At 72.7% G+C, this 54986-nt stretch carries 54 protein-coding genes and 2 pseudogenes (2 of these 56 only partly in view); 40 read left to right on the top strand and 16 right to left on the bottom strand.

Features of this window, described 5'->3' with window-relative positions; genetic code table 11:
* Nucleotides 1-639, bottom strand: partial view of a 5'-3' exonuclease gene (locus tag ACWC97_RS18025; protein ID WP_450650390.1) — the 5' portion only. The gene continues 270 nt to the left of window position 1, outside the view; the window shows 639 of its 909 coding nt (coding positions 1-639); its start codon is at nucleotides 637-639; its stop codon lies off the left edge, out of view.
* A 380-nt stretch (nucleotides 640-1019) separates the two neighbouring features.
* Here ACWC97_RS18025 and ACWC97_RS18020 point away from each other — a divergent pair, with 380 nt between their 5' ends.
* The 5 genes and pseudogenes from ACWC97_RS18020 to ACWC97_RS18000 all read left to right on the top strand — a co-directional run.
* Nucleotides 1020-2093, top strand: coding sequence for a quaternary amine ABC transporter ATP-binding protein (locus tag ACWC97_RS18020; protein ID WP_352277565.1), 1074 nt, complete (start codon nucleotides 1020-1022; stop codon nucleotides 2091-2093).
* Nucleotides 2086-4722: an ABC transporter permease/substrate binding protein gene (locus ACWC97_RS18015; RefSeq protein ID WP_450650222.1), complete on the top strand. Its 2637-nt coding sequence runs from the start codon at nucleotides 2086-2088 to the stop codon at nucleotides 4720-4722. Before ACWC97_RS18020 ends, ACWC97_RS18015 begins: the two co-directional genes overlap by 8 nt.
* Before the next feature lie 171 nt (nucleotides 4723-4893).
* On the top strand, nucleotides 4894-5439 hold the full coding sequence (locus ACWC97_RS18010) for a helix-turn-helix domain-containing protein (RefSeq protein ID WP_352277562.1): 546 nt from the start codon (nucleotides 4894-4896) through the stop codon (nucleotides 5437-5439).
* Between the two features lie 11 nt (nucleotides 5440-5450).
* Nucleotides 5451-5873: pseudogene (locus ACWC97_RS18005) on the top strand (helical backbone metal receptor); the annotation flags it as partial.
* A 160-nt stretch (nucleotides 5874-6033) separates the two neighbouring features.
* Nucleotides 6034-6315, top strand: a pseudogene (locus ACWC97_RS18000) (helical backbone metal receptor); the annotation flags it as partial.
* Here the strand turns inward: ACWC97_RS18000 and ACWC97_RS17995 are convergent.
* A complete protein-coding gene (locus ACWC97_RS17995) occupies nucleotides 6254-7405 on the bottom strand; it encodes a TDT family transporter (RefSeq protein WP_450650220.1) in 1152 nt (383 codons plus the stop codon). The pseudogene ACWC97_RS18000 and the gene ACWC97_RS17995 sit on opposite strands and share 62 nt — an antisense overlap.
* Before the next feature lie 71 nt (nucleotides 7406-7476).
* Between ACWC97_RS17995 and ACWC97_RS17990 the strand changes: the two genes are divergently transcribed.
* Nucleotides 7477-8412, top strand: a complete 936-nt coding sequence (locus ACWC97_RS17990) for a LysR family transcriptional regulator (RefSeq protein WP_450650218.1) — start codon at nucleotides 7477-7479, stop codon at nucleotides 8410-8412.
* Between the two features lie 152 nt (nucleotides 8413-8564).
* Here the strand turns inward: ACWC97_RS17990 and ACWC97_RS17985 are convergent, their stop codons facing one another.
* Nucleotides 8565-9386 (bottom strand): FadR/GntR family transcriptional regulator, encoded by an 822-nt coding sequence (locus ACWC97_RS17985; RefSeq protein WP_450650216.1) that lies wholly within the window; start codon nucleotides 9384-9386, stop codon nucleotides 8565-8567.
* 118 nt (nucleotides 9387-9504) lie between these two features.
* On the opposite strand from ACWC97_RS17985, the gene ACWC97_RS17980 reads away from it, so the two are divergent.
* On the top strand, nucleotides 9505-10452 hold the full coding sequence (locus tag ACWC97_RS17980; protein ID WP_450650214.1) for a DUF2510 domain-containing protein: 948 nt from the start codon (nucleotides 9505-9507) through the stop codon (nucleotides 10450-10452).
* Nucleotides 10453-10471: 19 nt separating this feature from the next.
* On the opposite strand, the gene ACWC97_RS17975 is transcribed toward ACWC97_RS17980, so the two are convergent.
* On the bottom strand, nucleotides 10472-11674 hold the full coding sequence (locus ACWC97_RS17975; protein WP_450650212.1) for an amino acid deaminase/aldolase: 1203 nt from the start codon (nucleotides 11672-11674) through the stop codon (nucleotides 10472-10474).
* A gap of 182 nt (nucleotides 11675-11856) precedes the next feature.
* On the opposite strand from ACWC97_RS17975, the gene ACWC97_RS17970 reads away from it, so the two are divergent.
* The 3 genes from ACWC97_RS17970 to ACWC97_RS17960 are packed head-to-tail and all read left to right on the top strand — an operon-like array spanning nucleotide 11857 to nucleotide 15033.
* The gene (locus tag ACWC97_RS17970; RefSeq protein WP_450650210.1) at nucleotides 11857-13068 is read left to right on the top strand and encodes a hypothetical protein; all 1212 of its coding nucleotides are present in this window, start codon (nucleotides 11857-11859) and stop codon (nucleotides 13066-13068) included.
* Nucleotides 13065-14255 carry a type VII secretion-associated serine protease mycosin gene (gene mycP / locus ACWC97_RS17965; protein ID WP_352277551.1) on the top strand — a complete coding sequence of 397 codons (1191 nt, stop codon included), beginning with the start codon at nucleotides 13065-13067 and terminating at the stop codon, nucleotides 14253-14255. The genes ACWC97_RS17970 and mycP overlap by 4 nt, the downstream gene beginning before the upstream one ends.
* Nucleotides 14256-14304: 49 nt before the next feature.
* Nucleotides 14305-15033, top strand: coding sequence for an SseB family protein (locus ACWC97_RS17960; RefSeq protein WP_450650208.1), 729 nt, complete (start codon nucleotides 14305-14307; stop codon nucleotides 15031-15033).
* Nucleotides 15034-15118: 85 nt separating this feature from the next.
* Here the strand turns inward: ACWC97_RS17960 and ACWC97_RS17955 are convergent, their stop codons facing one another.
* Nucleotides 15119-15481 carry a DUF1844 domain-containing protein gene (locus ACWC97_RS17955; RefSeq protein WP_352277548.1) on the bottom strand — a complete coding sequence of 121 codons (363 nt, stop codon included), beginning with the start codon at nucleotides 15479-15481 and terminating at the stop codon, nucleotides 15119-15121.
* 341 nt (nucleotides 15482-15822) lie between these two features.
* Here ACWC97_RS17955 and infC point away from each other — a divergent pair, with 341 nt between their 5' ends.
* The 9 genes from infC (at nucleotide 15823) to ACWC97_RS17910 (ending at nucleotide 25753) form a co-directional block, all read left to right on the top strand.
* A complete protein-coding gene (gene infC / locus ACWC97_RS17950; RefSeq protein ID WP_352277547.1) occupies nucleotides 15823-16488 on the top strand; it encodes a translation initiation factor IF-3 in 666 nt (221 codons plus the stop codon).
* Between the two features lie 121 nt (nucleotides 16489-16609).
* On the top strand, nucleotides 16610-16804 hold the full coding sequence (rpmI, locus tag ACWC97_RS17945) for a 50S ribosomal protein L35 (protein WP_352277545.1): 195 nt from the start codon (nucleotides 16610-16612) through the stop codon (nucleotides 16802-16804).
* Between the two features lie 124 nt (nucleotides 16805-16928).
* On the top strand, nucleotides 16929-17312 hold the full coding sequence (rplT, locus tag ACWC97_RS17940) for a 50S ribosomal protein L20 (RefSeq protein WP_072484442.1): 384 nt from the start codon (nucleotides 16929-16931) through the stop codon (nucleotides 17310-17312).
* 120 nt (nucleotides 17313-17432) lie between these two features.
* Nucleotides 17433-18263, top strand: coding sequence for a TrmH family RNA methyltransferase (locus ACWC97_RS17935; protein WP_352277543.1), 831 nt, complete (start codon nucleotides 17433-17435; stop codon nucleotides 18261-18263).
* Between the two features lie 117 nt (nucleotides 18264-18380).
* The gene (locus tag ACWC97_RS17930) at nucleotides 18381-19529 is read left to right on the top strand and encodes a sensor histidine kinase (RefSeq protein WP_352277542.1); all 1149 of its coding nucleotides are present in this window, start codon (nucleotides 18381-18383) and stop codon (nucleotides 19527-19529) included.
* A 215-nt stretch (nucleotides 19530-19744) separates the two neighbouring features.
* On the top strand, nucleotides 19745-20872 hold the full coding sequence (pheS, locus tag ACWC97_RS17925; protein WP_450650204.1) for a phenylalanine--tRNA ligase subunit alpha: 1128 nt from the start codon (nucleotides 19745-19747) through the stop codon (nucleotides 20870-20872).
* Nucleotides 20872-23385 (top strand): phenylalanine--tRNA ligase subunit beta, encoded by a 2514-nt coding sequence (pheT, locus tag ACWC97_RS17920; RefSeq protein ID WP_450650203.1) that lies wholly within the window; start codon nucleotides 20872-20874, stop codon nucleotides 23383-23385. The genes pheS and pheT overlap by 1 nt, the downstream gene beginning before the upstream one ends.
* A 400-nt stretch (nucleotides 23386-23785) precedes the next feature.
* Complete coding sequence (locus ACWC97_RS17915) at nucleotides 23786-25135, top strand: transcriptional regulator (protein WP_352277539.1); 1350 nt, start codon at nucleotides 23786-23788, stop codon at nucleotides 25133-25135.
* A gap of 87 nt (nucleotides 25136-25222) precedes the next feature.
* Nucleotides 25223-25753 carry an NUDIX hydrolase gene (locus tag ACWC97_RS17910; protein ID WP_450650200.1) on the top strand — a complete coding sequence of 177 codons (531 nt, stop codon included), beginning with the start codon at nucleotides 25223-25225 and terminating at the stop codon, nucleotides 25751-25753.
* A gap of 84 nt (nucleotides 25754-25837) precedes the next feature.
* Here ACWC97_RS17910 and ACWC97_RS17905 read toward each other — a convergent pair whose 3' ends face one another.
* Nucleotides 25838-26698, bottom strand: a complete 861-nt coding sequence (locus tag ACWC97_RS17905; RefSeq protein ID WP_352277535.1) for a 3-hydroxybutyryl-CoA dehydrogenase — start codon at nucleotides 26696-26698, stop codon at nucleotides 25838-25840.
* A 197-nt stretch (nucleotides 26699-26895) separates the two neighbouring features.
* On the opposite strand from ACWC97_RS17905, the gene ACWC97_RS17900 reads away from it, so the two are divergent.
* Nucleotides 26896-28188: a glycoside hydrolase family 10 protein gene (locus ACWC97_RS17900; protein WP_450650198.1), complete on the top strand. Its 1293-nt coding sequence runs from the start codon at nucleotides 26896-26898 to the stop codon at nucleotides 28186-28188.
* Between the two features lie 61 nt (nucleotides 28189-28249).
* Here the strand turns inward: ACWC97_RS17900 and ACWC97_RS17895 are convergent, their stop codons facing one another.
* Entirely contained in the window at nucleotides 28250-28459 is a 210-nt protein-coding gene (locus tag ACWC97_RS17895) for a DUF1918 domain-containing protein (RefSeq protein ID WP_352277532.1), read from the bottom strand.
* A 254-nt stretch (nucleotides 28460-28713) separates the two neighbouring features.
* Between ACWC97_RS17895 and ACWC97_RS17890 the strand changes: the two genes are divergently transcribed.
* Nucleotides 28714-29289, top strand: coding sequence for a histidine phosphatase family protein (locus ACWC97_RS17890; protein WP_352277530.1), 576 nt, complete (start codon nucleotides 28714-28716; stop codon nucleotides 29287-29289).
* 150 nt (nucleotides 29290-29439) lie between these two features.
* Here the strand turns inward: ACWC97_RS17890 and ACWC97_RS17885 are convergent, their stop codons facing one another.
* The 3 genes from ACWC97_RS17885 to ACWC97_RS17875 form a co-directional block, all read right to left on the bottom strand.
* Nucleotides 29440-30183: a Clp protease N-terminal domain-containing protein gene (locus tag ACWC97_RS17885; protein ID WP_352277529.1), complete on the bottom strand. Its 744-nt coding sequence runs from the start codon at nucleotides 30181-30183 to the stop codon at nucleotides 29440-29442.
* A 67-nt stretch (nucleotides 30184-30250) separates the two neighbouring features.
* Nucleotides 30251-30754, bottom strand: a complete 504-nt coding sequence (locus ACWC97_RS17880; RefSeq protein WP_352277527.1) for a hypothetical protein — start codon at nucleotides 30752-30754, stop codon at nucleotides 30251-30253.
* A gap of 110 nt (nucleotides 30755-30864) precedes the next feature.
* Entirely contained in the window at nucleotides 30865-31362 is a 498-nt protein-coding gene (locus ACWC97_RS17875) for a peptidylprolyl isomerase (protein ID WP_352277526.1), read from the bottom strand.
* Between the two features lie 105 nt (nucleotides 31363-31467).
* On the opposite strand from ACWC97_RS17875, the gene ACWC97_RS17870 reads away from it, so the two are divergent.
* Together ACWC97_RS17870 and gap are read left to right on the top strand one after the other, a co-directional pair.
* Nucleotides 31468-32424, top strand: coding sequence for a GlxA family transcriptional regulator (locus ACWC97_RS17870; protein ID WP_352277525.1), 957 nt, complete (start codon nucleotides 31468-31470; stop codon nucleotides 32422-32424).
* Nucleotides 32425-32534: 110 nt separating this feature from the next.
* Nucleotides 32535-33530, top strand: a complete 996-nt coding sequence (gene gap, locus ACWC97_RS17865; RefSeq protein ID WP_352277523.1) for a type I glyceraldehyde-3-phosphate dehydrogenase — start codon at nucleotides 32535-32537, stop codon at nucleotides 33528-33530.
* A 124-nt stretch (nucleotides 33531-33654) separates the two neighbouring features.
* On the opposite strand, the gene ACWC97_RS17860 is transcribed toward gap, so the two are convergent.
* Nucleotides 33655-34260 (bottom strand): dihydrofolate reductase family protein, encoded by a 606-nt coding sequence (locus ACWC97_RS17860; RefSeq protein ID WP_450650195.1) that lies wholly within the window; start codon nucleotides 34258-34260, stop codon nucleotides 33655-33657.
* A gap of 226 nt (nucleotides 34261-34486) precedes the next feature.
* On the opposite strand from ACWC97_RS17860, the gene argC reads away from it, so the two are divergent.
* The 5 genes from argC (at nucleotide 34487) to ACWC97_RS17835 (ending at nucleotide 39427) form a co-directional block, all read left to right on the top strand.
* A complete protein-coding gene (argC, locus tag ACWC97_RS17855; protein WP_450650193.1) occupies nucleotides 34487-35515 on the top strand; it encodes an N-acetyl-gamma-glutamyl-phosphate reductase in 1029 nt (342 codons plus the stop codon).
* An 88-nt stretch (nucleotides 35516-35603) separates the two neighbouring features.
* Nucleotides 35604-36758 (top strand): bifunctional glutamate N-acetyltransferase/amino-acid acetyltransferase ArgJ, encoded by a 1155-nt coding sequence (argJ, locus tag ACWC97_RS17850; RefSeq protein WP_385210735.1) that lies wholly within the window; start codon nucleotides 35604-35606, stop codon nucleotides 36756-36758.
* Complete coding sequence (gene argB, locus ACWC97_RS17845) at nucleotides 36755-37657, top strand: acetylglutamate kinase (RefSeq protein WP_450650191.1); 903 nt, start codon at nucleotides 36755-36757, stop codon at nucleotides 37655-37657. The genes argJ and argB overlap by 4 nt, the downstream gene beginning before the upstream one ends.
* Nucleotides 37654-38841: an acetylornithine transaminase gene (locus tag ACWC97_RS17840; RefSeq protein ID WP_450650190.1), complete on the top strand. Its 1188-nt coding sequence runs from the start codon at nucleotides 37654-37656 to the stop codon at nucleotides 38839-38841. The genes argB and ACWC97_RS17840 overlap by 4 nt, the downstream gene beginning before the upstream one ends.
* A gap of 49 nt (nucleotides 38842-38890) precedes the next feature.
* Complete coding sequence (locus tag ACWC97_RS17835; protein ID WP_352277514.1) at nucleotides 38891-39427, top strand: arginine repressor; 537 nt, start codon at nucleotides 38891-38893, stop codon at nucleotides 39425-39427.
* Nucleotides 39428-39442: 15 nt separating this feature from the next.
* Here the strand turns inward: ACWC97_RS17835 and ACWC97_RS17830 are convergent, their stop codons facing one another.
* Nucleotides 39443-40141, bottom strand: a complete 699-nt coding sequence (locus tag ACWC97_RS17830; RefSeq protein WP_450650188.1) for a L,D-transpeptidase family protein — start codon at nucleotides 40139-40141, stop codon at nucleotides 39443-39445.
* Nucleotides 40142-40196: 55 nt separating this feature from the next.
* Entirely contained in the window at nucleotides 40197-40811 is a 615-nt protein-coding gene (locus ACWC97_RS17825) for a pyridoxamine 5'-phosphate oxidase family protein (protein WP_352277510.1), read from the bottom strand.
* A gap of 255 nt (nucleotides 40812-41066) precedes the next feature.
* On the opposite strand from ACWC97_RS17825, the gene argH reads away from it, so the two are divergent.
* The 4 genes from argH (at nucleotide 41067) to ACWC97_RS17805 (ending at nucleotide 45837) form a co-directional block, all read left to right on the top strand.
* Entirely contained in the window at nucleotides 41067-42500 is a 1434-nt protein-coding gene (gene argH / locus ACWC97_RS17820; protein WP_352277509.1) for an argininosuccinate lyase, read from the top strand.
* A gap of 127 nt (nucleotides 42501-42627) precedes the next feature.
* Nucleotides 42628-43599 carry an aldo/keto reductase gene (locus ACWC97_RS17815; protein ID WP_450650186.1) on the top strand — a complete coding sequence of 324 codons (972 nt, stop codon included), beginning with the start codon at nucleotides 42628-42630 and terminating at the stop codon, nucleotides 43597-43599.
* A gap of 148 nt (nucleotides 43600-43747) precedes the next feature.
* Nucleotides 43748-44299 carry a TetR/AcrR family transcriptional regulator gene (locus tag ACWC97_RS17810; protein WP_385210752.1) on the top strand — a complete coding sequence of 184 codons (552 nt, stop codon included), beginning with the start codon at nucleotides 43748-43750 and terminating at the stop codon, nucleotides 44297-44299.
* On the top strand, nucleotides 44296-45837 hold the full coding sequence (locus ACWC97_RS17805; RefSeq protein WP_385210755.1) for an MFS transporter: 1542 nt from the start codon (nucleotides 44296-44298) through the stop codon (nucleotides 45835-45837). Before ACWC97_RS17810 ends, ACWC97_RS17805 begins: the two co-directional genes overlap by 4 nt.
* Before the next feature lie 67 nt (nucleotides 45838-45904).
* Here the strand turns inward: ACWC97_RS17805 and ACWC97_RS17800 are convergent, their stop codons facing one another.
* Nucleotides 45905-46576: a lysophospholipid acyltransferase family protein gene (locus tag ACWC97_RS17800; protein ID WP_352277505.1), complete on the bottom strand. Its 672-nt coding sequence runs from the start codon at nucleotides 46574-46576 to the stop codon at nucleotides 45905-45907.
* 234 nt (nucleotides 46577-46810) lie between these two features.
* On the opposite strand from ACWC97_RS17800, the gene ACWC97_RS17795 reads away from it, so the two are divergent.
* From ACWC97_RS17795 to ACWC97_RS17785, 3 genes are all read left to right on the top strand, one after another.
* A complete protein-coding gene (locus ACWC97_RS17795; protein ID WP_450650183.1) occupies nucleotides 46811-47983 on the top strand; it encodes a glycerophosphodiester phosphodiesterase in 1173 nt (390 codons plus the stop codon).
* 93 nt (nucleotides 47984-48076) lie between these two features.
* Entirely contained in the window at nucleotides 48077-48637 is a 561-nt protein-coding gene (locus ACWC97_RS17790; RefSeq protein ID WP_450650181.1) for a sigma-70 family RNA polymerase sigma factor, read from the top strand.
* 36 nt (nucleotides 48638-48673) lie between these two features.
* Entirely contained in the window at nucleotides 48674-49177 is a 504-nt protein-coding gene (locus ACWC97_RS17785; protein WP_352277501.1) for a GNAT family N-acetyltransferase, read from the top strand.
* Between the two features lie 158 nt (nucleotides 49178-49335).
* On the opposite strand, the gene ACWC97_RS17780 is transcribed toward ACWC97_RS17785, so the two are convergent.
* Both ACWC97_RS17780 and ACWC97_RS17775 read right to left on the bottom strand, forming a co-directional pair.
* On the bottom strand, nucleotides 49336-49776 hold the full coding sequence (locus tag ACWC97_RS17780) for a hypothetical protein (protein ID WP_352277499.1): 441 nt from the start codon (nucleotides 49774-49776) through the stop codon (nucleotides 49336-49338).
* A gap of 2 nt (nucleotides 49777-49778) precedes the next feature.
* Nucleotides 49779-50138 carry a hypothetical protein gene (locus ACWC97_RS17775; RefSeq protein ID WP_352277498.1) on the bottom strand — a complete coding sequence of 120 codons (360 nt, stop codon included), beginning with the start codon at nucleotides 50136-50138 and terminating at the stop codon, nucleotides 49779-49781.
* A gap of 600 nt (nucleotides 50139-50738) precedes the next feature.
* Here ACWC97_RS17775 and ACWC97_RS17770 point away from each other — a divergent pair.
* From ACWC97_RS17770 to cbiE, 5 genes are all read left to right on the top strand, one after another.
* Nucleotides 50739-51800 (top strand): methionine ABC transporter ATP-binding protein, encoded by a 1062-nt coding sequence (locus ACWC97_RS17770; protein ID WP_450650178.1) that lies wholly within the window; start codon nucleotides 50739-50741, stop codon nucleotides 51798-51800.
* Nucleotides 51797-52468, top strand: a complete 672-nt coding sequence (locus ACWC97_RS17765) for a methionine ABC transporter permease (protein ID WP_352277494.1) — start codon at nucleotides 51797-51799, stop codon at nucleotides 52466-52468. Before ACWC97_RS17770 ends, ACWC97_RS17765 begins: the two co-directional genes overlap by 4 nt.
* A 68-nt stretch (nucleotides 52469-52536) precedes the next feature.
* Nucleotides 52537-53400, top strand: a complete 864-nt coding sequence (locus ACWC97_RS17760; RefSeq protein WP_352277492.1) for a MetQ/NlpA family ABC transporter substrate-binding protein — start codon at nucleotides 52537-52539, stop codon at nucleotides 53398-53400.
* Nucleotides 53401-53540: 140 nt separating this feature from the next.
* Complete coding sequence (locus tag ACWC97_RS17755) at nucleotides 53541-54188, top strand: GNAT family N-acetyltransferase (RefSeq protein WP_352277490.1); 648 nt, start codon at nucleotides 53541-53543, stop codon at nucleotides 54186-54188.
* Between the two features lie 107 nt (nucleotides 54189-54295).
* Nucleotides 54296-54986 carry the 5' portion of a precorrin-6y C5,15-methyltransferase (decarboxylating) subunit CbiE gene (gene cbiE, locus ACWC97_RS17750; protein ID WP_352277488.1) on the top strand. The gene runs 539 nt beyond the window's last position, so 691 of the gene's 1230 nt are visible here — the first part of the coding sequence; it begins with the start codon at nucleotides 54296-54298; its stop codon lies off the right edge, out of view.

The raw sequence follows: 54986 nt of genomic DNA, 5'->3' as shown, positions 1-54986 counted from the left end.
CAGCAGCTTCGCCGCCGTCTTCTCACCGATGCCCGGGACGCCCGGCAGCCCGTCGCTCGGGTCGCCGCGCAGCAGGGCCAGGTCGGCGTAGCCGGCGCCGTCCACCCCGTACTTCTCCCGCAGCCACGCCTCGTCCGTCAGCTGGAGCGAGCCGACGCCCTTGATCGGGTAGAGCACCCGCACCCCGCGCGCGTCGTCGACCAGCTGGTAGAGGTCGCGGTCGCCGGTGACGATGTCCACCGGGCCGGTGGCACGCCGGGTGAGCGTGCCGATCACGTCGTCCGCCTCGTATCCCGCGACGCCGACCCGGGCGATGCCGAGCGCGTCCAGCACGTCCTCGATGACCGGGACCTGCGGGGCCAGCGTGTCCGGGGTCTCCTCCTCGTCGGGCAGGCCCTCGGCGGTCTCCACCGCGACCCGGTGCGCCTTGTACGTGGGGATCAGCTCGACCCGCCAGTGCGGCCGCCAGTCCGCGTCCATGCAGGCCACCAGGGCGTCCGGGCGGTGGTCCTGGACCAGGCGGGCGATGAAGTCCAGCAGCCCGCGCACGGCGTTGACCGGCGTCCCGTCCGGTGCGCGCACCGAGTCGGGGACGCCGAAGTAGGCGCGGTAGTAGAGGGAGGCGGTGTCGAGGAGCATCAGGCGTCGCGTCACATCCCGATGATGCCGTACGCCTACGACAGCGGCCCTCGCGCGCGGGGGGACCGCCCGCGGAGCCCCGCGACCCGCCGTCCGTTCCGGAAGTGACACCCGGTGTACGGGTGGTGTCCATCCCCCATTCGGGTGTGACCTGGGTCACTCTTTTGTTTGCTCCGTGTAAGTGCGGGCAGGCGCGCAGCCGGAGCGGAACACGTACCGGTTTCAACCAGTGCACGTGCCATGCGGACCGAATCCGCGCCGCTCCACGGTCTGCCGGAGGGGGTGGCAGACCGTTTTTCGGTTCGACCCGCGAGGTGTATGTGTCCAGGCTGCAAGCCGAGCGCTTGTACAAAGTGTTCGGCAGACGACCCGATCAAGCCGTGCAGGAACTCGAGAGCGGCGCCGACCGCGACGAGCTGCGCGCCGACGGAACGACCGCAGCGGTGATCGACGCCTCGTTCACCGTGGAGCCGGGACAGATCTTCGTCGTCATGGGCCTGTCCGGGTCCGGCAAGTCCACGTTGCTGCGCATGCTCAACGGACTTCTGGACCCCACGGCCGGACGCGTGCTGTTCGACGGCCAGGACCTGACCGCCCTGAGCCCCGCCGAGCTGCGCCACGTCCGCTCCTCCAAGATCAGCATGGTCTTCCAGCACTTCGCGTTGTTCCCGCACCGCAGTGTCCTGGAGAACGCCGCGTACGGCCTGGAGGTCCAGGGCGTACCGCGTGCCGAGCGGGAGAAGCGCGCCGCCGAGGCGCTGGAGCTGACCGGTCTCGCCGGCTGGGAGAAGTCCTGGCCCGACGAACTGTCCGGCGGCATGCAGCAGCGTGTCGGCCTGGCCCGCGCCCTGGCCACCGACGCCGACCTGCTGCTGATGGACGAGTCCTTCAGCGCGCTCGACCCGCTGATCCGCCGCGACATGCAGGACCAGCTCCTCGAACTGCAGAAGCGGCTGAAGAAGACCATCGTCTTCATCACCCACGACCTCAACGAGGCCATGCGCCTCGGCGACCGCATCGCCGTCATGCGCGACGGGCGGATCGTCCAGCTCGGCACCGCCGAGGACATCCTGGTCACCCCGGCCAACGACTACGTCGCGTCCTTCACCCAGGACGTCGACCGGACCCGGGTGCTGACCGCGGGCGCCATCATGGCCGAGCCGCACACCGTCCTGGGCACCGGCACCGACGACGGCAAGGAGCTGCGCACCGCCGCCGACGTGATCGCGGCCGCCCCGGCCACCGTCGGCGAGTCCACGCCGATCATCGAACTCTTCACGCCCTGCTCGCGGAGCGGGGTCGCCGTCGCGGTCACCGACGACGAGGGCGAGCTGGTCGGAGTCGTCCCGCGCGCCCGCCTGCTCGCCGTCCTCGGCGAGCCGATGACCCCCGCCGAGGCCCCGGAGAACGTCGCGGCCGACGCCGTCGTCACGAAGAAGGTGGCCAGTGTTTAGGCTCCACCTCGGCGACTGGGTCGACTCCGCCGTCGACTGGCTCCAGGCCCATCTGGCCTGGCTCTTCGACGCGATCAGCTCCGTCGTCAGCGGCATGTTCGACGGCATAGCCGCCGTACTCTCCGCACCCGCACCACTGCTCTTCGCCGGCATCGTCGCGGTCATCGCCTGGTGGCTGCGCGGACTGCTCGCCGGTCTGCTCGCCTTCGTCGGCTTCGCCCTCATCGACTCCGTCGAGTTGTGGGACGAGGCGATGGACACCGTCACCCTGGTGCTGGTCGCCACCATCATCGCGCTGGTGCTCTCCGTACCGCTGGGCATCTGGGCGTCCCGGTCCAAGACGGTCAGCGCGATCACCCGGCCGGTCCTGGACTTCATGCAGACCATGCCCGCCATGGTCTACCTGATCCCCGGGGTGATCTTCTTCGGCGTCGGCGTCGTGCCCGGCATCATCGCCACCATCATCTTCTCGCTGCCCCCGGGCGTCCGGATGACCGAACTGGGCATCCGCCAGGTCGACGCCGAGCTGGTCGAGGCGGCCGAGGCGTTCGGCACCACCCGGCGCAACACCCTGCTCCGGGTCCAGCTGCCGCTCGCCCTGCCCACGATCATGGCCGGTATCAACCAGGTCATCATGCTCGGCCTGTCCATGGTGGTCATCGCCGGCATGGTCGGCGGCGGCGGCCTCGGCGGCGCCGTCTACCGCGCCATCGGCAACGTGGACGTCGGCCTGGGCTTCGAGGCGGGCGTCTCCATCGTCATCGTGGCGATGTACCTGGACCGGATGACCAGCGCGCTCGGCCGCGAGGTCTCCCCGCTGGCCCGTCGCGCCGTGGCCAAGGCACAGGCCATGGCCGGTGGCCCCAAGATCTGGAACCACCGCCCGCAGCCCGTCGTCGCCGTCTCCGGCGTCGTGGTCCTCGCGCTCGTCGCGGGCGCGCTCGGCGTCTTCGGCTCCTCCGGTGAGGACACGTCCGGGAACACCGCGGGCGACGCGAAGATCGGCGCCGGCAAGAAGATCAGCATGGGCTACATCCCGTGGGACGAGGGCATCGCCTCCACCTTCCTCTGGAAGGAGATGCTGGAACGGCGCGGCTTCGAGGTCGACGTCAAGCAGTACGAGGCCGGCGCGCTCTACACCGGCATGGCCAACGGCCAGATCGACTTCGAGACCGACTCCTGGCTCCCGGTCACCCACGCCAGCTACTGGAAGAAGTACCAGGACCGCCTGGAGGACATGGGCTCCTGGTACGGCCCCACCTCGCTGGAGCTGGCCGTCCCGGCGTACCTGAAGGACGTCACGTCGCTGGAGGACCTCAAGGGCAAGGGCGCGCGGTTCAAGAACCGGATCGTCGGCATCGAGCCCAGCGCCGGTGAGTCGGGCCTGCTCAAGGAGAAGATCCTCCCGGGCTACGGCCTGGACAAGGAGTACAAGGTCGTCGACGGCTCCACCCCGTCGATGCTCGCCGAGCTGAAGCGCGCGTACGCCAAGAAGGAACCGATCGTCGTTCCGCTGTGGTCGCCGCACTGGGCGTACAACGACTTCGAGCTGACCAAGCTCAAGGACCCCAAGAACCTCTGGGGCAAGGGCGACGGCATCCACACCCTGGCCCGCAAGGGCTTCACCGCCGACAACCCCGAGGTCGGCGGCTGGCTCAAGAACTTCTCGATGACCGAGGAGCAGCTCACCGGTCTCGAGGCGCAGATCCAGAAGTCCGGCTCCGGCAAGGAGCAGGAGGCGGTCCGTACCTGGCTGAAGGCCAACCCCGGCCTCGCCGACAAGTGGACCCCCGTCGCCAAGGCCGGTACCGCCAAGGCCGCGAACGGCAAGGACGAGCGGGACCGCGCCGTCGAGATGGCCTGGTTCCCCTGGGAGGAGGACATCGCCGCCACGTACCTGTGGAAGGCGGTCCTGGAGGAGCGCGGCTACAAGATCAACCTCAAGCAGTTCGAGGTCGGCCCGATGTACACCGCGATGTCGCGCGGCCAGATCGACGTGCAGTTCGACGGCTGGCTGCCGTACACCCAGAAGAACTACTGGGAGAAGTACGGATCGAAGCTGAGCGACCTCGGCTCCTGGTACGGCCCGACGTCCATCGAGATCGCGGTGCCCTCCTACGTGAAGGACGTGAAGACCCTCGCGGACCTCAAGGGCAAGGCCGACCGGTTCAAGGGCCGCATCGTCGGCATCGAGCCCGGCACCGCCACGATGGAGAACCTGAAGAAGAACGTCCTGCCGGCCTACGGCCTGGACAAGGAGTACAAGGTCGTCGACTCCTCGACGCCCGGCATGCTCGCCGAGCTGAAGCGCGCGTACGCCAAGAAGGAGCCCATCGCGGTGCTGCTCTGGACCCCGCACTGGGCCTACAGCGAGTACGGCATGACCAAGCTCGCGGATCCCGAGAAGGCCTTCGGTGACGGCGACCGGCTGCACACCATCGCCTCCAAGGACTTCCCGAAGCACTACCCGCGGCTCACGAAGTGGTTCAAGGACTTCAAGCTGAGCGAGGACCAGCTCGCCGGACTGGAGAACCAGATCCAGAAGCGCGGCGCGGGCCACGAGGAGGAGGCCGTGAAGGCCTGGATGGAGAAGAACCCGGGCATCGTGGACACCATGGCTCCGCAGTAGGCGCCGTACGGCACCGCAGCACGGAAGAGGGTGGGCACCGCCACAGGCGGTGCCCACCCTCTTTTTCCGGTTTTACCGACTCCGGGGCGTCCGCCGGACGGCCCACCTTGCGCAACCGTGTGCGTAAACCGCCGGCACCCGGGAGGATGGCGAGTCGGGAGGGAGCCGGACATGGACGAGAAGGAAGCACTCCGCGTGGGCGCCGCGGTCCGCCGCAGACGCAGGACCCTGGGGCTCACACTGGCCGTGGTCGCCGACCGCAGCGGCCTCTCCGTGCCGTTCCTCAGCCAGATCGAGAACGAGCGGGCCCGGCCCAGCGCCCGGTCCCTGGAACGGGTCGCCCGCGCCCTGGAGACCACCACGGCCCGGCTGCGCGCCGCCGCCGACTCCGCGCGCGCCGTCGACGTCGTACGCGCAGCCGCGGGCGACGGGGCGCGCCGGGTGGTGCGCGGCCGCCACCAGCTCAGCGCCCTGGAGTTCACCGGCGAACTCGACCTCGGACGCGAGTTCCAGCACCGCAACGACGAAGTGATGTACGTGGTCCGGGGCGCCGCCGAGGTGGAGGCCGAGGGGCAGGCGTACCGGCTGGAGGAGGGCGACACCCTCTTCCTGTCCGGCGGGGTGCGGCACCGCTGGCGGGCCACGGTGCCGGAGACCCGGCTGCTGGTCGTCGCGGTCGCCGAGCACATCGACGCCACCTTCGACCCGCGCCGCTGACGGGGGCCGCCGTGCGGATCGTCTCCCTGGTCCCCTCGCTCACCGAGGCCGTCGCCACCTCCGCCCCCGGCCTGCTCGTCGGCGTCACCGACTGGTGCACCCGCCCCGCGGATCTCGCCGCCGCCCGGATCGGCGGGACGAAGAACCCCGACATCGCGGCGGTGCTCGCGCTCCGGCCCGATCTGGTCGTCGCCAACGAGGAGGAGAACCGCGCGGACGACCTCGCCGCGCTCCGGTCCGCCGGAACGGAGGTGCTGGTCACCGAGGTCCGGACCCTCGACCAGGCGTTCACGGAGCTGGCCCGCGTACTGGCCGCCTGCGGCCTGCCCCGGCCGCACTGGCTGGACGAGGCCGAAGCGGCCTGGACGGCCCTGCCCCGACCCGGAGCACCGCGCCGCGCGATCGTCCCGGTCTGGCGCCGCCCCTGGGTGGTCAGGAGGGTGCCGGTGGCCCTGGCCGGGCTCGCGGTGCCCGGTGCGCGCATCCGCGGCGTTGTCGTCGGTCACCGACGCTCCGCGTCGGCTCCCTCCTCCGCCTTGCGGCTGCACGCACCGGGCACCGCTCCCCGATCCGCCCAGGACCACCGGCACCCTCCTGGGCCGCGACACCTTCGCCGGGGACGTGCTCGCCCGCCTCGGCGTCGAGAACGTCTACGCGGGCCACGCCGAGCGCTACCCCCGCGTCCCGCTCGACGAGCTGAACGCGGCGGGCGCCGGGCTGGTGGTGCTCCCCGACGAGCCGTACCGCTTCACCGCGGACGACGGGCTCACCGCGTTCCCCGGACTCCCCGCCGTGCTCGTCGACGGGCGGTACCTCACGTGGTACGGACCGTCACTGGTGCGGGCGCCTGCGGCGCTGCGAGCAGCACTCCGCTGAACAGCCCGCGCAGCGTCCGCGCCCCGGCCACCGCCCACGCCGTCACCAGCAGCACGTACAGCGCGACGGCCAGCCAGGTGAACGCGGTGAGCCCGGTGTGCCGGGCCAGACCGGCCGCGCCCGTGACGCACGTACCGACCGGGAAGGTGAAGCCCCACCACGTCATGGCGAAGGTCATCCCGTTGCGGACGGCCCGCACCACCAGCGCGACCGCCAGGGCCAGCCACAGCAGCGCGAAACCCATCACCGGGACCCCGTACAGCACGCCGAACACCCCGAGCCCCTCGGCGTACGGGGCCCCGATCGCACCCGGTGCCACGTCGGCGAGCTGGTTGACCGCGGTCGTCGACTGCCCGAGCGGGCCGAGGACCAGGAAGAGCGTGGGCGTCAGCGCGAGCGGCAGCGGTCCCTGGTGGACCAGCCGGGCGAAGATCAGCGGCAGCATCACCAGCGTGGCCAGCAGGCTCAGCCCGAACATCGCGTAGCAGGCCAGCAGCATCGCCTCCCGCCACTGACCGGCCGGCAGCTCCGGCACCAGCAGCGGTCCCAGGGCCGCGGAGACCATCGGGGCCACCAGCGGCAGCAGCCACACCGGCGACGCGGTGCCCGGCTCGATCCGGTGGCGCACGACCATCAGATAGGGAACGGCGACGGCGGCGGCCAGGCCGGTCAGCGTGCCCGCCGTGTACAGCATCACGTCCACCGCGACGGCCGCGCCGTGCCCGATGACGTCTTGTCCCACCACCATCGTCGAGCCGCCGACCGCCAGCAGCGCCATCGACAGACAGCCGTAGAACGGGGCGACGGCGGGGTCGAGCAGATGGCGGCGGGCCTGGTCCCGGTGGGCGGCCCAGTGCCCGGTACGGGCCGCCAGCACCACGGCGAGCGCGACCGCCGCGAGCACCCACACCACCGTGCAGAAGGCCCGCAGACCCGTGACGTGCACCGGCAGCGCGACCCCCGCGCTGGCGACGATCGAGGTGCCCATGACCGCCGCGTACCAGTTGGGGCCGAGATGCCGCAGGGAAGGCAGCCGTTCGGCGCCCGGAGCCGGTGCGGGGGAGTGTGAGGTCTGCGGAAAGATGGCCATGCCACGATTTTCCCGGCGCGGGCCGTCACCCCACCAGACGCCCCGCTTCTATGAGGTCATAAAGTGGGCTTATGGCTGCCGACGTTCCTGCCCCGCTCTCCCACCGGGTCCCCGACCTGGGCGCGCTGGAGCTGCTCCTCGCCGTCGCCCGGCACGGCAGCCTGGGGCGGGCGGCCCGGGACGTCGGGGTGAGTCAGCCCGCCGCCAGCAGCCGCATCCGGTCCATGGAACGGCAGCTCGGCGTGGCCCTGCTGGACCGTTCACCGCGCGGCTCCCGGCTCACCGACGCCGGGGCCCTGGTCACCGACTGGGCCCGCAGGGTCGTCGAGGCCGCCGAGGCGTTCGACGCGGGTGCCCAGGCGCTGCGCGACCGGCGCGACTCCCGGCTCCGGGTGGCCGCCTCCATGACCATTGCCGAGTACCTGCTGCCCGGCTGGCTGATAGCGCTGCGCGCCGAACGGCCGGACACGGCGGTCTCGCTGCTGGCGGGGAACTCCGCGGCGGTGGCGGCCCGGCTGCTCACCGGTGAGGCCGACCTCGGTTTCGTCGAGGGCCTCACCGTGCCGGAAGGGCTCGACGGCACGGTCATCGCCCATGACCGCCTCGTCGTCGTGGTCGCCCCGGCCCACCCCTGGGCCCGCCGCCGCACCCCCCTCACCCCGCAGGAACTGGCGGCCACCCCGCTCGTCCTGCGCGAACACGGCTCCGGTACCCGCCAGGTCCTGGACGCGGCGCTGGCCGTGCACGGCGGCCTCGCCCAGCCCCTGCTCGAACTCTCCTCCACCACCGCCGTGAAGGGTGCGGCGGAGAGCGGTGCCGGGCCCTGCGTCCTGAGCGAACTGGCGCTCGGCGAGGAGCTGTCCGCCCGGCGCCTGGTCAAGGTCCCGATCGCCGGGGTACGTCTGCGGCGCCAGTTGCGCGCCGTCTGGCCCTCCGGCCACCGCCCGACGGGACCGGCCCGCGACCTGCTCTCCCTGACCGGCCGGGACGCCCGCCCCGCGTACTGACCCGGGCGGGGCCGGGCGGAGCGGCCGGGCTACCGGCCCACCCGGCCGACAGGCCCCCCGATGGTGCGATCGCGCCTTCCGCCTCCGGCGTACGCCGGAGGCGGAAGGCCTGGCCCGGCCACGCGTAATGGTGCGACAGTGAACCTTTGGGCTCACCGGGGCGCCACGGGGCAGGCGAGGAAGCCGCGCAGCAGCGCCGCCGAGCCCGCGCAGTGCTCGCGCGCCACGGCGCGCGCCGCCGCCCCGTCCCCGGCGAGGACCGCCTCGACCAGGGCGGTGTGCTGGTGCTGGGAGTGCTCCAGGTTGCGCACCAGCAGCGGGATGCAGTCGAGCAGATCGTTCAGCGTGGCCCGGACGGCCGCGTACTGCGCGGTCAGCGAGGCGGAACCGGCGAGCTGGGCCAGGGTCAGGTGGAAGAGGGTGTCGTGCCTGCGGTAGTCCGGCAGCGGCGCCTCGTGCGTCGCGGCCAGCGCCGCCCGCAGCCGGTCCGCCTCCCCGTCGGTGAGCCGCCGCGCCGCGCACAGCTCGGCCGCCCCGGCCTCCAGCACCTCGCGGAAGCGCAGGACGTCCTCGATGTCGACCGAGGCCACCCTCCGGCGCAGCTCGTCCTCGCCGGGGCTGGCGGCGCGCGGCCGGACGAACGTGCCGCCGTACCGGCCGCGCCTGCTCTCCACCAGGCCCTGGTCCTGGAGCACCTTCAGCACCTCGCGCAGGGTGACCCGGCTGATCCCCAGCCGCTCGGCCAGGTCGCGCTCGGCCGGCAGCCGTCCGCCGCCCGGCACCAGTCCCAGCCGGATCACCTGGAGGATCTGCTCCAGCGCCTCCTCGAAACCGTTCCCCGCCCGGACGGGCCGCAGCGCGGGCGTCAGACGGTCGACGAACTCGCTCTCCCCGGTCACGCCCCGTTCCCCTCCCGGCCGCACGGCCGACCGTCCGTCCGATGGCCGATCATCAATGGTTCTCCCCCACACCATAAGCTTCCGGCCGGTACGGAGCGGAGGCTCCCCCGGTGGCCCGGCGCCCCGGGAGGGACGTTTCGGGCAAGCCGCCAACGGCCGGATCGGGCCGGTCAGCGAACCCTAGAGTGGGCGCATGAGCAACGCGACACCGCCCGGCTGGTACCCGGACGCCGCGACGCCGGGCGGCGAGCGCTGGTGGGACGGCACGGCGTGGACCGCTCACCTCCGCCCGACCGCTCCCGCGGCCCCGCCTGCCCCCGTCCTCCCGGCCCCGACAGCCCCCGCCCCGCCCGTGCCGGCCGCCACAGTCCGGTACGGCGGCGGCCCCGGCCGCCGTACTCCCGCGCTCGCCGCGGCCGGGCTGCTGGTCGTCGGCGCCACCGTCGCCGCGGCCGTCCTGCTGGGCCGGGACGGGGACGGCCCGGGGCCCTCGGCCGCACCCGCCGACTCCGCACCCCCGACCGCCACCGCGACCGGCACCCCGTCACCCACCGGACCACCGGCCGGGGCCGACCCGAAGCTCCTCGTCGACCAGCTCAACGGCATCACGCTGCCGATCCCCGACGGCTGGGAGAAGCCCGGCCGGACCGTCGACCAGGTCCTGACGATGCGCACCGTCGGCTCCTACGACTGCCCCGGCCACACCTCCGCCCTCTGCTACCACGGCACGGTGACCAGCCGCACCGCGAACGCCACGGACACCACCTCCGTCCGGGAGCTCGCCGAGCGGGACATCGCCACCGCCGCGGAGGCCGCCTACGGGGAGAACCTCGTCGGTGACCGCGTCCACGGCGGCATCGTCTCCCACCAGCGGCTCGCCTCCGCGCAGGTGGCCGTCGCCGGACGCGCCGGCTACCAGGTGCGCTGGCGGGTGCGGACGGGCAAGGGGCCCGGCGGCTACGTGCAGTCGCTGGTCTTCCCGTCCACCGTCGGCTCCGAGGCGCCGGTCATCGTGCGGTACGCCTTCGACGCGGGCCGGGAAGGGCCCCCGCTCGCCCTCATGGACACCCTCACCCGGGGCATCCGGCCGGTCGGCGACAGTGTGACGAGCGGCGGTGTGGGCAGCTCGATCGGCCCCTGAGCCCCGGCCCCCGCCCGGCTCAGAGGAACGTGAGGCCCTCGCCCCGGTACGTCGGCACGGTCGCGGTCACCCGGTCGCCCTCGATCAGCTGCAACGCGTCGAAGCGCTCGCACATCTCACCGGCCTTGGCGTGCCGGAACCACACCTTGTCGCCGATCAGCAGATCGTCCGCCGCGGCGCCGAGCAGCGGCGTCTGCACCTCGCCGGGCCCCTCCTGCGGGTCGTAGCGCAGCCCCTCGGGCAGGTACGGCACGGGCAGCCGGTCCTGGCCGGCGGGACCGGAGGCCGGGTAGCCGCCGCCGAGCACGGTCACCGCCCCCACCCCCGGGCGGCGCACCACCGGATGGGCGAACAGCGCCGCCGGACGGCCCGTGAACGAGGTGTAGTTGTCGAACAGCCTCGGCACGTAGAGCCCCGACCCGGCCGCGATCTCGGTCACCGCCCGCTCGGCCGCCGTGTGCTGCACGCTGCCGGTGCCGCCGCCGTTCACGAACTCCAGGTCCGGCGCCACCGCCCGGACCGCGCGCACCACCTCGGCCCGCCGCGCGGCCAGCTCCTTGCGGCCCGCGGCCTGCATCAGCCGGACCGCCCGGGACCGCAGCGGCCGGCCCGCGACCGCGTCCCCGACCCCGGCGATGTGCCCCTCGTACGCCATCAGACCCACCAGGCGGAAGCCCGGCCGGCGGGCCACCGAGCGCGCCAGCTCGGCCAGTTGGGCGGGGGAGCGCAGCGGGGAGCGCAGGGCGCCGATCCGGACCCGGCCGCCGAGCATCCGGAGCGAGGTGTCCAGCTCCAGGCAGACCCGGATCTCCTCGCGGCCGCCCGCCCGGGCCGCGTCGATCAGTTCCAGCTGCGCGTGGTCGTCGACCATCACCGTCACCGCGGCGGCCAGCTTCGGATCGGCGGCCAGCTCCGCGAGCGCCGCCCGGTCGGCCGTCGGATAGGCCAGCAGCACGTCCTCGAAACCGGCCCGCGCCAGCCACAGCGACTCGGCCAGCGTGAACGACATGATCCCGGCGAACCCCGGCCGGGCCAGCACCCGTTCCAGCAGTGCCCGGCAGCGTACCGACTTGCTCGCCACCCGGATCGGCTTCCCGCCCGCGCGGCGGACCAGATCGTCGGCATTGGCGTCGAACGCGTCCAGATCGACGACGGCGATCGGGGCGTCCAGATGGGCGGTGGCCCGGTTGTACCGGGTCCGGTCAGCGGCACGGGCAGTCATGGCCGCAGCTTGCCAGACGTCCGTACCGCTGGGTAGGGGGATGTTCCGCGCAGATCGTCAGGGGTCGGACGAGCGGCTCCCGCCGGGACGGTCCCACCCCGTAGAGTGACGGAACGCGGCAACCAACGGGCCTGCCTGCGACGTCGATCCGCGCATGGTACGGAACGGGACCAGGGAGACGGATGAGTACCGAGGCGCAGCGCGCTCCTGTCCCGCCCCGCCCCACGACCCCGTCGGAGTCCTCGGGCCCCCCGCCCCGGACCCCGCCCGTACCCGCCGCGGACCCGGCCGCCCCGCCGAGCCCCGCCCCGCCGAGGCCCGCCGCGCCGCCGTCCGCCGTGCCCGGCCCCGCTCCGGAGAGCAGGGCGGAGACCACGGCCCGGCTCCGGCCCGTACCTCCGGCCCCCGCCGAGCCTCCCGCCGCCGTCCCCGACCCCGCCCCGGCCCCCGGGCCCGGCATCCCGCCGGTCCCCGCCCAGCCGCCCGCGGCCACCCGGCGCAGACCCGTGGGAGCGGTGGACCTGACACCGCCCCCGGGAGCCCCGCCGCACCCGGGCCCGTACGTGTACCCGAGGCCGTTCGTCGCCCCGCGTCCCGAGACGCCCGCCGAGACCACCACCCGGCTGCGCCCGATCCGTACCCGCCACCCCACCCGGACGGCGGCCGCCGCGGTCTGCGTCGTGCTCGGCCTCGGGCTGATCGGCGGCGCGGCCACCGGGGCCTGGCTCACCAGCGACTCCTCCGCCGACGGCGCGCGCGGCGCCTACGCGGTGGGCCGGTCCGTCTGGCACAGCGTCCCCGTGGACACGCTCTTCCCCCGCACGCTGCGCGGCGACGGGGCGGGCCCCGGCGGCGCCGACCGGGTCTGGACGCGCCTCGCCGTCGCCCCGGACAGCGGCTGCGGCCCTGCGCTGGACCCGCTGCTGGCCCGGGCGCTCGGCCCGGCCGGCTGCGAACGGCTGGTCCGCGCCACCTACGTCGACGCCACCACCAGCAGCGTCACCACCGTCGGGATCGTCTTCACCGAGGGCGACGCGGCCGCGATGAAGGCCCTGGGCGCCCGCTTCGCCGACCAGCGCCTGGACCGGCGCACCGACCTGATGCCCCGCACCTACCCGGTGAAGGGAACGGCCGCCGCCGGATTCGGCGACCGGCAGCGGGCCAGTTGGTCGGTCCATGTGCTGACCGAGGTGCCCGCCGTCGTCTTCGCGGTCTCCGGATTCGCCGACGGACGTACCGTCACCGACCCGCAGCCCGCCGCCGCTGCCGTGACCGAGGGAGCGACGACCGCGGCCGCCCAGGCGGGAATGGGCCACGAGGCCAAGGGCATCGCCTACCGGACCGAGCGCGGCCTGCGCCGTACCGTCACCGACCTCATGGAGAAGCCGGAATGAGCCGCAGCCGACGCCGGCACCGCGTCCTCGGCGCGGTCTGCGCCGCCACCGCGCTCGCGCTGCTGCCCGCGCACCCGGCCGGCGCCGACGCCATCCGGGACCAGCAGTGGGGGCTCGACGCGCTCCACACCGGCCAGGCCTGGCGGACCACCAAGGGCCGGGGCGTCACCGTCGCCGTCGTCGACACCGGCGTGGACGGCAGCCTGCCCGACCTGGCCGGCCAGGTGCTGCCCGGCAAGGACATGATCGGCTTCGGAGCCGGCCGGGGCGACCGCTCCTGGGCCCGGCACGGTACGGCGATGGCGGGCATCATCGCGGGCCGCGGCCACGGCCCGGCCCGCGACGACGGGGTGCTCGGCATCGCGCCCGAGGCGAAGATCCTCCCCGTCCGGGTGATCCTCGAAGCCTCCGACCCGGCCCGCTCCAAGGCACGCAAGTCACGCGGCACGGCCCTCGCCGACGGCATCCGCTGGGCCGCCGACCACGGCGCCGACGTCATCAACCTCTCGCTCGGCGACGACAGCAGGTCCGCCCACCCCGAGGCGGGCGAGGACGCCGCCATCCGGTACGCGCTGGGCAAGGGGGCCGTCGTGGTGGCCTCCGCCGGCAACGGCGGCGAGAAGGGCGACCACATCTCGTACCCCGCCGCCTACCCCGGGGTGATCGCGGTCGCCGCCGTCGACCGGTACGGCACCCACGCCGCGTTCTCCACCCGCCGCTGGTACGCCACGGTCAGCGCCCCCGGGGTCGACGTCGTCGTCGCCTCGCCGGACCGCCAGTACTACATCGAGTGGGGCACCTCCGCCGCCGCCGCGTTCGTCTCGGGCGCCGTCGCGCTGGTCCGCGCCGCCCACCCCGGACTGTCGCCCGCCCAGATCAAGAAGCTCCTCACCGACACGGCCCGCAGCGCCCCCGCGTCCGGCCGCGACGACGCCCGCGGCTACGGCATCGTCGACCCGGCCGCGGCGATCGAGGCCGGAGCGGCGCTCCGCCCGGCCGGAACGCGCGCCGAGGCCGAAGGGGCCGGCTACCGGAAGCGGTACTTCGGCCCGGGACCGGCCGCCGCGCACCACGACGGCGGGCCGGCCGGCTGGCTCGCCGCCGGTGCGGGCGGCCTCGGCGCGGTCCTGCTGGCCACCGCCGTGGTGCTCTGGCGCGGCCGGGGCCGCACCGCCGCCCGGCGCTGACCCCCGCCCTGTTGCCGGGCCGGGAGGACCCAGGCACTACGCTCGCCCTGTGGCGCAGAAGAACATTCCGGACCCCGGATACTCCGACGACGACGGCTCCGCCGACCCGGCACTCACCGCGGCCCTGGCGGCCTGGGCCGAGGACCGCACGGCGGTCGGCCCGGTACTCGAAGCCCTCCGGGGCACCCGGCTGCTGGTCCCGGTCGTCGCCGTCCTGGGGGAGGTCGAGGAGGACGAGAACGGGCTGCGTCGGGAGAAGACCAGCGACATGGCCGTCCCCACGCTCCAGGCGGGTGACCGCCGCGCCCTGCCGGCCTTCACCTCCACCGACTCGCTGGCCCGCTGGGACCCGGCGGCCCGCCCCGTCGCCGTCCCCCTGCACCAGGCGCTGCAGGCCGCCGCGCACGAGAAGGCGGACACGGTCGTCCTCGACATGGCCGGACCGGTCGCCTTCGAGCTGACCGGCCCCGCGCTGCTCGCCCTCGCCGAGGGCCGCACCAGCGCCGACCCGCTGGACGACCCGGCCGTCACCTCGGCGGTGCGCGAGGCGGTCGCCGCCGAGCCCGCCGTCCTCCGGGCCCACCTCGGCCCCGGCAGCACCGACGGCACCCTCGCCCTGGTCCTCGCCCCCGGCGCGGAGCCGGCCGAGGCGGCCCGTCGGGTCGCCGGGCGGCTGGCGGCCGACGAGACCCTCCGCGCCCGTCTGGTGCGCGGACTCGACCTCGCCCTGCTGCCGGCCGACGCCGCCGCGCCGGGCGAGCCCCTGTTCACCCGCTGACCGCGCGGACCCCGTGAACGCGTGAGCCCCCTGCCGGTGTGCGGCAGGGGGCTCACGCGTTCACGGGCCGGGGAACTCCCGGTTCTCAGCCGAAGACGGGACCGGTGTACTTCTCGCCGGGGCCCTGACCGGGCTCGTCCGGCACCAGCGACGCCTCGCGGAAGGCGAGCTGGAGCGACTTCAGGCCGTCCCGCAGCGGGGCCGCGTGGAAGGAGCTGATCTCCGTGGCGCTGGCGTCCAGCAGGCCGGCCAGCGCGTGGACGAGCTTGCGGGCCTCGTCGAGGTCCTTGTGCTGGTCGCCGTCCTCGGTCAGCCCGAGCTTCACGGCGGCCGCGCTCATCAGATTGACCGCGACCGTCACGATCACCTCGACCGCGGGCACCTCCGCGATGTCGCGGGCCATGTCGTCGAAGCCGGGGGAATCACTGCTGGGGGTCGCGTCACTCATGGGCCATACGATAGGCCCACCCCGGATCCGCCCCGTCCGCGGGAGCGGCGGACGCAGCGGGTTAGCGCGTGCCCCGGGGAGCTGCTAACCTTGTGTAACGACCGGCTGGGCAGCTATGTGCCCGGCCCACAAGTGGAGGCTCCGATCTCCCACCTGACCGCCCCACCGGGCGGCGGGTCATCCGGTCAGGCGGTGGCCATCGTTCCGTACGGACGATGGGACCGCCCGATGTGCCCCGCGGTTGACCGCGGTGGTTCCGGTTGTTCCAGGAGCCCCGCCTGTGTCCCGTCCGGGGCATTTTTCTTGCGCTGGTGCGGTTGGTCTCAGGAAACAGACGTTACGTGGCTGTCCGCCAGACGGCCGCGTGGTGCTACCGAGGAGGATCCATCAGCGCCGAGCCCCGCATCAACGACCGGATTCGCGTTCCCGAGGTGCGACTTGTCGGTCCCAGCGGCGAGCAGGTCGGGATTGTTCCGCTTGCCAAGGCCCTGGAGCTCGCACAGGAGTACGACCTCGACCTGGTCGAGGTGGCGGCGACCGCCCGTCCGCCCGTGTGCAAGCTCATGGACTACGGGAAGTTCAAGTACGAGTCGGCCATGAAGGCCCGTGAGGCGCGCAAGAACCAGGCGCACACGGTCATCAAGGAGATGAAGCTCCGGCCGAAGATCGACCCGCACGACTACGACACCAAGAAGGGTCACGTCGTCCGGTTCCTCAAGCAGGGCGACAAGGTCAAGATCACGATCATGTTCCGTGGTCGTGAGCAGTCCCGACCCGAGCTGGGCTTCCGTCTGCTCCAGCGTCTGGCTTCGGACGTGGAGGAACTCGGCTTCATCGAGTCCAACCCGAAGCAGGACGGCCGGAACATGATCATGGTTCTGGGCCCGCACAAGAAGAAGACCGAAGCCATGGCCGAGGCCCGTGAGGCCCAGGCCGCCCGCAAGGCGGAGCGCCAGGGTTCCACCCCCGACGCCGAGGCTCCGGCCGAGACACCTTCCGAGGCCTGACCCCAGGGGCCGCCAACCAGGCGGCCCCGGGTCTCCCCGGAAGCCCCCATCAAGATCTGACGCCCCTGCTGTCCGGTGCCCGCACCGCGAGGGGCGCCACTGACGAGGAGAGAACGGCGCGATGCCGAAGAACAAGACCCACAGCGGTACCAGCAAGCGCTTCAAGATCACCGGCTCCGGCAAGGTGCTCCGTGAGCGCGCGGGCAAGCGCCACCTTCTTGAGCACAAGTCGTCCAAGAAGACCCGCTCGCTGACCGGCACGGTCGTGGCGGCTCCGGCCGACGCCAAGAAGATCAAGAAGCTTCTCGGCAAGTGAGTCCGCGGCCCGCGGTGAATCCGTGGGCGGCGCATTCGCGGGCGGTGCATTCGCCCCAGACCGGGACCGAATCGTTTTCGGGTCGTGTGAGTCCAACCACGGCCCCGCTACAAGGAGTTAACAAGTGGCACGCGTCAAGCGGGCAGTAAACGCTCACAAGAAGCGTCGGGCGATCCTCGAGCAGGCCAGCGGCTACCGGGGCCAGCGTTCCCGCCTGTACCGCAAGGCGAAGGAGCAGGTCACCCACTCCCTCGTCTACAACTACAACGACCGCAAGAAGCGCAAGGGCGACTTCCGTCAGCTGTGGATCCAGCGCATCAACGCCGCTGCCCGCCAGAACGGCATGACGTACAACCGCCTCATCCAGGGTCTGAAGGCCGCCAACATCGAGGTGGACCGCAAGATCCTGGCCGAGCTCGCGGTCAACGACAGCAACGCGTTCGCCGCTCTCGTCGAGGTCGCCCAGAAGGCCCTCCCGAGCGACGTCAACGCCCCGAAGGCCGCCTGATCCAGGTCGCACCTCCAGCCTTCCGAGCCGGACCCGCAGGCGCCCGCCGTCTGCGGGTCCGGTGCGTTGCACGACCGTTTCGCACGTCCGCCCCCTCCGTACCCAGAGAGGCCGCCGACCATGGGCACCCCCGAACTGATCTCCCCGCGATCCCCGCGCGTCACCGCCGCCCGGCGGCTGGCCAAGCGCAATTTCCGCGGCAAGGAGCGCCGGTTCATCGCCGAGGGGCCGCAGGCCGTGCGAGAGGCCGCCGAGCACCGCGGCGGTGACGGCACCCCCACCCTGACCGAGCTGTTCGCCACGGTCGAGGCGGCCGAGCGGTACGCCGACATCGTCGCCGCCGCCCACGAGGCGGGCGCCCGGGTGCACCTCGCCGACGGCGACGTGCTCGCCGACGTCTCGCAGACCGTCACCCCGCAGGGCCTGATCGGCGTCTGCCGCTTCCTGGACACCCCGTTCGAGGAGATCCTCGCCGCCGGGCCGAGACTCGTCGCCGTCCTCGCCCACGTACGCGACCCCGGCAACGCCGGTACGGTGCTGCGCTGCGCCGACGCGGCGGGCGCCGACGCCGTGGTGCTCACCGACGCCTCGGTGGACCTCTACAACCCCAAGTCCGTCCGGGCCTCGGTCGGCTCGCTCTTCCACCTGCCGGTCGCCGTCGGCGTACCGGTCGAGCGGGCCGTGAGCGGGCTGCGGGAGGCGGGCGTGCGCATCCTCGCCGCCGACGGGGCGGGCGCCGACGACCTCGACGACGAGCTCGACGCCGGGACCATGGGAGGCCCGACCGCCTGGGTCTTCGGCAACGAGGCGTGGGGCCTGCCCGAGGAGACCCGGGCGCTGGCCGACGCCGTCGTACGGGTGCCCATCCACGGCAAGGCGGAGAGCCTCAACCTGGCCACGGCGGCGGCCGTCTGCCTGTACGCCTCCGCGCGGGCCCAGCGCCGGAGCTGACCGCACCGGGCCGGCCGGTCCCCCAGAGCCACCGCGGGGTGTCGCTCCGTCACCGGCGACTAGTAGGGTGGCGCACTCGGGGCCCACTGCACCGGTTCGAGAGGTGGGATAGGGGATATGGCTGTCGGCATGAGCAGGCCGCACGGGACGCACGCGGCCGTCGTGCACGCCGGAGAACCCCTCGCGACGGACATGCTGGAGCCCGGAGTCGTCGGCACGGGCCTGGCCCCCGACGACCTGCCCGACGGCCTGGTCGTCGCCGACGAGACCGGCCGGGTCATCTGCTTCAACTCCGCCGCCGTCCGGATCACCGCGGTGCCCCGGGACACCGCCCTCGGCAGCCCCCTGGAGAGCGCCCTGCCCCTGGAGGACCTCAAGGGCCGCCGCTGGTGGCCCCTGACCGACCCGTACGGCGGGCTCGCCACCCGGGTCGGCCAGCCCGAGCGCCATCTGCTGCTCCCCGGCGGCCGGGAGGTCCTGGTCTCCGCCCGCTACGTGCGCGAGCACCCGACCGGGCCGGTGCGTCGGGTGGTGGTGTCGCTGCGCGGCACCGAGGCCCGCCGCCGCAACGAGCGCAGCCACGCCGAGCTGATCGCCACGGTCGCCCACGAGCTGCGCTCCCCGCTGACCTCCGTCAAGGGCTTCACCGCGACCCTCCTCGCCAAGTGGGAGCGGTTCACCGACGACCAGAAGCGCCTGATGCTGGAGACGGTCGACGCCGACGCCGGCCGGGTCACCCGGCTCATCGCCGAGCTGCTCGACATCTCCCGGATCGACTCCGGCCGCCTGGAGCTGCGCCGCCAGCCCGTCGACCTCTCCGCCGCCGTCGAACGCCACGTCCAGGCCCTCACGGCCGGCGGCCTCCCGCCCGACCGCTTCCTCGTCCGGACCTGCCAGCCGCTGCCCGTGGTCTGGGCCGACCCGGACAAGGTCGATCAGGTGCTCGGCAACCTCCTGGAAAACGCGGTGCGGCACGGCGAGGGAACCGTCACCATTGACGTCGAACCCGCACCCGCGAAGAGCGACGAGAAGGGAACGGCCGTCACCGTGACCGATGAGGGCTCCGGCATCCCCGAGGAGTCGATGGGCCGCGTCTTCACCCGCTTCTGGCGGGGGAGCAAGCGCGGCGGCACGGGCCTGGGCCTCTACATCGTCAAGGGCATCGTCGAGGCGCACGGCGGCACGATCACGGTCGGCCGCGGCCCCGGCGGCGGCGCGGAGTTCCGATTTATTCTGCCGGTGAGCACGCCGGCGTACATGAACTGAGGGCCGTCCCGTCACCCGGCCCGGTCGCGGAGCGATCGAGCGGGCCGACGGCGGGCCACGGGCGGGACCGGACCGCCCACGGACCCTTTGCACATCCGGTGGCCCTTAGACTCGACCTTTGGCACCTTTGCGTCCTCCAGTCGTCGATCGGGGCCATGGGGGCGGGGACGTTCCCCGGCAAGCGCAGTATCAGCCAATCGGAAGCACGGGAAGAGATGTCGGCACCGAACAAGTCGTACGACCCAGTCGAGGTCGAGGCACTGAAACCGGAAGAGATCGAGCGCATGCGGGACGAGGCGCTCGCCGCCTTCGCCGCCGCCGGTGACCTCGACGCGCTCGCCCAGGCGAAGACCGCGCACACGTCGGGCACGTCGCCGCTGTCGCTCGCCAACCGCGAGATCGGCGCACTGCCGCCGCAGGCCAAGGCCGAGGCCGGCAAGCGCGTGGGCCAGGCCCGCGCCGCCGTCGGCCGCGCCCTCGCGGCCCGCCAGGCGGAGCTGGAGGCCGAGCGGGACGCCCGCGTGCTGGTCGAGGAGGCGGTGGACGTCACACTGCCGTACGACCGCGTCCCGGCCGGGGCCCGGCATCCGCTGACCACGCTCATGGAGCGCGTCGCGGACGTCTTCGTCGCCATGGGCTACGAGGTCGCCGAGGGCCCCGAGGTCGAGGCGGAGTGGTTCAACTTCGACGCCCTGAACTTCGTGCCCGACCACCCGGCCCGGCAGATGCAGGACACCTTCTTCGTCCAGGGCGCCGACGGCGCGAAGACCGACGAGTCCGGTGTCGTGCTGCGCACCCACACCTCGCCGGTCCAGGCCCGCACCCTGCTCGACCGCGAGCCCCCGGTCTACGTGGTCTGCCCCGGCCGCGTCTACCGCACCGACGAGCTCGACGCCACGCACACCCCGGTCTTCCACCAGATCGAGCTGCTCGCCGTCGACGAGGGCCTCACCATGGCCGACCTCAAGGGCACCCTCGACCACATGGTCCGGGCGCTCTTCGGCCCGGACATGAAGACCCGGCTCCGGCCGAACTTCTTCCCGTTCACCGAGCCGTCCGCCGAGATGGACATGGTCTGCTACGTCTGCCGCGGCGCGTCCGTCGGCAACCCGGACCGCCCCTGCCGCACCTGCGGCAGCGAGGGCTGGATCGAGCTCGGCGGCTGCGGCATGGTCAACCCGAAGGTGCTCACCGCCTGCGGCGTCGACCCCGAGAAGTACAGCGGATTCGCCTTCGGGTTCGGCATCGAACGGATGCTGATGTTCCGCCACAACGTAGAAGACATGCGAGACATGGTCGAGGGTGACATCCGGTTCACCCGGCCGTTCGGGATGGAGATCTGATGCGCGTCCCGCTTTCCTGGCTGCGGGAATACGTCGACCTGCCGGCGACGGAGACCGGCCGAGACGTACAGGCCAAGCTCGTCGGCGTCGGCCTGGAGGTCGAGACCGTCGAGCAGCTCGGCGCCGGCCTCAAGGGCCCGCTGGTCGTCGGACAGGTGCTGACCATCGAGGAGCTGGAGGGCTTCAAGAAGCCGATCCGCTTCTGCACGGTCGACGTCGGCGACGCCAACGGCACCGGCGAGCCGCAGGAGATCGTCTGCGGCGCCCGCAACTTCGCCGTCGGCGACAAGGTCGTCGTGGTCCTCCCCGGCGCCGTGCTGCCCGGCGACTTCGCGATCGCCGCCCGCAAGACGTACGGCAAGACCTCGCACGGCATGATCTGCTCCACCGACGAGCTCGGCATGGGCGACGACGGCACGCACGGCATCATCGTGCTGCCGCCGGAGCACGAGGCGGGCACCGACGCGATCGAGCTGCTCCAGCTCGTCGACGAGGTCCTCGACATCGCCGTCACGCCCGACCGGGGCTACTGCCTCTCCCTGCGCGGCGTCGCCCGCGAGACCGCCATCGCGTACGGGCTGCCGCTGCGCGACCCGGCGCTGCTGGACGTGCCCGCGCCGAACGCGTACGGCTACCCGGTCAAGATCGCCGACCCGATCGGCTGCGACCGCTTCACCGCGCGCACCGTCGTCGGCCTCCAGCCCGAGGCCCGTTCCCCGATCTGGCTCCAGCGCCGGCTGCAGAAGGCCGGGATGCGCCCGATCTCGCTGGCCGTCGACGTCACCAACTACGTGATGCTGGAGCTCGGCCAGCCGCTGCACGCCTACGACCGCACCCGCGTGGACGGGCCGATCGGGGTCCGCCGCGCCCAGCAGGGCGAGAAACTCACCACCCTCGACGGCGCGGTCCGCGTGCTGGACGCCGAGGACCTGGTCATCACCGACAACCGCGGGCCGATCGGCCTCGCGGGCGTCATGGGCGGCGCCAACACCGAGATCGCGGACGTCCAGGAGGGCGAGCACCGCACCACCGAGGTCGTCATCGAGGCCGCGCACTTCGACGCGATCTCGATCGCCCGGACGGCGCGCCGCCACAAGCTGTCCTCCGAGGCGTCCAAGCGCTTCGAGCGCGGCGTCGACCCGCAGGCCGCCGCTGCCGCCGCACAGCGCACCGTCGACCTGCTGGTCCTGCTCGCCGGCGGCACCGCCGAGGCCGGGGTCACCGAGATCAGCGCTCCCTCCGCGCCCCGCACCATCGCGATGCCCGCGGACCACCCCGACCGGGTGGCCGGTGTCGCGTACGGCCGCGAGACCGTCGTACGCCGCCTCCAGGAGGTCGGCTGCGACGTCTACGGGCAGGACGAGCTGATCGTCACCGTGCCGTCCTGGCGCCCCGACCTCTGCGAGCCGAACGACCTCGCCGAGGAGGTCATCCGGCTGGAGGGCTACGAGAACCTCCCGTCCACCCTCCCCACCCCGCCGTCCGGCCGGGGGCTCACCGACCACCAGCGGCTGCACCGCCGCATCGGCCGGGCGCTCGCCGGGGCCGGCTACGTGGAGGCGCTGAACTACCCGTTCATCGGCGAGGCCGTCCTCGACCGGCTCGGGCTCGACAGCGAGGACGACCGCCGCCGCACCGTCCGCCTCGTCAACCCGCTCTCCGACGAGGAGCCCGCGCTGCGCACCACGCTGCTGCCCGGACTGCTCGGCGCGCTGCGGCGCAACGACGGCCGCGGCAGCCACGACCTCGCGCTCTTCGAGACCGGCCTGGTCTTCCGGCCGACCGGCGGCGAGACCAAGGCCGTCCGGCTGCCCGTCGACCACCGTCCCGCCGACGAGCAGATCGCCGCGCTCGACGCCGCGCTGCCGCGTCAGCCGCGCCGGGCCGCGGTGGTCCTCGCGGGCGCCCGCGAGCAGGCCGGCTGGTGGGGCAGGGGCCGTCCGGCCGACTGGGCGGACGCCGTCGAGGCCGCCCGCACCATCGCCCGCGAGGCCGGTGTCGAACTGATCGTCCGCAGCGACCGCCACGCCCCGTGGCACCCGGGCCGCTGCGCCGCGCTGTACGTCCTGGTCGACGGCGAGGAGACCCTCTTCGGCCACGCGGGCGAGCTGCACCCGCGGGTCGTCAAGGACCTCCACCTCCCCGAGCGCAGCTGCGCCATGGAGGTCGAGCTCGACGTACTGGAGAAGGCCGTCGACGGCGCGCTCCAGGCGCCGCGGATCTCCACCTTCCCGGTGGCGACCCAGGACGTCGCACTGATCGTCGCGGAGAACGTCCCGGCCGCCGACGTGGAGCGGGCGCTGCGCGAGGGCGCGGGCGAACTCCTCGAATCGATCCGGCTGTTCGACGTCTTCACCGGCGAGCAGATCGGCGGGGGCCGCAAGTCCCTGGCGTACGCGCTGCGCTTCCGCGCGGCGGACCGCACGCTGACCGTCGACGAGGCGTCGGCGGCGCGCGACGCGGCGGTGGCGCTCGCCACCGAGCGGACGGGCGCGGTGCTGCGCGGCGCGTAGCACCCGCACCCCGCGCGGAACAGCAAGGAGGGGCGCACCCGGCCACCGGGTGCGCCCCTCCCGCGTGCTCGCCGGGCGGTGAGGACCGCGTCCGGGCCGGTGGCCCGGCTCCACCCTCCGATCGATGGGCAGTGGGTCGTGCGGTCCGGCACCGTCCGTACCGCCGCGGAGTGTCGGGCAGGTCGGCGGGACGGACGGTGCGGGAGCGGGCCGTCGTGCTGTACGAGGGGGGAGCAGACGACCCGGCCGCCTCTTGCGAGACGACTGATTCAACCGATCTCCGGGCCGGTGCGACAGGGTGCGCGGCGGGACGGTTCGGGCATTGCGTTCACACCCCGTGTGAATCGTGCTCCACTGGGGTGACACGCCTCGGCGTGCCGAACCACCTAGAGGGGCACACATGGGGGCAACGGAGCCCAACGTTCTGCTGGCTGCCCTGATCGAGGAGGCGGGGGTCTCCCGGGCCGGTCTGGCCGCGCACATCAACCGGGCCGGGCGGGTCCGCGGTCTGCGGCTGCGGTACGAGCACACCGCGGTGGCCCGCTGGCTGAAGGGGCAGCGCCCGCGCGGCGAGGTGCCCGACCTGATCTGCGAGGTGCTCGGCCACCGGCTGAACAGGCCCGTCGCGCTCGACGACATCGGCATGGCGGCCCCGGGCACCGGCGCGGTGGTGCCCGCCTCCCCGCTGGGCGGCTTCGTCGAGCGGGCCACCGCGCTGTGGCGGTCCGACGACTCCCGGAGCCCGCAGGGCCTCGTCCCGGCGGCCGTCACCGGCACCGCGGCGGTGATGCCGGTCTGGGAGTGGGAGAACCCTCCGGAGGACCTCGACGTGTCCCGCGACGGGCCGGCCCGGGTCTCGATGGCCGACATAGTGACGTTGCGCGCGGCCCGTGCCCACTACGAACTGATGTACCGCCGGGCGGGCGGGATCGCGACCCGCTCCCGCGTCGTCGGCTTCCTCAACGCCGGGACCGCACCGCTGCTCCGCGGCGGCTACAGCGACGCGATGGGGCGGCGGCTGCACCGGGCGGCGGGCGGCCTGGTCGCGGTCGCCGGGATCTGCGCCTACGACTCCGACGCGCACGGCCTGGCCCAGCGCTACTTCCACCAGGCGCTCCGGCTGGCGAAGGCGAGCGGCGACCGGGGGTTCGGCGGCTATGTGATCGCCCTGCTGGTCAACCAGTCGCTGCTGCTCGCCGACTACCGGCAGTCGGTGGCCTTCGCCCAGGCGGCGCTGCGGGCGGCCAAGGGGCACATCAGCCCCGCACTCGCCGCCGACCTGTACGCGATGCAGGCCAAGGCGTACGCCCGGCTCGGCGACGCGGCCGGTGCGCGGGAGTGCATCCGGCGGGCCGAGGCGGAGGCCGCCCGGATCACCCCGGGCCTGGAGCCGGACGAGACCGGGTACGTCCAGCCGGGGCTGGTCGATGTGCAGGTGGCCGAGGCGCTGCTGGGGATCGGCGATCTGCCCGGTGCCCGGGAGCACGCCGCCAACGCCGTGCGCGCCCCCGCGCACGACCGGGGCCGGGTGCACCGGCTGGCGATGCTCACCCATGTCGAGCTCCGGCAGGGCGAGGCGGACCGGGCGGCGGCCACGGCGGTGGAGATGGCGGAGCGGGCCCGGGGCATGGAGTCGCGGCGGCTGCGCGACCGGCTGTGCGCCGTGCGCGAGGAGTTGATCGCGAGCGGCTGCGCGGACGCGGGCCGGGCCGCCGAACTGATCGACGGAGCGCTCCGCGTGCCGCTGTGAGCCGTCCTCCGCCTGGACCGGTGCGTTCCGTTCCGGTGCCGCTCCTGCTGCGATATGGCCACCTCTTCGTCGAAAGGCGGCAGAAACGTGCAGTGGGCGAATCTGAACGAACAGACCGTGTATGAGAATCGCTGGTTCCGGGTCAACCTCGCGGATGTGGTCGTCCCCGGGGGCCAGCACCTCGACCACTACCTCATCCGGCTGCGCCCGGTCGCGGCGGCCACCGTCGTCAACGAGGCCGACGAGGTGCTGCTGCTCTGGCGGCACCGGTTCATCACGGACAGCTGGGGCTGGGAGCTGGCCGCCGGGGTCGTGGAGGACGGCGAGGAGCTCGCGTCCGCCGCGGCCCGGGAGATGGAGGAGGAGACCGGCTGGCGCCCCGGCCCGCTCCGTCCGCTGCTGACCGTCGAGCCCTCCAACGGCCTCACCGACGCCCGGCACCACCTCTACTGGTCCGAGGAGGCGGCCTGGACCGGCGAGCCCCGGGACGCCTTCGAGTCCTCGCGCCGGGAGTGGGTGCCGCTCAAGCTGGTGCCGGAGCTGATCGCCCGGGGCGAGGTCCCGGCCGCGGGCATGGCCGCCGGGCTGCTGATGCTCCACCACTTACGGCTGGGATGAGCGCCCCGGGGCGCCGGGGAACGCGTACGGGGCCGGCCCGGGGATCGCCCGGACCGGCCCCGTACGGGGTGACGTCTGCGCGGGTCAGGCGTACGGGTAGAAGCCCGAACCGGTCTTGCGGCCGAGCCGGCCCGCGTCCACCATGCGCTGGAGCAGCGGCGGGGCGGCGTACAGCGGCTCCTTGAACTCCGCGTACATCGAGTCGGCGACCGAGGCGACCGTGTCGAGCCCGATCAGGTCGGAGAGCTTGAGCGGGCCCATCGGGTGGGCGCAGCCGAGCTCCATGCCGTTGTCGATGTCCTCGCGGCTGGCGATCCCCGACTCGAACATCCGGATGGCGGAGAGCAGGTACGGGATCAGCAGCGCGTTGACCACGAAACCGGACCGGTCCTGCGCCCGGATCGGGTGCTTGCCCAGCACGTCCTGGACCAGCGCCTCGGCGCGCCGCACCGTCTCGTCGGACGTGGTCAGCGCCGGGATCAGCTCGACGAGCTTCTGCACCGGGGCCGGGTTGAAGAAGTGGATGCCGATGACCTGGTCGGGGCGGGAGGTCGCCACGGCCAGCTTCACCAGCGGGATGGAGGAGGTGTTCGAGGCGAGGATCGCGTCCTGCCGGGTCACCACCTGGTCGAGCACCTGGAAGATCTCGGTCTTGACCTGCTCGTTCTCCACCACGGCCTCGATGACGAGGTCGCGGTCGGCGAACTCTCCCAGGTCGGTGGTGAAGGTCAGCCGGGCCAGCGTCTCGTCGCGCTCCTCGGTCGTGATCTTGCCGCGCGCGGCGGCCTTCGACAGGGAGGTGTGCAGCCGGGTGCGGCCGATCTCCAACGCCTCGCCGGTGGTCTCGGCCACCCGGACGTCGAGGCCGCTGCGGGCGCACACCTCGGCGATGCCCGCGCCCATCTGGCCACAACCCACCACTCCGACCCGTGCAATGTCGGCCATAGAGTCCGTCACCTCGTGCCTTTCGCTGTTCCGGGGGTCGCGGGTTCCCGTCCGATTCCGGTGCCCGCCCCGACCCCCCGACGTTACTCGCGTCCTGCGGGTCGGCGAGGGCCGGGGCGGGCATGCTCTGCGTTACGCCTGATAACTGGCGCGACAGATGTTGACGACGAGCACAGAGAGACGGCAGGTGCAGCGAGATGCGGCAGATGGCCCGAAGAGGCTTTGTGACGGGTGCGGCAGGTGTGGTCGCGGGGGTGATGGGCTCGGCCGTCGCGGCGGGTGACGCGGCGGCCGTCCCGGCGCGGCGGAACGACGTTCCGGGAACCGGCGCGGCGGGGCACCGGGGGCGCGGCCGCGCCGCCCGGCGCGAACTGCGCGGCATGTGGGTGGCGACCGTCGCCAATCTCGACTGGCCCTCGAAGACCGGGCTGTCGGCGTCGGCGCAGAAGGCAGAGCTGATCGCGTACCTGGACAAGGCGGTGGAGCTGCGGCTGAACACCGTCGTCCTCCAGGTCCGGCCGACCGCGGACGCGCTGTGGCCCTCGCCGTACGAGCCGTGGGCCCAGTACCTCACCGGCGTCCAGGGCAAGGACCCCGGCTGGGACCCGCTGGGCACCGCGGTGACCGAGGCCCACCGCCGGGGCCTGGAGCTGCACGCCTGGTTCAACCCGTACCGGGTCGCCAACCACACCGACCCGTCCCGGCTGGCCGCCACCCACCCGGCCAGGCTCCACCCCGACTGGGTCCTGCCGTACGGCGGGAAGCTCTACTACAACCCCGGCCTCCCCGAGGTCCGCCGCTTCGTCCAGGACGCGATGCTCGACGCGGTCCGCCGCTACGACATCGACGCCGTGCACTGGGACGACTACTTCTACCCGTACCCGGTCGCCGGGCAGGTCTTCGACGACGACGCCGCGTACGCCAAGTACGGGGCGGGCTTCCCGGACAAGGCGGCCTGGCGGCGCGACAACACCGACCGGCTGGTGCGGGAGACCGCCGAGCGGATCAAGGAGATCAGGAAGGGCGTCCAGTTCGGCATCAGCCCGTTCGGGGTGTGGCGCAACGCCTCGACCGACCCGCTCGGCTCCGACACCAAGGCGGGGGTGCAGACGTACGACGACCTGCACGCAGACACCCGCGGCTGGATCCGGAAGGGCTGGATCGACTACATCTGCCCGCAGATCTACTGGAACGTCGGCTTCGCCGCGGCCGACTACGCCAAGCTGCTGACCTGGTGGAACGAGACCGTACGGGGGACGGGCGTCGACCTCTTCGTGGGGGAGGCGCTGTACAAGGCCGGCGACCCGGCCCAGCCCGCAGCCTGGCAGGACCCGGCCGAACTCTCCCGCCACCTCGACCTCGCCGCCGACCGGGACCAGGTCCGCGGCCATGTCTTCTTCTCCGGGAAGGACGTGGTCAACGACCGGATCGGGGCGATGGCCCGGGTGGTGGGCGACCACTACCGCAACCGGACCCGCCCGCCCCGCTGACGGGTGTCGCGGACGGGCCGGCCGGAGAACCGGACGGCCCGCCCGCGCCCCCGGGCACGGTCTACGCGGCCGGGGGCCGCTTCCGGGCGCCGGTGTGTTCCACGACGCTGTCGGGGCCGGGTGAAATCAGATGTTCGTGTCCGTCGTCGGAGCGGACGCGGTACGGGGGAGTGCCCCCGGCCCCGAGCACTTCGACGATCTCTGCGACCTTGTCGTGCTGGCCCACGGTCCGGCCGTGGGTGACCAGGCGGTCGCCGGTGCGTGCCTCCATCGGGACTGACCTCCTCCTGGGTGGCGGTCCATGTCGACAAGTCTATGTCTCGACCGGGACTTCGCCCGATGAACGGTCCCGGCGGGGGCGCCCGGCCCGCGACGCCGGTGGGAAGCGGCCGCGCCGCCCTTGGGAAGAGGGGAATCAGGCCAATCGGCCCCGGGATCCGTCGCGACAGGCCCGGCCGGGCGGCGGGACGGACGGACCGGTGAAGGCCCTTGACCGACAGGATGTTCGGATCCACGATCGCCGCCATGACTTCCAGAGTCTCGTTGGTGGCGGCGGCACGCAGCTCCGGCCTGCTCGCCGAGCGCTTCGACGACGACCGGCCGCTGGACCACACCGGTCTGTACGAGATACGGCTGGCCGCGCCCGCCCTCGCCCCGCTGGGCGCCGCCGAGCTGCGCTACTGCTCGCCCACCCCGCGCAGCCGTGCGACCGGTGACGCCCTCGGCTTCGCCCCGCTCGTCCAGCCCGCCCTGCGCGACTGCGACATGGGCAGATGGCGGGGGTGCACCCTCGCCGACGTCACGGCGTGCGAGCCGGCCGCGGTCGACGCCTGGCTCGCGGACCCGCGCGCCGCCCCGCACGGCGGTGAGCCGCTGCTCGCGTTCATCACCCGGATCGGCGGCTGGCTGGACACCCGCCCGGTCTGCGACGGCGCCATCGTCGCCGTCGCCGAACCGGCGGTCGTCAGGGCCGCGTTGGTCTACGCGCTCAAGGCCCCGCCCTCGACGTACTGGAACGTGGACGTCGGACCGCTCTCGACGGTCACGCTCACCGGCGGGCCGGGGCGGTGGAGCCTGCGGCTCGAAGCGGGCGCGCGCTGACCGGTGAACGGGCAGGTCGGCGCCCGGTTGCCCGGCCGGATCCGCCGCCCCGCCGCTGCCCTGCCCGGTGGACCGCCGCTGGCCGAAACGCAACGCTGCGGGGACCGGCGCCGGTCGTGGTGCCCGGCACCGGTCCCCGCCGTGCGGTGCCTACTCGCTCTGTTCGGTTCCGGTGAGCAGGGCGAGGGCCTCGGCGACGGCCGTCTCGATGGTGGGCTTGTCGAGGCCGAGCCCGGTCAGCGGGCCCGAGCCGTCCTCCTGCTCCAGCAGGGCGAGCAGGATGTGCTCCGTCCCGACGTAGTTGTGGCCCATGCGCAGGGCCTCCCTGGCCGTCAGTTCGAGGGCCTTGCGGGCCCCGGTGTCGAACGGGGTGAGTGCGGGCAGTTCGTCGGCCGTGGCCGGGGGCAGCGCCTCGGTCGCGGCCCGGCGGACGTCCTCCAGGGTGATGCCCTGGGCCCTGATGAGGGCCGCCGCGAGTCCTTCCGGCTCGCTGAGCAGTCCGAGCACCAGGTGCGCGGGGCCGATCTCGTTGTTGTGCGCCGCGTGGGCCTCGTTCATCGAGGCCGTCACGACGTTGCGGGCCCGCGGGGTGAAGCGGCTGAACCCCTGGTTGGGGTCGAGGTCGGAAACCTCGCCGGGGTCCTTGGGCACGAAGCGCTTCTGGGCGGCCTGCCGGGTCACCCCCATGCTCTTGCCGATCTCGGTCCAGGAGGCGCCCGAGCGCCGGGCCTGGTCCACGAAGTGACCGATCAGGTGGTCGGCCACGTCGCCGAGGTGGTCCGCGGCGATCACCGCGTCGGAGAGCTGGTCCAGGGCGTCGGTGTGGGACTTCTTGATGGCCTCGATCAGGTCGTCGAGGCGCACGGGATGGGTCGGGCGGGTCGGATTCACCATGCGTCAACGGTAGGTTGACACCCTCCGACTGTCAACCTCTCGTTGACAGTCGGAGGGGTGGCGGTTTTCATCCGTTGCAGAAGACGCACGAGTCCCAGTACGCGGGTGCGCACAGCACCCGGTGCCGTACGCACGAGGCCATGACGGCCTCCTCCGGGCCGGGGAAGGAGAGGGGGCGCTGCGCCGAGGGCGTCGCGCGGGCGGTGGCGGGATCGAACGCCACGACCATCTCCCGGTACTGCCGCAGGAACCCCTCCGCGTACGGCGGGTCGTAGTCCAGCTCGTCCCAGCGGTGTCTGCGCAGCGCCAGGTCGATCACCCGCAGGACGAAGTCCTTCGCCGCTCCCCGCTCGCCGGGGGAGTCGCCCCAGTCGATCTCCTCCAGGTCGAACCCGACCACCCCGCGCCCCACGGCGCCCTGGTCCTGGAAGGCCAGCAGGGCGGCGAAACGGTACTCCCAGACGGTCTCGGCGAGCTCGGACACCGCCAGCATCAGTACGTCGACGAAGACGTCCGTGCTCCCGTTGGACATGGACAGGGTGCGGCCCCCGCCGTGGAATGTGTTCCCCATCCCGGCACGGTAGCGAGTGGGGCCGGGGCCCTGCGACCGTCGCAACGACGGAGCGCGCCGCCCGGCGTGGAGGCCGGGCGGCGCGCTCGTTCCATGCGTGCGGGGACGGATCAGAGGGTGCCGCAGTCCGCGATGGTGATCTTGGCGGAGGGGCGGCCGCTGCCCGAGCCGAGCGCCTCGATCTTCTTGACCAGCGCCATGCCGGCCTCGTCGTCGACCTCGCCGAACACCACGTGCTTGCCGTCCAGCCACGACGTCACGATCGTCGTGATGAAGAACTGCGAGCCGTTGGAGTTCGGGCCGGCGTTGGCCATGGAGAGCAGGCCCGGCTTGGTGTGCGCCAGCTTGAAGTTCTCGTCGGGGAACTTGGCACCGTAGATGCTCTTGCCGCCCGTGCCGTCGCCGCGGGTGAAGTCGCCGCCCTGGAGCATGAAGTCGGGGATGATCCGGTGGAAGGACGACCCCTTGTAACCGAAGCCCTCCTCGCCCGTCGCCAGCTTGCGGAAGTTCTCCGCCGTCTTCGGGACGACGTCGTCGAACAGCTTGAAGGTGATCCGCCCGGCGGGCTCGTCGTTGATGGTGATGTCGAAATAAACCTTGCTCGTCATGGACCCATCCTGACATCGAAGGGTCCGGGCTCGTCGGCCGGGCGGGGATATTCGGCTCCCACCTGCGAGGACCGGGGGCGGTGCGCCCCACGTAACCTCTCTTCCGTGTCCGTCTCCCGCCTGCACCGCGTCGCCGTCCTCGTACTCGAAGGGGCGAAGCCGCTCGATGTCGGCATCCCCGCGCAGGTCTTCTCGACCCGCGCGAGCATGCCGTACGAGGTACGGGTGTGCGGAGCCGCGCCGGGGCTGGTGACCGGCGGCGACGGCCTGTCCTACGGCGTCACCCACGGCCTCGACGCGCTCGGGTGGGCCGACATCGTCTTCGTGCCCGGCTACCGCTTCCCGGACCGGGAGGACCCCCCTCGGGCCGTCGTCGAGGCGCTGGTCGCCGCCCACGCCCGGGGCGCGCGGCTCGCCGCCATCTCGACGGGCGCCTTCGCACTCGCCGCCACGGGCCTGCTCGACGGCAGGCGCGCCACGACCCACTGGCACTACACACGGGCGCTGGCGGCCCGGCACCCGCTCGTCCGGGTCGACGAGAACGTGCTCTTCGTCGACGAGGGCAGCGTGCTGACGTCGGCCGGCGCGGCCTCGGGCATCGACCTCTGCCTGCACATCCTCCGCGGCGACCTCGGCGTGGCCGCGTCCAACCACGCGGCCCGGCGGCTCGTCGCGGCCCCCTACCGCAGCGGCGGCCAGGCGCAGTACGTGCCGCGCAGCGTGCCCGAACCGCTCGGCGAGCGGTTCGCCGCCACCCGCGAGTGGGCGCTCCACCGGCTCGGCCGGCCCCTCACCCTGGAGGCGCTCGCCCGGCACGCCGCGGTGTCGCCGCGCACGTTCTCGCGCCGCTTCGTCGAGGACACCGGGTACACGCCGATGCAGTGGATCATGCGCGCCCGCGTCGACCTGGCCCGTGAGCTGCTGGAACGTTCGGAGCGGAGCGTCGAGCAGATCGCCACCGACGTGGGCCTCGGCACCGGCGCCAACCTGCGGCTGCACTTCCAGCGGATCCTCGGCACCACGCCCAGCGAGTACCGGCGCACGTTCACCAAGGGGGAGTAGCCCGGGGAGGGGCACGCGTGGCGAGATCCTTGTGAACCGTGGCGATCGTGCCGCTGTCGCGGGCGGGCGCGGCGCGCGAGATTGGGTGGCGAACCGAAGGGACACCATTCATGACTCGCATCGCCATCAACGGATTCGGCCGCATCGGACGCAACGTGCTCCGCGCCCTGTTGGAGCGCGAGACCGCCCTGGAGGTCGTCGCCGTCAACGACCTCACGGAGCCCACCGCCCTCGCCCGGCTGCTCGCCTACGACTCGACGTCCGGCCGGCTCGGCCGCCCGGTGAGCGTCGAGGGCGACGTCCTCGTCGTGGACGGCCGCCGCATCAAGGTGCTGGCCGAGCGCGAGCCGGCGCAGCTGCCGTGGGCCGAGCTCGGTGTCGACATCGTCCTGGAGGCGACCGGCCGCTTCACCTCGGCGAAGGCCGCCCGCGCCCACCTCGACGCCGGCGCGAAGAAGGTGCTGGTCAGCGCGCCGTCGGACGGCGCGGACGTCACGCTCGCGTACGGGGTCAACACCGACGCCTACGACCCGGACGTGCACACGGTCGTCTCGAACGCCTCCTGCACCACCAACGCGCTGGCGCCCCTGGCCTCGGTGCTCGACGAGCTCGCCGGCATCGAGCACGGCTTCATGACGACGGTGCACGCCTACACGCAGGAGCAGAACCTCCAGGACGGCCCGCACCGCGACCCGCGCCGGGCCCGTGCCGCCGGCGTCAACATCGTGCCGACCACGACCGGCGCCGCCAAGGCGATCGGCCTCGTGCTGCCGAACCTCGACGGCAAGCTGTCGGGCGACTCGATCCGCGTACCGGTCCCGGTCGGCTCGATCGTCGAGCTCAACACGACCGTCGCCCGCGACGTGACGCTCGACGAGGTGCTGGCGGCGTACCGCACCGCGGCGGAGGGCCCGCTCGCCGGTGTGCTGGAGTACTCCGAGGACCCGCTGGTCTCGTCCGACATCACGGGCAACCCGGCCTCGTCGATCTTCGACTCGGCCCTCACCCGCGTCGACGGCCGCCACGTCAAGGTGGTCGCCTGGTACGACAACGAGTGGGGCTTCTCGAACCGTGTGATCGACACGCTCCAGCTCCTCGCGGGCTGAACCGGCCGCCGGGGCGGGACACCGCCCCGGCAGCCGCCTCCCCGCACGCCCCGATCGGCCGCCCGCGCCGACCGGGGCGTGCTGCCGTCACGGCCGGGAAGAGCTCTCCGTGGACGGGGCGTCGTCACGCGGGGGCGCCGAGCGGCGGGTGCTCCAGGACGCGGGGCCGGTACTCGACCAGTTGGATGCGGCCGTCGAAGGTGCGGTGGTCGATCATGTCGAGGGCGACGTCCGGATATCCGTCGTAGACGCGTTCGTCCCCCGTGGCCCCGGTGATCACCGGGAACATCACGACCCGGAAGCGGTCGACGAGTCCGGCCCGCAGGAGGGACCGGCAGAGGCCGAGGCTGCCGACCGTGCTGAGGAGCCCCGAGCCGCTCGCCTTCATGGCGCGGACCACTTCGACGGCGTCGTCGCGGACGAGGGTGGCGTTGGCCCATGCCAGCGGCTCCTCGAGCGAGGAGGAGAAGACCACCTTGGACGCCCGCGTGAGCTCGTCGACGGACGCCTCCTCCTCGGGCCTGAACTCCTCCTGGCCGGCCGGGACCTCGCCCGCGGCGAAACCCGACATCAGGCGGTAGGTGTTCGCCCCCATCAGATGGGTGGCCCCGGGCTGCTCGCCGAGCCACGCCAGGTACTCCGGGCCCTCCAGACCCCAGAACCCGGGCCATCCCTCCCCTGACGCGTGGCCGTCGAGGGAGGTGATGAAGTCGACGAGAAGCTCAGACATGGCGGTGTCCTTTCCTGGGGCGTCACGGGCTTGGACCGGCCGGGAGCCGCGAACTCATCGGTCGGCCCCGAGGCAGGGAATCGGCCCCGGAGGAGGGGAAGCGGCCGTCGGGCCCGGCCGGGCCGGGTGACACGCCCGGTCGCGGGACGGCCCGCCCCGAGGCCGGATAGCTTTGCATAAAAGTGCAGTGTTGCGTATAGTCATGCCATCGACGAGGAGGGTTCCGATGGTGGTACGCGCAGCGGTGGCAGGGGCGAGCGGATACGCCGGAGGGGAGCTGCTCCGTCTTCTGCTGGTCCATCCCGGGGTCGAGATCGGGGCGCTCACGGCCAACTCCAACGCGGGGCAGCGGCTCGGCGGGCTCCAGCCGCACCTGCGGCCCCTCGCGGACCGGGTGCTGCAACCGACCACCCCCGAGGTCCTCGCCGGGCACGACGTGGTCTTCCTCGCCCTTCCGCACGGCCAGTCCGCCGCCGTCGCCGAACAGCTGGGCGAGGACGTACTGGTCGTGGACATGGGCGCCGACTTCCGGCTCAGGGACGCCGGGGACTGGGAGCGGTTCTACGGCTCCCCGCACGCCGGGACCTGGCCCTACGGCCTGCCCGAGCTGCCCGGCGGCCGCCCGGCGCTCACCGGCACCAGGCGGATCGCGGTGCCCGGCTGCTACCCGACCGCCGTCTCGCTGGCGCTCTTCCCCGCGTACGCGGCCGGGCTGGCCGAGCCCGAGGCCGTGATCGTCGCCGCCTCCGGCACCTCCGGGGCGGGCAAGGCGGCCAAGCCGCACCTGCTCGGCTCCGAGGTGATGGGCAACATGTCCCCGTACGGCGTCGGCGGCGCCCACCGACACACGCCCGAGATGATCCAGAACCTCAGCGCCGCGGCCGGCGAGCGGGTCACCGTCTCCTTCACGCCGACCCTGGCGCCCATGCCCCGCGGCATCCTCGCCACCTGCAGCGCGAAGGCGAAGCCCGGGGTGAGCGCCGAAACGGTCCGCGAGGTGTACGCGAAGGCGTTCGCCGACGAACCCTTCGTGGACCTGCTCCCCGAGGGCCGGTGGCCCGCCACGGCGGCCGTCCACGGTTCCAACGCCGTACAGGTCCAGGTCGCCCTCGATGCGGCCGCGGGCCGGATCATCGTGATCAGCGCCATCGACAACCTCACCAAGGGCACCGCCGGCGGCGCCCTGCAGAGCATGAACATCGCCCTCGGACTGCCCGAGGAGACAGGCCTCTCCACCATCGGAGTCGCTCCGTGAGCGACGGCGGCACGACCGCCGGCCTGGGTACGACCACGAATGCCGCGCCACCGCAGTGCGCGGTCGGAGAAGCGAACGAGGAGATGCAGTGAGCGTCACGGCAGCACAGGGGTTCTCCGCGGCGGGTGTCGCCGCGGGGATCAAGGAGAGCGGCAACCCGGACCTGGCCCTGGTGGTCAACCACGGTCCGCGTCGCGCCGCCGCGGGCGTCTTCACCTCCAACCGCGTCAAGGCCGCCCCGGTCCTCTGGTCGGAACAGGTCCTCAAGGGCGGCGAGGTCACCGCCGTCGTCCTCAACTCCGGGGGCGCCAACGCCTGTACGGGCCCGAAGGGCTTCCAGGACACCCACGCCACCGCCGAGAAGGCCGCCGAGGTCCTCACCGGCCACAACGCCGGTGAGATCGCGGTCGCCTCGACCGGGCTGATCGGCATGCTGCTCCCGATGGACAAGCTGCTGCCCGGCATCGAGAAGGCCGCCGCCGCCCTCAGCGAGCACGGCGGCGAGAAGGCCGCCATCGCGATCAAGACCACCGACACGGTCCACAAGACCGCCGTCGCGGGCGGCGAGGGCTGGACCGTCGGCGGCATGGCCAAGGGCGCGGGCATGCTCGCCCCCGGCCTCGCCACCATGCTGGTCGTCCTCACCACCGACGCCGACGTGGACGCCGCCGGACTCGACTCCGCGCTGCGCGCCGCCACCCGTACCACCTTCGACCGGATCGACTCCGACGGCTGCATGTCGACCAACGACACCGTGCTGCTGCTGGCCTCCGGGGCAAGTGGCACCACCCCGGAGCAGGACGAGTTCGCCGAGGCCGTACGGGCGGTCTGCGCCGATCTCGCCCGGCAGCTCATCGGGGACGCCGAGGGCGCCTCCAAGGACATCCGGATCGAGGTCGTGAACGCCGCGACCGAGGACGACGCCGTCGAGGTGGGCCGCTCCATCGCCCGCAACAACCTCCTCAAGTGCGCCATCCACGGCGAGGACCCCAACTGGGGCCGGGTGCTCTCCGCGATCGGCACGACGAAGGCCGCGTTCGAGCCGGACGAGCTGAACGTCGCCATCAACGGCGTCTGGGTGTGCAGGAACGGCGGTGTCGGCGAGGACCGCGACCTGGTCGACATGCGTTACCGGGAGGTCACCATCACCGCCGACCTCGCCGCGGGCACCGAGTCCGCCGTCATCTGGGCCAACGACCTCACCGCGGACTACGTCCACGAGAACAGCGCGTACAGCTCATGAGCGCCGCGCGGAAGCACACCGCCCTCCCGAAGGCCGAGATTCTCATCGAGGCGCTGCCCTGGCTGACCCGGCACAACGGCAGGACCGTCGTCATCAAGTTCGGCGGCAACGCCATGGTCGACGACGAGCTGAAGGCCGCGTTCGCCCAGGACGTGGTCTTCCTGCGCCAGGCCGGACTCAAGCCCGTCGTCGTGCACGGCGGCGGACCGCAGATCAGCGCCCAGCTCGACAAGCAGGGCCTGGTCAGCGAGTTCAAGGCCGGGCTGCGGGTCACCACCCCCGAGGCGATGGACGTCGTACGGATGGTGCTGGCCGGACAGGTGCAGCGCGAGCTCGTCGGGCTGCTCAACCGGCACGGACCGCTCGCCGTCGGCATCACCGGCGAGGACGCCCACACGATCACCGCCGTCCGGCACCGGCCGACCATCGACGGCGAAACCGTCGACATCGGCCGGGTCGGGGAGATCACCGCCATCGACACCGGGGCGATCCGCGCCCTGCTGGACGACGGCCGCATCCCGGTCGTCTCCTCCATCGCCCGCTCCGCCGACGACCACCACGTCTACAACGTCAACGCCGACACCGCGGCCGCGGCCCTCGCCGCCGCCCTCGGCGCCGAGACGCTGATGGTCCTCACCGACGTCGAGGGCCTCTACGAGGACTGGCCCAACAGCGACGACGTCATCAGCCGGCTCACCGCGTCCGAGCTGGAGAAGCTGCTGCCGGAGCTCTCCAGCGGCATGGTGCCGAAGATGCAGGGCTGCCTGCACGCCGTACGCAACGGCGTCAAGACCGCCCGGGTGATCGACGGCCGGGTCCAGCACTCGATCCTGCTGGAGATCTTCACCGACGAGGGAATCGGCACGATGGTCGTGCCCGACGCGCAGGGGGAGTCATGACCAACCAGGAACTCGCACAGCGGTGGAACCACGCGCTGATGGACAACTACGGGACGCCGCGGCTGCCCCTGGTCCGCGGCGAGGGCGCCCGGGTCTGGGACGCGGACGGCACCGAGTACCTCGACTTCGTCGGCGGTATCGCGGTCAACGCGCTGGGCCACGCCCACCCCGCCGTCGTCGCGGCGGTCTCCGCGCAGATCGCCTCCCTCGGCCATGTCTCCAACCTCTTCGTCGCCGAACCGCCCGTCGCGCTCGCCGAACGGCTGCTCCAGCTCTTCGGCCGCGAGGGCCGGGTCTACTTCGCCAACTCCGGCGCCGAGGCCAACGAGGCCGCCTTCAAGATCGGGCGGCTGACCGGGCGGACCCACATGGTCGCCACCGACGGCGGCTTCCACGGCCGGACCATGGGCGCGCTCGCCCTCACCGGCCAGCCCGCCAAGCGCGAGCCGTTCGTCCCGCTGCCCGGCGACGTCACGCACGTCCCGTACGGGGACGCCGACGCACTGAGGGCCGCCGTCACCACCGACACCGCGCTGGTGGTCATCGAGCCCATCCAGGGCGAGAACGGCGTGGTCGTGCCGCCCACCGGATACCTGGAGGCCGCCCGCGAGATCACCCGGGCCACCGGCACCCTGCTCGTCCTCGACGAGGTGCAGACCGGCATCGGCCGCTGCGGCCAGTGGTTCGAGCACCAGGCCCACCAGGGCGTCGAGCCCGATGTCGTCACCCTCGCCAAGGGGCTGGGCGGCGGGCTGCCGATCGGCGCGGCGGTGGCCTTCGGCCCGGCGGCCGAGCTGTTGAAGCCGGGCCAGCACGGCACGACCTTCGGCGGCAACCCGGTGGCCTGCGCGGCCGGACTCGCCGTCCTGGACACCCTGGCCGCCGACGGCGCCCTGGACCGGGTCAAGCGGATCGGCGAGAAGATCCGCGCCGGTGTGGAGGCCCTCGGGCACCCGCTGGTCTCCCACGTCCGCGGTGCCGGACTGCTGCTGGGTATCGTGCTCACCGAACCGCTCGCGCCCCAGGCGCAGCAGGCGGCCCAGGCGGCCGGGATCCTGGTCAACGCACCCGCCCCCGACGTCCTGCGGCTGATGCCGCCGCTGATCATCGGTGAGGCGGAGGCGGACGCGCTGCTCCGGGCGCTGCCCGGCGTCCTCGACGCGGCGAGCGCGGCGCGGGCGTAAGAGAAGACGGCACGAGGGGACGGACGATCCGGACAATGAGGCGACGACGATGACCGAGGCGCAGGACACCGAGCACGGCGGACCGTCCGTGCCGCAGACCCGCACCGCACGCCACCGCCGGATCGTGGACATCCTGAACCGGCAGCCGGTGCGCTCGCAGAGCCAGCTGGCCAAGCTCCTCGCCGACGACGGGCTGAGCGTCACCCAGGCGACGCTCTCCCGGGACCTGGACGAGCTGGGCGCGGTGAAGATCCGCAACACCGGCGGCGAGCTGATCTACGCGGTGCCCAGCGAGGGCGGATTCCGCACCCCGCAGGCACCGCTGGGCGGCTCGGCGAAGGAGGAGCGGATGCGGCGCCTCTCCGCCGAGCTGCTCATCTCCGCGGAGGCCTCGGCCAACCTGGTGGTGCTGCGCACGCCCCCGGGCGCCGCCCAGTTCCTCGCCTCGGCCATCGACCAGGCCGAACTGCACGACATCCTCGGCACCATCGCGGGCGACGACACCCTGATGCTGATCAGCCGGGACCCGGCGGGCGGCCAGGCGCTCGCCGACCACCTGCTGCGGCTGGCCCAGAACGACCGCTGAGCCGCCCGCACCGGGTCAGTAGCGCGTGATCGCCGTCGGGCCGGACCGGGTGCCGATCGCGATGTGCGGGCGGCGGGCCGGATCCGCCCAGCGCAGGATCCGGTCCATCGCCCCCGCCGGCACCGAGACACAGCCGGCGGTCGCCCCGCGCCCGTTCACATGGAGGAAGATCCCGGCGCCCCGCCCCCGTACCGGGCGCCGGTAGTTGAAGCCGATGACGAGCGCCCGGGCGTACTGCGTCCGGTACTCGATCAGGTGCTCCGCCTCGCTCGCACGGCAGTCCGCGGGCCGGGGCTCCACCCAGCGGTTGTAGGCCCGCGCCGCGTTGTCCTGGCACCACCACGAGTCGTCGCCGATCCGGCGGTACGGGTAGGCGGTGCCGGCCGGTGCGGGGCCGGTGCCGAAGGCGTACGGCAGGTCGTACAGGCCGGTGGGGGTGGTGTCGGTGCTTTGCTTCCGGGTCGCCCCCTCGGCGAGGCCCTTCGCGCCGAAGCGGGCCGGGGCCGAGCCCTCGCGCACCCAGGTGCCCCGGCGCAGGCTCCACCAGGCGACGGTGCCGATGGTGGAGCCCTCGGCCGGGGCCTCGGCCGTGATCAGCTGACCGCCGCCGGTGTCGGCCAGCCGGGCCGGGAGCGGCAGCCCGGCGGCGGGCCGGGCCGCGACCGTGCCCGCCAGCGCGAGCAGTACCGAGAGGACGACCATGGGTCTGCGCATGCCCGGACGGTAGGCCCGGTGGCCGCGCGGCGCACCCCGGTCTGCTCCGTACGGCTCAGTGCTGCCGTGCCGCGTCGCGGTCCGCCGGGGGCAGCGGGGGCAGCGGGAGCGGCAGTCCCGGCAGCCCGTCGATGCTGGTGGCGATGTGCTCCTTCTTCTCGAAGTACGCGCCGAGCGAGGCGTCGTCCTCGCGGGCGAACCGCCGCTCGTGCAGCGACCGGTCCTCGTCGTACGACATGAACGGCACCCCGTAGCCGCAGGTGTCCCGGATCAGTTCGGCGTGCACCACGATGACGGCGCGCAGCCCGTGCAGGGCCGGGTCCACGTCCGGGAAGTGGGCGAGCAGCGGGACGAACCGGGGGTCGTCCCGGAAGACCGGCTCGCCCCGGCCGTGCACCCGCACGATGTTCGGCGGCCCCTGGAAGGCGCACCACATCAGCGTGATCCGGCCGTTCTCGCGCAGGTGGGCGACGGTCTCCGCGTTGCTTCCGGCGAAGTCCAGGTAGGCCACGGTCCGTTCGTCGACGACGGCGAACGAGCCGCTGACGCCCTTGGGCGAGAGGTTGACGGTGCCGTCGCCGTCCAGCGGCGCCGTCGCGGTGAAGAAGATGTGCTGTTCCTCGATGAAGGTCCTGAGCCGTCCGTCTATGCGTTCGTAGGTTTTCCCCATGGTGGCCATTGTCCGTGGCGGCGTCGGCGGTGGCAGGGGTTTCCGCCTGGTGGGACCGCGGTGTTCGCGACGGGCCCGGCACACGACGGCTTTGACAAAAAATACAGACCTCTGCATAGTTATGCCCATCGGTGACCGTCGAAGGGCGCGACGGAGCGTGACCTCGCCCGATCCCCGGCAGTTACGTCACCGCCTCCCGGCCCTCGCGCGGGCGGCGGTCGCACACCCACCACCTGTTCTTCCGAGGAGCACGCAGTGAGCAACGGCAACGGCACCAGCGACGTACGCCTCTGGGGCGCCCGCTTCGCCGACGGTCCGGCCGAGGCGCTGGCCAGGCTGTCCGCCTCCGTCCACTTCGACTGGCGGCTCGCGCCGTACGACATCGCCGGCTCCCGTGCCCACGCGCGCGTCCTGAACAAGGCGGGCCTGCTCAGCGAGGACGAGCTGATCCGCATGCTCGACGGCCTCGACCGGCTCGAAGCCGATGTCGCCGACGGCTCCTTCACCGGCACCATCGCCGACGAGGACGTGCACACCGCCCTGGAGCGCGGGCTGCTGGAGCGCCTCGGCCCGGACCTCGGCGGCAAGCTGCGGGCCGGCCGTTCCCGCAACGACCAGATCGCCACGCTCTTCCGGATGTACCTGCGCGACCACGCCCGGATCATCGGCGGCCTGCTCGCCGACCTCCAGGGCGCCCTGGTCGGCCTGGCGGAGGCGCACCCGGACGTCGCGATGCCCGGCCGTACGCACCTCCAGCACGCCCAGCCGGTGCTCTTCGCCCACCACGTCCTGGCCCATGTCCAGGCGCTGTCCCGGGACGCCGAGCGGCTGCGCGAGTGGGACCGGCGGACCGCCGTCTCCCCGTACGGCTCCGGCGCCCTGGCCGGTTCGTCGCTCGGGCTGGACCCGGAGGCGGTCGCCGCCGACCTCGGGTTCGGGCGCGGTTCGGTCGGCAACTCCATCGACGGGACGGCCTCCCGCGACTTCGTCGCCGAGTTCGCCTTCATCACCGCGATGATCGGCGTCAACCTCTCCCGGATCGCCGAGGAGGTCATCATCTGGAACACGAAGGAGTTCTCCTTCGTCACCCTGGACGACGCCTTCTCCACCGGCTCCTCGATCATGCCGCAGAAGAAGAACCCGGACATCGCCGAGCTGGCCCGCGGCAAGTCCGGCCGGCTCATCGGCAACCTGACCGGCCTGATGGCCACGTTGAAGGCGCTGCCGCTCGCGTACAACCGCGACCTCCAGGAGGACAAGGAGCCGGTCTTCGACTCCTGCGACCAGCTGGAGATCCTGCTGCCCGCCTTCACCGGCATGATGGCCACCCTCACCGTCAACCGCGCCCGCATGGAGGAACTGGCCCCGGCCGGTTTCTCGCTCGCCACCGACGTCGCCGAGTGGCTGGTCAAGCAGGGGGTGCCGTTCCGGGTCGCCCACGAGGTGGCCGGCGAGTGCGTCAAGGAGTGCGAGCGCCACGGGATCGAGCTCGACGAGCTGACCGACGAGCAGTTCGCCAAGATCTCCGAGCACCTCACCCCCGAGGTCCGCACGGTGCTCAACGTCTCCGGCGCGCTCGCCTCCCGCGACGGCCGCGGCGGCACGGCCCCCTCGGCGGTGGCCGTGCAGCTCGACGAGGTCCGCGCCGACCTCGCCGTCCAGCAGGCCTGGGCCGTCGAGAAGCGGTAGGCATCCGTCGGGGGACCGGATCGAAGGGCGGGGAGCGGCCGGTACGCTCCCCGCCCTCCGACCCGGTCCCCGCGCACTGGGTTACGTTGACGGGGGAGCGCACCCGACCCGACGAGGAGCCCTGACGATGCCTTTCGCCCGGCTGGCCACAGCGACGACCCCGACCGCCCGTATCGGGCTCGGCCTGGCCGCGGTCGGCAGGCCCGGCTACATCAACCTCCACCGGGACCGGGACCTGCCCGCCGACCGGAGCGTCGAGGCACTGCGCGCCCGCACCCACGAGCTGCTCGACGCCGCCTACGCGCAGGGCGTCCGCTACATCGACGCGGCCCGCTCCTACGGCCGTTCGGAGGAGTTCCTGGCCGACTGGCTGCGGGTCCACCCCGAGGCGGACGACCTCGTCATCGGCAGCAAGTGGGGCTACACGTACACCGCGGGCTGGAGCGTGGAGGCCGAGGACCACGAGGTGAAGGACCACGGCCCGACCGCCTTCCTGCGCCAGCGGGCCGAGACCGACGCCCTGCTCGGCGACCGGCTCGACCTGTACCAGATCCACTCGGTCACCCCCGACAGCCCGGCCCTCACCGACAAGGAGCTGCACGCGCGGCTGGCCGCACTCGCCGCGGAAGGGGTCAGCGTGGGGCTGTCGACCAGCGGGCCCGGTCAGGCCGAGGCGATCCGGACCGCCCTCACCGTCACCGTCGACGGCGAACCGCTCTTCCGTACCGTCCAGGCCACCTACAACGCCCTGGAGACCTCCGCCGGGGCGGCGCTCGCCGAGGCGCGGGCCGCCGGACTCACCGTGATCGTCAAGGAAGCCATGGCCAACGGACGCCTCGCCGGTACCCAGGCCCCCGCCGTCGTCCAGGAGATCGCCGCCGAAGCGGGCCTCGGCAGCGACGCGGTCGCCCTGGCCTTCGTGCTGCACCAGCCCTGGGCCGGGGTGGTGCTCTCCGGCGCGGCCACCGTCGAGCAGCTCGCCGGGAACCTGCACGCCCCCCTCGTCGACCTCGGCCCCGAGCGGCGCGCCCGGCTGGACGCGCTGGTGGAGGAGCCCGAGGCGTACTGGCGCCACCGCGCCGGACTCCGCTGGAACTGACCGCGGACCGTCCGCGACCGGGAGTCGGCAGCCTCCCCTGTCGCTCCTTGACGACACCGTTTTCTCCTTTCTCCCCATTCTGCCGGGCGCGCGGGATCCGACCGACCCGTATGAGACATCAATGTCTCACATGGGTTATGGTCGTCTCATGAGTCTCGATCGTGAGCAGGTGCTGCGCAGCGCCGCCGCCCTGCTGACCCGCAAGTCGACCGCCACCATGGACGAGGTCGCCCGTGCCGCCGGCATCGGCCGCGCCACCCTGCACCGGCACTTCGCCGGGCGGGACGCGCTGGTCAGGGCGCTGGAGGAGCTGGGCATCCGGGAGGTCGAAGCGGCCCTGGACACCGCCGCGCTCGACGAGGGCCCGGCACCGGACGCGCTGCGCCGTCTCGTCGCGGCCATCGAGCCCAGCGCCGGGCTCCTCTCCTTCCTGGTCACCGAGAACCAGCTCTTCGAGGGTGACGCGGTGAACGAGGGCTGGAGCCGCCTGGACGCCCGGGTGGCCGCCTTCTTCCGGAGCGGTCAGGAGCGCGGCGAATTCCGGATCGACCTCACCCCCGCCTGGCTGACCGAGGCGTTCTACGGACTCGTCTCGTCCGGTGCCTGGGCCGTTCAGGCGGGCAGCGTCGCGAGCCAGGACTTCCAGTACATGATCACCGAGCTGATGCTCGGTGGAGCACGCCGGAGCGTGGAGAAATGAGCCTGACCGAACAGCGCGCCCAGGAAACGGAGGAGCTGCGCCCCGGACGGTGGATCGCACTTGCCGTGCTCGTCCTGGCCGTGCTGCTCGTGGCGATCGACGCCACCGTCCTCGGACTGGCGACCCCCTTCCTCACCGAGGATCTCGAACCGACCGGCACCCAGCTGCTGTGGATCGGCGACATCTACTCCTTCGTCATCGCCGGACTGCTGGTCTCGATGGGCAGCCTCGGTGACCGGATCGGTCGCAAGAAGCTGCTGCTCAGCGGCGCGATCGCGTTCGGCGCGGTCTCCGTGCTCAACGCCTACGCGCACACCCCCGGGACGATGATCCTGGCGCGGGCGCTGCTCGGTGTGGCGGGTGCCACGCTGATGCCGTCCACGCTCGCCCTGATCCGCAACCTCTTCCACGACCCGCGCGAACGCAGCCTGGCCATCGGGATCTGGGGTGCGATGGCCTCGGCGGGCGCGGCCGTCGGACCCGTGGTCGGCGGGCTTCTGCTGGAGCACTTCTGGTGGGGCTCGGTCTTCCTGATCAACCTGCCCGTCATGGCGGTGCTCGTGGTCGTCGGCGCGAAGATGATCCCCGAGTCGAAGAACCCGGTCCCGGGCCCCTGGGACCTGATCAGCGTCGCGCTCTCCGTCATCGGCATGATCGGTGTCGTCTACACCGTCAAGGAGCTGGCGGCGCACGGACCGGACCCGGTGACGATCCTCGCCGGTGTCGTCGGCGCGGCCGCGCTCTGCTGGTTCGTCCGCAGGCAGCTCACGCTCCCCGCGCCGCTGCTGGACATGCGGCTCTTCCGCCACCGGGGCTTCTCGGGCGCGGTGGTGGCCGATCTGCTGACCATCCTCGGCCTGTCCGGGCTCGTCTTCTTCCTGTCCCAGTTCTTCCAGCTGGTGCAGGGGCGCGGCCCGCTGGAGGCCGGGCTCGCCGAGCTGCCCGCGGCCGTCGGGGCGGTCGTCGCCGGTCTGATCGCCGGGCGGGCGGCCCGCCGCTTCTCGGTCCGCTCGGTGGTGAGCGGCGGCCTCGCGGCGATCGGCCTGGCGCTCGCCGCCGTCACCGTGCTCGACCAGCAGACCGCCTATCCGCTGATGGGCACCGTGCTGCTCGTCGTCGGCGCGGGCGCGGGCTTCGCCTTCACCGTCACCTCCGACGTGATTCTCTCCAGCGTCCCGAAGGAGCAGGCGGGCGCCGCGGGAGCCGTCTCGGAGACGGCATACGAGCTCGGCGCGGCCCTCGGCATCGCCCTGCTCGGCTCCATCGTCACCGGCGTCTACCAGACGTTCGACACCCCGGACGGCGTTCCGGCCGGACCCGCCGCCGCGGCCCACGAATCGCTCGGCGGCGCGGTCGAGGCGTCCCACGGCCTGCCGGCCGGGCAGGCGGCGGAACTGGTCGCCGCGGCACAGGAGTCGTTCCTCTCCGGGCTGCAACTGGCCGCGGGCGTCGGCGCGGCGGTCCTCCTCGCGACGGCGGTGGCCGCCTGGTTCCTGCTGCGCGGTCAGAAGCTGGAGGACGGCGCCGCGCACCACTGACGCGACACGGCGAAGGGCCCGTACCACCGTTCGGATGGTACGGGCCCTTCGCCAGGTGCGCGCCGCCTCAGGCGGCCTTCGCCTTCGTGGCGTACATGTCGACGTACTCCTGACCGGACAGCCGCATCACCTCGGCCATCACGGAGTCGGTCACCGCCCGCAGCACATAGCGGTCGCGGTCCATCCCCTCGTACCGGGAGAACTCCATCGGCTCACCGAACCGGACCGTCACCTTCCCGGGGCGCGGCAGGCCCGACCCGCCGGGCTGGAGCTTGTCCGTGCCGATCATCGCGAACGGCACCACGGGCGCCCCCGTCATCAGGGTCAGCCGGGCGATGCCCGTACGGCCCCGGTACAGCCGGCCGTCGGGGGAGCGGGTGCCCTCGGGGTAGATGGCGAACGCCTTGCCCTCCTCCAGCACCCGACGGCCCGTCATCAGCGCCGCGACCCCGCCGCGTCCGCCGTCCCGGTCCACCGGGATCATGCCGCAGCCGGTGAAGAACCAGGCCATCGCCCGGCCCTTGAGCCCCTTGCCGGTCACGTACTCGTCCTTGCCGATGTAGAACACCGGCCGGTCGCAGCAGATCGGCATGATCATCGAGTCGATGAACGTCAGATGGTTGCCCGCCAGGATCACCGGACCGTCCCCGGGGATGTTCTCCACGCCCTCCACCTGCGGGCGGAACATCAGGCGCAAGATCGGTCCGAGCACTGCCTTGATGAGTGCGTGACGGGACAACGGTTCCTCCGGTGTAGCGGCCGGGCCGGCCGGGGCTCGGGATCGTGACGGTCCATGCAGGTGAGGACGATACTCGCGGGAACTCACTCTCCGCACATCGGGTTCACGGAGCGGATACCCGGCGGTGACACGAGTTTGCGCCATGTTCGCCCAGGTGCCGTCCCCGCGACGGAGAGGCTGCCTACGCTCGGGCCCCGCCCGACAGGTGCCACACATCACACGCGAGGAGCATCCATGACTGAGCGCGCGCAGACCGGTCCCGGCCGCAGGACCATGCTGGGAGCGGGAGCCGCCGTACTGGGCACGGCCGCCCTCGGGCTGTCCGCCACTCCGGCCGCCGCCGACCCCGCGGCGAAGCCCGCCGGGCGGCCCGGCGGGCACGGCTTCCGCCTCGACCTGCCGGTCCCCACGGTCATCGGACACCGCGGCACCAGCGGCTACCGCCCCGAGCACACCCTGGGCTCCTACCAGCTGGCCCTCGACATGGGCGCGCACATCGTCGAGCAGGACCTGGTGCCGACCAAGGACGGCCACCTCGTCTGCCGCCACGAGAACGACATCACCGCCACCACCGACGTCGCCGACCACCCCGAGTTCGCGAACCGCCGGACCACGAAGAAGGTCGACGGCACCTCCCTCACCGGCTGGTTCACCGAGGACTTCACCCTCGCCGAGCTGAAGACGCTCCGGGCCAAGGAGCGCATTCCGGGCACCCGCCAGAAGAACACGCTCTACGACGGCCGCTGGGACGTCCCCACCTTCGAGGAGGTCCTGCGCTGGGCCGACCGCGAGGGCCGCAGGCGCGGCAGGCCCGTCTGGCTGTACGTCGAGACCAAGCACCCCACCTACTTCCGGAGCCTCGGCCTCGGCCTGGAAGAGCCGCTCGCCAAGCTGCTGCGCCGCTACCACCTGCACCGCAAGCAGTCCCCGGTCATCCTCCAGTCCTTCGAGCCCGGCAGCATCCAGCGGCTCGCCCGGCTCGTCGAGACCCCGCGCGTCGTGCTGCTCTCCGGCGCGGGCGAGCGCCCCTGGGACTTCGTCACCTCCGGCGACCCGCGCACCGTGGCGGACCTGGTGAAGCCCGAGGGGCTGAAGTGGATGGCCTCCTACGCCCAGGGCATCGGCCCCACCCTCGACCTGGTCATCCCCAAGGACCCCACCGGCCGGCTCACCACGCCGACCACCCTGGTCCGGGACGCGCACGCCCAGGGGCTCGTCCTGCACCCCTACACCTTGCGCAACGAGAACACCTTCCTGCCCGCCGACTTCCGGCGCGGCACCGACCCCAACGCCTACGGCGACGCGTTCGGCGCGTTCCAGGCGTACTTCGCCACCGGCATCGACGGGATCTTCTCCGACAACCCGGACACGGCCCTGCTCGCCGCGGCGGACTTCACCGCCGGGTGACACCGGCGTCACCGTCCGGCCGGGGCGTACCCCGGTCGGGTGGTGCTCGCCCGGCCCGGCAACCGGGCGCGCGCCCGGGCGCGTTGGCCGGGCATGACCTCTACCGATGATGTCCCCACGGGCCCGGTGCCCGCGTCCGTCGTCCGGGCCCTGCGCCCGCTGGTGAGCGCCGAGGCCGTCGCGGAGGCGGCCGCCTCCGCGACGGGTGCGGCGATCGAACCGGCCGACCTCGAACAGGCCGTCTGGCTCCGGCTGCTGGAGCGGTTCGCCGGGGAGGGGCCGCCGGTGGACCCGGCCCGCTGGGTGCGGACCGCCGTACGGGGCGAGGCCCGCCGGGCCCGCCGCACCGTACGGCGCGAACGGCCCTTCCGGGACGACACGGCCCCCGACCCCGGCGGCTGCCCCGAACGGCTCGCCCTCGGCGCCGACGAACGCAGGGCGCTGCGCGCGGCGGTGGAACGGCTGCCCGGCCGGTGCGCCCGGCTCTTAGCGGCCCTGCTGGCGCCCGGTGACCCGACCTACCGGGAAATCGCAGGGAAGTTGGGTATGTCACAGGGGAGTTTGGGTCCGATCCGTTCCCGTTGCCTTGGATGTCTGCGCAGAATGCTCGCGGCGGAGGTTGCGGCTCCTGAACCGCGGGGAAAGGAGCGTTAGACAACCGATGGATCAGGTGGGCGGAGGCATGCGCAGATGGGCATGAGCGTGATCATCTCGACGGCGACGGCACAGGACGCCGAAGAGATCCTGAAACTCCAGTACCTCTGTTTCCAGAGCGAGGCGGAGCTGTACGGGAACTACCGGATCGACCCGCTCGTCGAGAGTCTCGACGCGCTGCGCGCCGAGATCGCCACCGGCCTGGTGTGCGTGGCGCGGCTCGGTGACGAGGTCGTCGGAACGGTCCGCGGGGCCGTCGGCGAGGACGGTACGGGTGAGATCGGCCGGCTCTGCGTCCACCCCCGGCTCCAGGGTCACGGCCTCGGTGCCCGGTTGCTGCGCGCGGCGGAGAAGGGCCTCGCCGACGAGCGGGCGACCACCCGCTTCCGGCTGCACACCGGCCACCGCAGCGAGGGCAACCTGCGGCTCTACCGCCGGGCCGGCTACGCCCCGGTGGGCAACGAGACCGGCCGGGACGGCGTCCTGATGATCCTCCTGGAGAAGGACGCCGGCCGACCCGCGTACGTGGCCAGCGCCTGAGCACGGTCCCGTCGGGCGACCTCCGACCGGGCGGTCATGTCCTGGCACGCCCGCTTCCGGCGTTGCCGGCGGGATTGGGTAGTTCCGCCGCCGCTGGAAGCGCAGGCACCGTGCCGCGTCCGCCGTCCGGGCGGAGTCGTCCGACAGGCTCCGGGCCGTCACGCCCGACGGGCGCGGCGCAGCCAGATCATCCCGGTGACCGGCAGGATCACCGGGATGAACAGGTAGCCCATGCCGAACTCGGACCAGACGGTGGCGTCCGCGAACGCCGAGGGCTCCACCATCGTCCACACCCCGACGACCAGCACGCCGACCAGCTCCGCCGCGCAGCACACCAGCGCGCTCCGGCGGGCCCTCTCGCCCCCGCGCACCAGCGAGTACGTGATGAACCCGTACACGAGCGCGGCGACGGCCGACAGCACGTAGGCCAGCGGTGCCTTCCCGAAGTCCAGGATCATCTGGACGATCGAACGGGAGGCGGCCGCGACGGTGAACACCCCGTAGAACCACACCAGCACCCGGCCGGGGCCGGTGCCGAGGTCGAAGGACTGCTTCCCGGCGGCGTCGGTGGGCGCGGCGGTGCGATCGGTGTCGGTCACGGTCAGTTTCCCCAGATGTCGTAGAGCCGTACTTCGAGGACGGCCAGCACGACCGCGCCCGCCGCCACCGTCACCGAGCCCCAGCGGGTCCGCTCGGTCAGCGACAGGAAACCGGCAGCGGGCACCGCGAGGAAGGACCCGATCAGATACGCGATGAAGATCGTCATGCCCTGCTCCGGCCGCTCGCCCCGGGAGAGCTGCACGATGCCCACCACCAGCTGGGCCAGCGCCAGCAGCGAGACCACGGCCATCCCGATGAAGTGCCAGTCCTTGGTGGGCTGGTCCCGGTAGGCGGCGAATCCGCACCAGGCGGCGAGGGCGAGCGCGGTCACGGCGACCGCGACCGTCAGGGCGACAAGCATGGAGCGAGGGTATTACGGACCAAACGGCCTCCCGCGTGCGCCCCCGCCCGGCGGAGGCCGCCCCGCCCCGCGACGGCGGCGCGCGCCGTGGCCTTGACCACAGAACGGACGCCTCCCGAGCCGCCCGGAGCCCCGGCCGTCGCCCCCTCGTGCAAGGCATCGCCGCAGGTCACAGCCTTGCGGAGGGTGAGTTCCGGTCACGGTGCGACCGGACCGTCCACGCGTCCACGACTGTCCGCTATTCGGACAGCCCGGTTCGATGGAGCGGGGCGTCTGTTTTACTTGGCCCATGACCACGACGAGCGAACGCATCCTTGCGACCGAGGCGGACACGACGCCCGGTGCTCGTTGTATGTGTCGAATGCGCACCTTCTGAGGGTCCACGCCTGAGCCTCGCGCCCCGAAGCGAGACCGAGCCCCAGCCGTCCGCACCCAGCGGAACGAGCCTGCCCCGGCGCCGCCGCCCGGCCCCGTGCCGCGAACCCGCCGCGCCGGCGACCGGGTCCGGACGACCCGGCCCCACGCCCCAGCAGTCTCATCGGACGAATGCCCCGTGCCCGGCGGACACCGCGTCGCGCACTCGACAGTGACGGAAACCCTGTGATCACCACTTCGGGCCTCACGAAGGTCTACCAGTCGCGCGGCCGCGAGGTCACCGCCCTGGACGGCGTCGACCTGCACGTCCGCGAGGGCGAGGTGTTCGGCGTCATCGGCCAGAGCGGCGCCGGCAAGTCCTCCCTCATCCGCTGCGTCAACCTCCTGGAACGCCCCACCTCCGGCACCGTGACCGTGGACGGCCAGGACCTCACCGCCCTCGCCGGCCGGGGCCGCCGCGCCGGCCGGGAGCTGCGCGAGGCGCGCAGTCGCATCGGCATGGTCTTCCAGCACTTCAACCTGCTGGCCTCCCGCACCGTCCAGGGAAACGTCGAACTCCCGCTGGAGATCCTCGGCGTCCCCGGCCGCGACCGCTCCCGCAAGGCCCTCGAACTCCTCGGCCTGGTCGGCCTCGCCGACAAGGCCAGGTCCTACCCCGGCCAGCTCTCCGGCGGCCAGAAGCAGCGCGTCGGCATCGCCCGCGCCCTGGCCGGCGACCCCAAGGTGCTGCTCTCCGACGAGGCGACCTCGGCCCTCGACCCCGAGACCACCCGCTCCATCCTGCAGCTCCTGCGCGACCTCGGGCAGCAGCTCGGCCTCACCGTCCTGCTCATCACGCACGAGATGGACGTCGTCAAGACCGTCTGCGACTCCGCCGCGCTGATGCGCAAGGGCCGTGTCGTCGAGTCCGGAACCGTCCGCGACCTGCTCGCCACCCCCGGCTCCGCGCTGGCCCAGGAACTGTTCCCGGTCGGCGGTGCTGGCTCCGGCCCCGACCACACCGTCGTCGACGTCACCTTCCACGGCGACGCCGCCGGGCGGCCGGTGATCTCCCAGCTCTCCCGCACGTACAACATCGACATCTCGATCCTCGGCGCCGCGATGGACACCGTCGGCGGCCGCCAGATCGGCCGGATGCGCATCGAGCTGCCCGGCCGCTTCGAGGAGAACGTCGTACCGATCGGCTTCCTGCGCGAGCAGGGCCTCCAGGCGGACGTCGTCGAGAACCCCGCCGAATCCGTCCCCGCGCAGAACGCCGTACCGCTCACCAAGGAGGTGGCGAAGTGACCTGGTCCGAGATGCAGCCGCTGCTCGTCCAGGGGACCGTCGACACCCTCTACATGGTGCTCTGGGCCACCGTCGTCACGGTGGCCGTCGGACTGCCGCTCGGTGTCCTGCTGGTCCTCACCGACAAGGGCGGCCTCCTCCGGAACGCCCCGGTGAACAAGATCGTCGGCGCCGTGGTGAACATCGGCCGTTCGCTGCCGTTCCTCATCCTGCTGATCGCGCTGATCCCCTTCACCACCTGGGTCGTCGGCACCTTCATCGGCCCCACCGCGATGATCGTCCCGCTCTCCGTCGGCGCCATCCCGTTCTTCGCCCGGCTCGTCGAGACCGCCGTCCGCGAGGTCGACCACGGGCTCGTCGAAGCCGTCCAGTCGATGGGCGGCTCCATCCCGACGATCGTCCGCAAGGTGCTGCTGCCGCAGGCGCTGCCCTCGCTGGTCTCCGCCGTCACCACCACCGTCATCGTGCTCATCGGCTACTCCGCGATGGCCGGAGCGGTCGGCGGCGAGGGGCTCGGCTCCAAGGCCGTCACCTACGGATACCAGCGCTTCGAGAACGGCTTCATGCTCGTCACCGTCGCCCTGCTCATCGTCATCGTGACCGCGATCCAGCTGATCGGCGACACCGCCGTGCGCCTGCTGGCCCGCCGGGGCCGCAGCACCACCTGAGACTTCCCTCCCACAAGCCCGCACTCCTTGTCCGGGCGCACCACCACCACTGGAAAGAGGCACTTTTCGTGCGTAAGAACATCAAGATCACCGTGACCGCCGCCGCCCTCGGCGCCCTCGCCCTCGGCCTCACCGCCTGCGGCACCTCCTCCGACCCGGGCGCCAAGAGCGACGGCGCCAAGGCCGACACCTCCAAGCCGCTCGTCGTCGCCGCGTCCCCGACGCCGCACGCTGACATCCTGGGCTTCGTCCAGAAGAACCTGGCGAAGAAGGCCGGCCTCGAGCTGGAGGTCAAGGAGTTCACGGACTACGTCCTGCCGAACACCGCCACCGAGACCGGCCAGGTCGACGCCAACTTCTTCCAGCACCAGCCGTACCTCGACGACTTCAACGCGAAGAAGAACACCCACCTCGTCCCCGTCGGCACCGTCCACCTGGAGCCCCTCGGCCTCTACTCCAAGAAGGTCAAGGACCTCAAGGACATCAAGGCCGGACAGACCGTCGCCGTCCCCAACGACACCACCAACGAGGGCCGCGCCCTCCAGCTCCTCGCCGAGAACGGCCTCATCACCCTCAAGGACGGTGTCGGCTCCAGCGCCAAGCTGAGCGACATCACCGACAAGAAGGGGCTGGAGTTCAAGGAGCTGGAGGCCGCCACCGTGCCCCGCGCGCTGAACGACGTGGACGCCGCCGTCATCAACGGCAACTACGCCATCGAGGCCGACCTCAAGCCCGCCAAGGACGCCCTGGTGCTGGAGAAGGCCGACGGCAACCCGTACGCCAACATCATCGCCGTGAAGAAGGGCAACGAGAAGGACGCCCGCGTCCAGAAGCTCCTGGAGCTCCTGCACTCCGACGAGGTCAAGAAGTTCATCGAGGACACCTACCAGGGCTCGGTCGTCCCGGCCTTCGGGACCGCCGCCAAGTCCTGACCACCGCACCGCACTTGCCCGACGAGCCCCGCGCACCCCACCAGGGAGGCGCGGGGCTCCGGCGTTCCGACCCGACCATGCGCGACACCTGGCCGATGCTGCATGCTGTGCCTTTAACGGTCTTCGGCATGGAGCTGCGCATGACTTCCACCTTTCCGGACATCTCCATCAGCACGGACCGGTTGGTGCTGCGCCCCTTCGACATGGTGGACCTCCCCGCGTACATCGAGATGATGAACGACGAGATGGTCACCGCCTGGACCGACGCCCCCCACCCCTACACCCGGATCGACGCCGAACGGTGGGTCCGCAGGATCGCCCCAGCCCGGCGCACCGCGGGCGACGGCATCGTGCTCGCCGTCACCGAGTTCCTCACCCAGCGGCTCGTCGGCTCGGTCCGGCTCCACCGCACCGACTGGCGCACCCTCGCCACCGAGGGCTCCTACATCACCGCCCCCTGGGCCCGGGGCGAGGGATACGCCACCGAGGCCATGCTGGCGGTGGCCCAGTGGCTCTTCCGCGACCAGGGCTTCGAGCGCCTCGAACTGCGCACCGCGGCCGACAACACCGCCGCGCAGCAGGTCGCCCAGAAGCTCGGCTGCATCAGCGAGGGCGTCCTGCGCAACGCACGCATAGCGCGGAGCCGGACCGACAACGGCACCGACGGCGGCTGGACCGACATCAGGACCGACCTCATCGTCTGGGGGCTGCTCCCCGAGGACCTCGAAGGCGTGGCCGAGCAGCTCGCCGACGCGAGCGGCTACGGCAGCTACAACGACTGGAACTGACCCTCCGAAGGGCCCGGGGCGCCAAGCCGGTACGGACCGGGTAATGTCACCCTGCCCGCCCCTCCCCACCACCCCCGCCTGCGACGACTCCAGGAGACTGACGACACATGGCCGATCGGGTCACCGTGATCGGCTGGGACGGCTCGCCCCTGACGGAAGCGGCCGCGGCAGCCCTCTCGGCCGCCACGCTCGTCGCCGGAGCCGCCCACCACCTCGAACTCCCCGAGGTCCCGGCGAACGCCGAACGCATCCGCCTGGGCTCCATCGACCTCGCCGCCCGCCGGATCGCCGGCCACCGGGGCAGCGCCGTGGTGCTCGCCGACGGCGACCCCGGCTACTTCGGCGTCGTCCGCACCCTCCGCGCCCCCGAGCACGGGCTGGAGGTCGAGGTCGTCCCGGCCGTGTCCTCCGTCGCCGCCGCGTTCGCCCGCGCGGGCATGCCGTGGGAGGACGCCCGCACGGTCGTCGCCCACCCCCGCACCCTGCGCCGCGCCGTCAACGTCTGCCGCGCCCACCACAAGGTCGCCGTCCTCACCTCGCCCGGCGCCGGTCCCGCCGAACTGGCCCTGCTCCTCGAAGGCGTCCACCGCACCTTCGTCATCTGCGAGGAACTCGGCACCGCCCGCGAGCAGGTCACCGTCGTCACCTCCGACAAGGCCGCCGACCACGTCTGGCGCGACCCCAACGTCGTGATCGTCCTCGGCGGCGGCTCCGAACCCCCGGCCACCGGTGCCTGGATCTCCGGCCGCCGCCCCGGCCACCCGCACGGTGTACGCGGCTGGGCGCTGCCCGCCGAGG

The sequence above is a fragment of the Streptomyces sp. NPDC001108 genome, from assembly GCF_053598535.1.
The sequence above is the reverse complement of the archived record's forward strand: the minus strand, read 5'-3'. Positions and strand labels throughout refer to the sequence as shown.

What these genes read in the sequence shown, in the direction of transcription:
- ACWC97_RS17755 (WP_352277490.1), top strand. Translation starts at nt 53,541, where the DNA reads ATGACTTCCACCTTTCCGGACATCTCCATCAGCACGGACCGGTTGGTG.
- ACWC97_RS17990 (WP_450650218.1), top strand. Translation starts at nt 7,477, where the DNA reads ATGGCTGCCGACGTTCCTGCCCCGCTCTCCCACCGGGTCCCCGACCTG.
- ACWC97_RS17980 (WP_450650214.1), top strand. Translation starts at nt 9,505, where the DNA reads ATGAGCAACGCGACACCGCCCGGCTGGTACCCGGACGCCGCGACGCCG.
- ACWC97_RS17835 (WP_352277514.1), top strand. Translation starts at nt 38,891, where the DNA reads ATGACCGAGGCGCAGGACACCGAGCACGGCGGACCGTCCGTGCCGCAG.
- ACWC97_RS17915 (WP_352277539.1), top strand. Translation starts at nt 23,786, where the DNA reads ATGGGGGCAACGGAGCCCAACGTTCTGCTGGCTGCCCTGATCGAGGAG.
- ACWC97_RS17900 (WP_450650198.1), top strand. Translation starts at nt 26,896, where the DNA reads ATGCGGCAGATGGCCCGAAGAGGCTTTGTGACGGGTGCGGCAGGTGTG.
- ACWC97_RS17825 (WP_352277510.1), bottom strand. Translation starts at nt 40,811, where the DNA reads ATGGGGAAAACCTACGAACGCATAGACGGACGGCTCAGGACCTTCATC.
- ACWC97_RS17955 (WP_352277548.1), bottom strand. Translation starts at nt 15,481, where the DNA reads ATGAGTGACGCGACCCCCAGCAGTGATTCCCCCGGCTTCGACGACATG.
- ACWC97_RS17810 (WP_385210752.1), top strand. Translation starts at nt 43,748, where the DNA reads ATGAGTCTCGATCGTGAGCAGGTGCTGCGCAGCGCCGCCGCCCTGCTG.
- ACWC97_RS17970 (WP_450650210.1), top strand. Translation starts at nt 11,857, where the DNA reads ATGAGTACCGAGGCGCAGCGCGCTCCTGTCCCGCCCCGCCCCACGACC.
- ACWC97_RS17830 (WP_450650188.1), bottom strand. Translation starts at nt 40,141, where the DNA reads ATGCGCAGACCCATGGTCGTCCTCTCGGTACTGCTCGCGCTGGCGGGC.
- rpmI (WP_352277545.1), top strand. Translation starts at nt 16,610, where the DNA reads ATGCCGAAGAACAAGACCCACAGCGGTACCAGCAAGCGCTTCAAGATC.
- ACWC97_RS17935 (WP_352277543.1), top strand. Translation starts at nt 17,433, where the DNA reads ATGGGCACCCCCGAACTGATCTCCCCGCGATCCCCGCGCGTCACCGCC.
- ACWC97_RS17840 (WP_450650190.1), top strand. Translation starts at nt 37,654, where the DNA reads ATGACCAACCAGGAACTCGCACAGCGGTGGAACCACGCGCTGATGGAC.
- ACWC97_RS17805 (WP_385210755.1), top strand. Translation starts at nt 44,296, where the DNA reads ATGAGCCTGACCGAACAGCGCGCCCAGGAAACGGAGGAGCTGCGCCCC.
- ACWC97_RS17885 (WP_352277529.1), bottom strand. Translation starts at nt 30,183, where the DNA reads ATGGTGAATCCGACCCGCCCGACCCATCCCGTGCGCCTCGACGACCTG.
- ACWC97_RS17895 (WP_352277532.1), bottom strand. Translation starts at nt 28,459, where the DNA reads ATGGAGGCACGCACCGGCGACCGCCTGGTCACCCACGGCCGGACCGTG.
- ACWC97_RS17975 (WP_450650212.1), bottom strand. Translation starts at nt 11,674, where the DNA reads ATGACTGCCCGTGCCGCTGACCGGACCCGGTACAACCGGGCCACCGCC.
- ACWC97_RS17985 (WP_450650216.1), bottom strand. Translation starts at nt 9,386, where the DNA reads ATGGTGTGGGGGAGAACCATTGATGATCGGCCATCGGACGGACGGTCG.
- gap (WP_352277523.1), top strand. Translation starts at nt 32,535, where the DNA reads ATGACTCGCATCGCCATCAACGGATTCGGCCGCATCGGACGCAACGTG.
- ACWC97_RS17775 (WP_352277498.1), bottom strand. Translation starts at nt 50,138, where the DNA reads ATGCTTGTCGCCCTGACGGTCGCGGTCGCCGTGACCGCGCTCGCCCTC.
- ACWC97_RS17930 (WP_352277542.1), top strand. Translation starts at nt 18,381, where the DNA reads ATGGCTGTCGGCATGAGCAGGCCGCACGGGACGCACGCGGCCGTCGTG.
- pheT (WP_450650203.1), top strand. Translation starts at nt 20,872, where the DNA reads ATGCGCGTCCCGCTTTCCTGGCTGCGGGAATACGTCGACCTGCCGGCG.
- ACWC97_RS17995 (WP_450650220.1), bottom strand. Translation starts at nt 7,405, where the DNA reads ATGGCCATCTTTCCGCAGACCTCACACTCCCCCGCACCGGCTCCGGGC.
- ACWC97_RS17875 (WP_352277526.1), bottom strand. Translation starts at nt 31,362, where the DNA reads ATGACGAGCAAGGTTTATTTCGACATCACCATCAACGACGAGCCCGCC.
- argB (WP_450650191.1), top strand. Translation starts at nt 36,755, where the DNA reads ATGAGCGCCGCGCGGAAGCACACCGCCCTCCCGAAGGCCGAGATTCTC.
- ACWC97_RS17785 (WP_352277501.1), top strand. Translation starts at nt 48,674, where the DNA reads ATGGGCATGAGCGTGATCATCTCGACGGCGACGGCACAGGACGCCGAA.
- argC (WP_450650193.1), top strand. Translation starts at nt 34,487, where the DNA reads ATGGTGGTACGCGCAGCGGTGGCAGGGGCGAGCGGATACGCCGGAGGG.
- mycP (WP_352277551.1), top strand. Translation starts at nt 13,065, where the DNA reads ATGAGCCGCAGCCGACGCCGGCACCGCGTCCTCGGCGCGGTCTGCGCC.
- ACWC97_RS17815 (WP_450650186.1), top strand. Translation starts at nt 42,628, where the DNA reads ATGCCTTTCGCCCGGCTGGCCACAGCGACGACCCCGACCGCCCGTATC.
- ACWC97_RS17790 (WP_450650181.1), top strand. Translation starts at nt 48,077, where the DNA reads ATGACCTCTACCGATGATGTCCCCACGGGCCCGGTGCCCGCGTCCGTC.
- ACWC97_RS17795 (WP_450650183.1), top strand. Translation starts at nt 46,811, where the DNA reads ATGACTGAGCGCGCGCAGACCGGTCCCGGCCGCAGGACCATGCTGGGA.
- ACWC97_RS17905 (WP_352277535.1), bottom strand. Translation starts at nt 26,698, where the DNA reads ATGGCCGACATTGCACGGGTCGGAGTGGTGGGTTGTGGCCAGATGGGC.
- ACWC97_RS17880 (WP_352277527.1), bottom strand. Translation starts at nt 30,754, where the DNA reads ATGGGGAACACATTCCACGGCGGGGGCCGCACCCTGTCCATGTCCAAC.
- ACWC97_RS17890 (WP_352277530.1), top strand. Translation starts at nt 28,714, where the DNA reads ATGACTTCCAGAGTCTCGTTGGTGGCGGCGGCACGCAGCTCCGGCCTG.
- pheS (WP_450650204.1), top strand. Translation starts at nt 19,745, where the DNA reads ATGTCGGCACCGAACAAGTCGTACGACCCAGTCGAGGTCGAGGCACTG.
- ACWC97_RS18010 (WP_352277562.1), top strand. Translation starts at nt 4,894, where the DNA reads ATGGACGAGAAGGAAGCACTCCGCGTGGGCGCCGCGGTCCGCCGCAGA.
- ACWC97_RS17860 (WP_450650195.1), bottom strand. Translation starts at nt 34,260, where the DNA reads ATGTCTGAGCTTCTCGTCGACTTCATCACCTCCCTCGACGGCCACGCG.